Source organism: Pseudobdellovibrionaceae bacterium (assembly GCA_023898385.1).
Taxonomy (GTDB): domain Bacteria; phylum Bdellovibrionota; class Bdellovibrionia; order Bdellovibrionales; family UBA1609.
In genome coordinates, this window is record CP060220.1 from 2,479,194 (window position 1) to 2,536,864 (window position 57,671).

At 45.9% G+C, this 57,671-nt stretch carries 52 protein-coding genes and 4 tRNA genes (1 of these 56 only partly in view); 17 read left to right on the top strand and 39 right to left on the bottom strand.

Features of this window, described 5'->3' with window-relative positions; translation table 11 throughout:
* Positions 1-436, top strand: a protein-coding gene (locus H6626_11275) for an IS3 family transposase (GenBank protein USN46781.1) (it extends 703 nt beyond the left edge of the window). Within the gene, positions 1-436 belong to an annotated coding region that runs on past the window's edge; the region does not span the whole gene.
* Positions 437-618: 182 nt separating this feature from the next.
* Positions 619-2,166: an IS66 family transposase gene (locus tag H6626_11280; protein ID USN46782.1), complete on the top strand. Its 1,548-nt coding sequence runs from the start codon at positions 619-621 to the stop codon at positions 2,164-2,166.
* An 85-nt stretch (positions 2,167-2,251) separates the two neighbouring features.
* On the opposite strand, the gene H6626_11285 is transcribed toward H6626_11280, so the two are convergent.
* The 8 genes from H6626_11285 to H6626_11320 all read right to left on the bottom strand — a co-directional run bounded on the left by H6626_11285 (position 2,252) and on the right by H6626_11320 (position 9,538).
* The gene (locus tag H6626_11285; protein USN46783.1) at positions 2,252-2,488 is read right to left on the bottom strand and encodes a hypothetical protein; all 237 of its coding nucleotides are present in this window, start codon (positions 2,486-2,488) and stop codon (positions 2,252-2,254) included.
* A 452-nt stretch (positions 2,489-2,940) separates the two neighbouring features.
* Positions 2,941-5,955, bottom strand: a complete 3,015-nt coding sequence (locus H6626_11290) for an error-prone DNA polymerase (protein USN46784.1) — start codon at positions 5,953-5,955, stop codon at positions 2,941-2,943.
* A 107-nt stretch (positions 5,956-6,062) separates the two neighbouring features.
* Positions 6,063-7,394, bottom strand: a complete 1,332-nt coding sequence (locus H6626_11295) for a hypothetical protein (GenBank protein ID USN46785.1) — start codon at positions 7,392-7,394, stop codon at positions 6,063-6,065.
* Entirely contained in the window at positions 7,378-7,917 is a 540-nt protein-coding gene (locus tag H6626_11300) for a hypothetical protein (GenBank protein USN46786.1), read from the bottom strand. Before H6626_11300 ends, H6626_11295 begins: the two co-directional genes overlap by 17 nt.
* 5 nt (positions 7,918-7,922) lie before the next feature.
* Positions 7,923-8,534, bottom strand: coding sequence for a transcriptional repressor LexA (gene lexA / locus H6626_11305; GenBank protein USN46787.1), 612 nt, complete (start codon positions 8,532-8,534; stop codon positions 7,923-7,925).
* Positions 8,535-8,793: 259 nt separating this feature from the next.
* A tRNA-Asn gene (locus H6626_11310) sits at positions 8,794-8,869 on the bottom strand.
* Positions 8,870-8,919: 50 nt separating this feature from the next.
* Complete coding sequence (locus tag H6626_11315; protein ID USN46788.1) at positions 8,920-9,444, bottom strand: hypothetical protein; 525 nt, start codon at positions 9,442-9,444, stop codon at positions 8,920-8,922.
* A 17-nt stretch (positions 9,445-9,461) separates the two neighbouring features.
* A tRNA-Arg gene (locus tag H6626_11320) sits at positions 9,462-9,538 on the bottom strand.
* Between the two features lie 129 nt (positions 9,539-9,667).
* On the opposite strand from H6626_11320, the gene gmhA reads away from it, so the two are divergent.
* From gmhA to H6626_11345, 5 genes are all read left to right on the top strand, one after another.
* Complete coding sequence (gene gmhA / locus H6626_11325) at positions 9,668-10,258, top strand: D-sedoheptulose 7-phosphate isomerase (GenBank protein ID USN46789.1); 591 nt, start codon at positions 9,668-9,670, stop codon at positions 10,256-10,258.
* A 55-nt stretch (positions 10,259-10,313) separates the two neighbouring features.
* Positions 10,314-10,405, top strand: a tRNA-Ser gene (locus H6626_11330).
* Positions 10,406-11,169: 764 nt separating this feature from the next.
* Positions 11,170-12,525 carry a group II intron reverse transcriptase/maturase gene (gene ltrA / locus H6626_11335; protein ID USN46790.1) on the top strand — a complete coding sequence of 452 codons (1,356 nt, stop codon included), beginning with the start codon at positions 11,170-11,172 and terminating at the stop codon, positions 12,523-12,525.
* A 762-nt stretch (positions 12,526-13,287) separates the two neighbouring features.
* On the top strand, positions 13,288-13,881 hold the full coding sequence (locus tag H6626_11340; protein USN46791.1) for a hypothetical protein: 594 nt from the start codon (positions 13,288-13,290) through the stop codon (positions 13,879-13,881).
* A 367-nt stretch (positions 13,882-14,248) separates the two neighbouring features.
* A complete protein-coding gene (locus tag H6626_11345) occupies positions 14,249-15,406 on the top strand; it encodes a hypothetical protein (protein ID USN46792.1) in 1,158 nt (385 codons plus the stop codon).
* Positions 15,407-15,468: 62 nt separating this feature from the next.
* On the opposite strand, the gene H6626_11350 is transcribed toward H6626_11345, so the two are convergent.
* From H6626_11350 to H6626_11365, 4 genes are all read right to left on the bottom strand, one after another.
* Positions 15,469-15,558: transfer RNA gene (locus tag H6626_11350), tRNA-Ser, on the bottom strand.
* Positions 15,559-15,636: 78 nt separating this feature from the next.
* Positions 15,637-16,923, bottom strand: a complete 1,287-nt coding sequence (gene serS, locus H6626_11355; GenBank protein USN46793.1) for a serine--tRNA ligase — start codon at positions 16,921-16,923, stop codon at positions 15,637-15,639.
* Positions 16,924-16,938: 15 nt separating this feature from the next.
* Complete coding sequence (locus H6626_11360) at positions 16,939-17,235, bottom strand: hypothetical protein (protein ID USN46794.1); 297 nt, start codon at positions 17,233-17,235, stop codon at positions 16,939-16,941.
* Positions 17,236-17,267: 32 nt separating this feature from the next.
* Entirely contained in the window at positions 17,268-20,153 is a 2,886-nt protein-coding gene (locus H6626_11365; GenBank protein USN46795.1) for a tetratricopeptide repeat protein, read from the bottom strand.
* Positions 20,154-20,888: 735 nt separating this feature from the next.
* On the opposite strand from H6626_11365, the gene H6626_11370 reads away from it, so the two are divergent.
* A complete protein-coding gene (locus H6626_11370; protein ID USN46796.1) occupies positions 20,889-21,416 on the top strand; it encodes a hypothetical protein in 528 nt (175 codons plus the stop codon).
* A gap of 23 nt (positions 21,417-21,439) precedes the next feature.
* Here the strand turns inward: H6626_11370 and murA are convergent, their stop codons facing one another.
* The 4 genes from murA to rho form a co-directional block, all read right to left on the bottom strand.
* On the bottom strand, positions 21,440-22,699 hold the full coding sequence (murA, locus tag H6626_11375; protein USN46797.1) for a UDP-N-acetylglucosamine 1-carboxyvinyltransferase: 1,260 nt from the start codon (positions 22,697-22,699) through the stop codon (positions 21,440-21,442).
* A 20-nt stretch (positions 22,700-22,719) separates the two neighbouring features.
* A complete protein-coding gene (gene prmC / locus H6626_11380; GenBank protein ID USN46798.1) occupies positions 22,720-23,595 on the bottom strand; it encodes a peptide chain release factor N(5)-glutamine methyltransferase in 876 nt (291 codons plus the stop codon).
* Positions 23,592-24,662: a peptide chain release factor 1 gene (prfA, locus tag H6626_11385; GenBank protein ID USN46799.1), complete on the bottom strand. Its 1,071-nt coding sequence runs from the start codon at positions 24,660-24,662 to the stop codon at positions 23,592-23,594. Before prfA ends, prmC begins: the two co-directional genes overlap by 4 nt.
* A gap of 223 nt (positions 24,663-24,885) precedes the next feature.
* Positions 24,886-26,421, bottom strand: coding sequence for a transcription termination factor Rho (rho, locus tag H6626_11390; protein USN49013.1), 1,536 nt, complete (start codon positions 26,419-26,421; stop codon positions 24,886-24,888).
* 425 nt (positions 26,422-26,846) lie between these two features.
* On the opposite strand from rho, the gene H6626_11395 reads away from it, so the two are divergent.
* Positions 26,847-27,221: a PilZ domain-containing protein gene (locus tag H6626_11395; GenBank protein USN46800.1), complete on the top strand. Its 375-nt coding sequence runs from the start codon at positions 26,847-26,849 to the stop codon at positions 27,219-27,221.
* Between the two features lie 54 nt (positions 27,222-27,275).
* Here the strand turns inward: H6626_11395 and H6626_11400 are convergent, their stop codons facing one another.
* From H6626_11400 to gatC, 6 genes are all read right to left on the bottom strand, one after another.
* Positions 27,276-28,703 (bottom strand): hypothetical protein, encoded by a 1,428-nt coding sequence (locus H6626_11400; GenBank protein ID USN46801.1) that lies wholly within the window; start codon positions 28,701-28,703, stop codon positions 27,276-27,278.
* Positions 28,704-28,808: 105 nt separating this feature from the next.
* Entirely contained in the window at positions 28,809-29,294 is a 486-nt protein-coding gene (locus H6626_11405; protein USN46802.1) for a DUF192 domain-containing protein, read from the bottom strand.
* Positions 29,279-30,181: a Ppx/GppA family phosphatase gene (locus H6626_11410; GenBank protein ID USN46803.1), complete on the bottom strand. Its 903-nt coding sequence runs from the start codon at positions 30,179-30,181 to the stop codon at positions 29,279-29,281. The genes H6626_11405 and H6626_11410 overlap by 16 nt, the downstream gene beginning before the upstream one ends.
* Positions 30,182-31,618 carry an Asp-tRNA(Asn)/Glu-tRNA(Gln) amidotransferase subunit GatB gene (gene gatB / locus H6626_11415; GenBank protein ID USN46804.1) on the bottom strand — a complete coding sequence of 479 codons (1,437 nt, stop codon included), beginning with the start codon at positions 31,616-31,618 and terminating at the stop codon, positions 30,182-30,184.
* Positions 31,605-33,080 (bottom strand): Asp-tRNA(Asn)/Glu-tRNA(Gln) amidotransferase subunit GatA, encoded by a 1,476-nt coding sequence (gene gatA / locus H6626_11420; protein USN46805.1) that lies wholly within the window; start codon positions 33,078-33,080, stop codon positions 31,605-31,607. Before gatA ends, gatB begins: the two co-directional genes overlap by 14 nt.
* A gap of 11 nt (positions 33,081-33,091) precedes the next feature.
* A complete protein-coding gene (gene gatC / locus H6626_11425; protein ID USN46806.1) occupies positions 33,092-33,364 on the bottom strand; it encodes an Asp-tRNA(Asn)/Glu-tRNA(Gln) amidotransferase subunit GatC in 273 nt (90 codons plus the stop codon).
* 187 nt (positions 33,365-33,551) lie between these two features.
* Between gatC and ligA the strand changes: the two genes are divergently transcribed.
* Positions 33,552-35,639: an NAD-dependent DNA ligase LigA gene (gene ligA, locus H6626_11430; protein ID USN46807.1), complete on the top strand. Its 2,088-nt coding sequence runs from the start codon at positions 33,552-33,554 to the stop codon at positions 35,637-35,639.
* Positions 35,640-35,660: 21 nt separating this feature from the next.
* On the opposite strand, the gene H6626_11435 is transcribed toward ligA, so the two are convergent.
* The gene (locus tag H6626_11435; GenBank protein ID USN46808.1) at positions 35,661-35,855 is read right to left on the bottom strand and encodes a hypothetical protein; all 195 of its coding nucleotides are present in this window, start codon (positions 35,853-35,855) and stop codon (positions 35,661-35,663) included.
* A 170-nt stretch (positions 35,856-36,025) separates the two neighbouring features.
* Positions 36,026-37,501: a metallophosphoesterase gene (locus H6626_11440; protein USN49014.1), complete on the bottom strand. Its 1,476-nt coding sequence runs from the start codon at positions 37,499-37,501 to the stop codon at positions 36,026-36,028.
* A gap of 177 nt (positions 37,502-37,678) precedes the next feature.
* Between H6626_11440 and H6626_11445 the strand changes: the two genes are divergently transcribed.
* Positions 37,679-38,881, top strand: coding sequence for a lytic transglycosylase domain-containing protein (locus tag H6626_11445; GenBank protein USN46809.1), 1,203 nt, complete (start codon positions 37,679-37,681; stop codon positions 38,879-38,881).
* A 9-nt stretch (positions 38,882-38,890) separates the two neighbouring features.
* Here H6626_11445 and H6626_11450 read toward each other — a convergent pair whose 3' ends face one another.
* The 10 genes from H6626_11450 to H6626_11495 form a co-directional block, all read right to left on the bottom strand.
* On the bottom strand, positions 38,891-41,092 hold the full coding sequence (locus H6626_11450) for a hypothetical protein (GenBank protein ID USN46810.1): 2,202 nt from the start codon (positions 41,090-41,092) through the stop codon (positions 38,891-38,893).
* Positions 41,093-41,196: 104 nt separating this feature from the next.
* On the bottom strand, positions 41,197-41,628 hold the full coding sequence (locus H6626_11455; protein ID USN46811.1) for a hypothetical protein: 432 nt from the start codon (positions 41,626-41,628) through the stop codon (positions 41,197-41,199).
* A gap of 3 nt (positions 41,629-41,631) precedes the next feature.
* On the bottom strand, positions 41,632-42,276 hold the full coding sequence (gene fsa / locus H6626_11460; protein ID USN46812.1) for a fructose-6-phosphate aldolase: 645 nt from the start codon (positions 42,274-42,276) through the stop codon (positions 41,632-41,634).
* A gap of 54 nt (positions 42,277-42,330) precedes the next feature.
* A complete protein-coding gene (locus H6626_11465; GenBank protein ID USN46813.1) occupies positions 42,331-42,876 on the bottom strand; it encodes a 2-amino-4-hydroxy-6-hydroxymethyldihydropteridine diphosphokinase in 546 nt (181 codons plus the stop codon).
* Between the two features lie 10 nt (positions 42,877-42,886).
* Positions 42,887-43,588 carry a 4-hydroxy-tetrahydrodipicolinate reductase gene (locus tag H6626_11470; protein ID USN46814.1) on the bottom strand — a complete coding sequence of 234 codons (702 nt, stop codon included), beginning with the start codon at positions 43,586-43,588 and terminating at the stop codon, positions 42,887-42,889.
* Position 43,589: 1 nt separating this feature from the next.
* Positions 43,590-44,477, bottom strand: coding sequence for a 4-hydroxy-tetrahydrodipicolinate synthase (locus H6626_11475; GenBank protein USN46815.1), 888 nt, complete (start codon positions 44,475-44,477; stop codon positions 43,590-43,592).
* On the bottom strand, positions 44,467-44,667 hold the full coding sequence (locus tag H6626_11480) for a hypothetical protein (protein ID USN46816.1): 201 nt from the start codon (positions 44,665-44,667) through the stop codon (positions 44,467-44,469). The genes H6626_11475 and H6626_11480 overlap by 11 nt, the downstream gene beginning before the upstream one ends.
* Positions 44,648-45,526, bottom strand: a complete 879-nt coding sequence (locus tag H6626_11485; GenBank protein USN46817.1) for a hypothetical protein — start codon at positions 45,524-45,526, stop codon at positions 44,648-44,650. The genes H6626_11480 and H6626_11485 overlap by 20 nt, the downstream gene beginning before the upstream one ends.
* A 3-nt stretch (positions 45,527-45,529) precedes the next feature.
* Positions 45,530-46,105, bottom strand: a complete 576-nt coding sequence (locus H6626_11490; protein USN46818.1) for a hypothetical protein — start codon at positions 46,103-46,105, stop codon at positions 45,530-45,532.
* 156 nt (positions 46,106-46,261) lie between these two features.
* The gene (locus tag H6626_11495; protein USN46819.1) at positions 46,262-48,619 is read right to left on the bottom strand and encodes a DNA translocase FtsK 4TM domain-containing protein; all 2,358 of its coding nucleotides are present in this window, start codon (positions 48,617-48,619) and stop codon (positions 46,262-46,264) included.
* Positions 48,620-48,676: 57 nt separating this feature from the next.
* Between H6626_11495 and H6626_11500 the strand changes: the two genes are divergently transcribed.
* The 4 genes from H6626_11500 to H6626_11515 all read left to right on the top strand — a co-directional run bounded on the left by H6626_11500 (position 48,677) and on the right by H6626_11515 (position 51,681).
* A complete protein-coding gene (locus tag H6626_11500) occupies positions 48,677-49,315 on the top strand; it encodes a radical SAM protein (protein USN46820.1) in 639 nt (212 codons plus the stop codon).
* A gap of 27 nt (positions 49,316-49,342) precedes the next feature.
* Positions 49,343-49,627: a site-specific DNA inversion stimulation factor gene (locus tag H6626_11505; GenBank protein USN49015.1), complete on the top strand. Its 285-nt coding sequence runs from the start codon at positions 49,343-49,345 to the stop codon at positions 49,625-49,627.
* Between the two features lie 117 nt (positions 49,628-49,744).
* Complete coding sequence (gene dnaB, locus H6626_11510) at positions 49,745-51,175, top strand: replicative DNA helicase (GenBank protein USN46821.1); 1,431 nt, start codon at positions 49,745-49,747, stop codon at positions 51,173-51,175.
* Positions 51,176-51,339: 164 nt separating this feature from the next.
* Positions 51,340-51,681 (top strand): hypothetical protein, encoded by a 342-nt coding sequence (locus H6626_11515; GenBank protein ID USN46822.1) that lies wholly within the window; start codon positions 51,340-51,342, stop codon positions 51,679-51,681.
* Between the two features lie 12 nt (positions 51,682-51,693).
* Here H6626_11515 and rplI read toward each other — a convergent pair whose 3' ends face one another.
* From rplI to rpsF, 3 genes are read right to left on the bottom strand one after another with little or no spacing between them, the layout of a single operon-like run.
* Complete coding sequence (rplI, locus tag H6626_11520) at positions 51,694-52,137, bottom strand: 50S ribosomal protein L9 (GenBank protein USN46823.1); 444 nt, start codon at positions 52,135-52,137, stop codon at positions 51,694-51,696.
* A gap of 37 nt (positions 52,138-52,174) precedes the next feature.
* Positions 52,175-53,065: a DUF2232 domain-containing protein gene (locus tag H6626_11525; GenBank protein USN46824.1), complete on the bottom strand. Its 891-nt coding sequence runs from the start codon at positions 53,063-53,065 to the stop codon at positions 52,175-52,177.
* A 36-nt stretch (positions 53,066-53,101) separates the two neighbouring features.
* Positions 53,102-53,572, bottom strand: a complete 471-nt coding sequence (rpsF, locus tag H6626_11530) for a 30S ribosomal protein S6 (GenBank protein USN46825.1) — start codon at positions 53,570-53,572, stop codon at positions 53,102-53,104.
* A 137-nt stretch (positions 53,573-53,709) separates the two neighbouring features.
* Here rpsF and H6626_11535 point away from each other — a divergent pair, with 137 nt between their 5' ends.
* Entirely contained in the window at positions 53,710-54,414 is a 705-nt protein-coding gene (locus H6626_11535) for an FHA domain-containing protein (GenBank protein ID USN46826.1), read from the top strand.
* Entirely contained in the window at positions 54,411-55,286 is an 876-nt protein-coding gene (locus H6626_11540; GenBank protein USN46827.1) for an alpha/beta hydrolase, read from the top strand. The genes H6626_11535 and H6626_11540 overlap by 4 nt, the downstream gene beginning before the upstream one ends.
* A 283-nt stretch (positions 55,287-55,569) precedes the next feature.
* Here the strand turns inward: H6626_11540 and H6626_11545 are convergent, their stop codons facing one another.
* Positions 55,570-57,195 (bottom strand): S8 family serine peptidase, encoded by a 1,626-nt coding sequence (locus tag H6626_11545; GenBank protein ID USN46828.1) that lies wholly within the window; start codon positions 57,193-57,195, stop codon positions 55,570-55,572.
* A gap of 143 nt (positions 57,196-57,338) precedes the next feature.
* Positions 57,339-57,572 carry a hypothetical protein gene (locus tag H6626_11550; protein ID USN46829.1) on the bottom strand — a complete coding sequence of 78 codons (234 nt, stop codon included), beginning with the start codon at positions 57,570-57,572 and terminating at the stop codon, positions 57,339-57,341.
* Positions 57,573-57,671: the final 99 nt, after the last annotated feature.

Below are 57,671 nucleotides of genomic sequence, written 5' to 3' on the forward strand. Positions count from 1 at the left end.
CATTGATGAGTTTTCTCGTGAATGTTTAGCTTCTTATGTTGCCAGAAGAATTCGTTCTCAGGATGTCATTTTAGTTCTTGCAGATTTATTTTTAAAGCACGGGATACCGAAACATATTCGCTCAGACAATGGGCCGGAGTTCATTGCAAAGAAGTTAGTGACATGGATCAAAAGCCTTGATGTTCAGCCCCTATTCATACAACCTGGTAGCCCCTGGGAAAATGGCTACTGCGAATCTTTCAACGGTAAAATGAGGTATGAGTTTTTGAATGGAGAAATTTTTTGTTCGCTGCTTGAGGCAAAGATACTTATCGAACGGTGGAGAGTTCATTACAATACGAAGAGGCCGCACAGCAGCTTGGGTGGAAAGCCGCCGGCACCAGAAAGTTTTCAACCGACGCTCAAGCTGCTTGCAAATGATTTATTAACACAGTAAGTGGTAGTAAAACTCCCGGCTAGTCACTTGAGTCTTCGAAATTTGCCTGGGCGAAAAGCTCTATGTCAGATGGGTCCATTGAGATGACGGCAGATGACTTAAAATTGTTGCTTGATGGAGTAAATGTTTGGACGCGCTTTGAAAAGGTTTGCTTTGAGCGAGTGATTTGATAATGAGCTTTCATGCAGACAACGAAAGCCTCTCTCATTGAAGAAAACAAAAGCCTCAATGCACGGGTTTTATCTTTAAGCGAAGAAAACGAAAAGCTTCGAGCTTTTGTTTTGCAGATGAAGCGAGAGATTTTTGGTCCAAAGTCTGAGAGATTTGAAAATCTATCACCAGATCAGTTGGCCTTGGTGTTTGATGAAATCGAAGCTTCCGCAAAGCTGCCATCTCCTCCAGAGACAGAGAAGATCTCGTATTTAAGAAAAAAGAAGGGCAAGGGCAAAAGACGTCCCATCCCCGAAGATGTCCAGCGAAGAGAAGAAATCATCGATATACCTGAAGAGCAAAAGATCTGCCCTCATGACGGTACTGCACTTGAGTGCATCGGTGCTGTAGTGACTGAAAAGCTTGAGACTATTCCGGCACAAAGTACTGTGATCATAGAAAGGCGACTGAAGTACGCTTGCCCTTGTTGCGAGTCGCACATGACTGAGGCCAAGAGTTCATCGATTTTGCCAGGCACAATTGCAACGCCTGAGTTGTTGTCGTTTTTGATATTTAGCAAGTTTTTTCAAGGTCTACCGCTTTACAGACTTGAGGAGTTCTATCGTTTAAGTGGCATAGAGCTGACGCGGTCAACGATGGCCAGATGGCTCGTTCAAGTGGCCTCAAAGCTTATGCCTTTATGGAATATCCTAGAAGAGATGGTCTTTGACAGTGGTTATGTGGCCATGGATGCCACAGTGGTGCAGGTGTTAAAGGAAGAAGGCCGAAAGCCGCAAACGAAGTCCAGCATGTGGGTCAGGGGCTCACCTGAAAAAGGTATAGTTCTTTTTGATTATGATGTCTCTGGTGGAGGTGCTGCGGCCAAAAGGCTTGTGACGGGCTACACGGGTGCCCTGCAGGCTGACGCCCACAGGGGCTATGGAGCCCTAGAAAAGCACCATCTAACGCTCTTGGGTTGTCTTATGCATGCAAGAAGAAGGTTCCACAAAGCGTGGCTTGAGGCCAAAAGAGAACCCGGTCTTGCGGCTGAGGGTTTAGCAATGATTAGGTTCCTTTATGACAAGGAAGAAAGCTACAGAGACCGAAACCTAACGCCCGAAGAGCGAAAGCACTGGAGAGATTTAGAGATCGCACCGAGCATGGAAGCCATCAAGAAATGGTGTGAAGATAAAAAGCCTCAAGTCCTTCCAAGTTCAGCCTTGGGTAACGCTATAAGCTATTACATGAACGAGTATGAAGAACTCACCGCCTTTTTAAAGGATGGTCGCTATGAAATCGACAACGGCTGGGTGGAGAGGCAAATCAAAAGATTTGCGATCGGCAGAAAGAACTGGTTGTTTTGCGATACCGTTGAGGGAGCGAATGCGTCAAGCGTTCTGTATAGCCTAGCTCTCACAGCCAAGCTCAATGGGAAAAGCCCATTTGAAGTGATGGTCCAAATCTTTAAGGAATTGCCAACAGCCGAGTCGGCTGACGACTACGAAAGGCTTGTCTACTTGTTGCTATCACCGGAAAACCCTCAATCTTGCCGAAAAAAAGAAGGCGCTGTCATTCACTAAACAGATGGCGCAGTTGAGGCGCTCACGTGCCGACGCCCCTAGCCTACGCGAGATCCATCCGTCAATAACGCGAATCGCGCAGTGGTTACGATTGAAACATAGGCTCTTCAGGACTGATTCGCACTTCAGAAAATCCGGTCGGCTTTTTTGTGGTTTTTCTGCGGCGAGAAAACCCCAGTTTGTTTTTGTAACCACTGAAGCTGCCCAGGTTCAGCCCATGGCGTACGCAATATTCTTTGTCTGTGCCATCGAATGCTTCGGCCGCCTTGATATGGGCTCGCCAAAACTCCTTGCCTGACAATTGTCCACTAGGTAATTCCATATTGACCTCCTTTGGTTGAAGGCCACTGTATAAAGAATCAAGGAATAAAAAAAGATGGTGCCGTTGAGGCGCTCACAATTTAACCTTAAAATTTTGGACGGAAAACCCCAGTCCGTCTTGTTGTGAGACGGCACGAGAGGTTCGTCTGAGAATTTTGGTGCCTATAAATGAAAACTGTCCTCATTCAATTTAGGGCGAGGCTTGATCTTGCGACCTGTAAGTTGCAAGAGCTCCTCTATGAGGCTCATATATGTCTCAAAATCTATATTTTTTTTCTTATTTCCTGAATTTCGTTCCATACATTAAATATTTCTGCATAGGCTCTAATTTTTTCAAGATCCATATTTGGAACATTTCTAAACAAAGTCAAAATATCACTTTTATCAGTAAACTCTCGCCGTCTGTCTCCTACAAAAGCTTGGATTTTCGTTGTGATTTTGCCGATCACTTTTTTAAAAAAAGTACTGCGTGGGCTCGATATTGAGTTGATTATCCGAGTCGTCCCACAAAGATTCGACTTTCTTCACCAACAGACTTACGGAATGACCGTCTCTTTGAATGCGACCTGATACAGTAACAAAACAATTAAATAAAAAAACGTCTTTGTATCTTTCATAGACATCTGGCTTTAAAGCCAAGTCTAAAAAGCCCTGTTCATCTTCTAGGGTAGAAAAAGTCATTCCCTTTGCTGTGCTGGGTCTTTGTCGTACTAGCAGTAGGCCGCTAAGACGTATCCATGACCCGGGAGGTAATGAGCGCGCTTTTGCCGTAGACATTAACGGCAGCGCCCCCTGCGATCTCAATGCGCCCATGGGGTGCCCGCGATGAGACAAGGACATGGCCATGTAATCTTCTTGGATTTCGCCAAAGAGATCGAGATCCGCAAATTGGGTTTCCGCCGTGTCTTGATGATATGACGAGAAAAGATCGAGCTGACTTTGGCTTTTTTTAACATGATAAGAGAGTATATTCCAAAGTGTTGTCCTTCGATCTTCACCAAACACCTCTAGGGCTCCTCCCATAGCTAAGCGGACTAAGATATTTTTTCGCATTCGGGTACGGCCTAGAAAATCAAATAGATTTGCAAAAGGGCGCGCGCTCATGATCGACTCAACTTCGAATTTTGAAATGCCCTTAACCACCCTCCACCCTAATCGAAATCCTGACTTTTCTAGAGTGCAGTCCCAGTGTGATGTGTTGGGATCTAGTGGATAAACCTCTACACCGTGCCGCTTGGCATCGTCTATAAGCGTGTGGTTTGCATAAAAACCCATGGGTTGAGAGTTAATCAGCGAACAAGCAAACTCTGATGGATAGTGGCACTTTAAATAGCAAGAAGCATACGCCAATATTGCAAAACTGGCGGCATGGCTTTCTGGAAAACCATACTTTGAAAACCCTTGAATTTGTTCAAATATTCTTTTTGCATAATCTATGGAAAGGCCATTTTTTACCAAACCTCTCATTAGTTTTTTGCCCATTTCACTAATGGAATCCTCTGAGCGCCAGGCACCTATGGCCCGCCGAAGCTCATCGGCTTCTCCGGGACTAAATCCTCCTAGTTCAATAGCTATGCTCATCACTTGTTCTTGAAAGAGGGGAATACCTAAAGTTTTTTGAAGAATTTTTTTTATTTTTGGATGAGGGTAGTAAACGACTTCCTCTCCCCGTCTTCTTTTTAGATAGGGGTGTACCATCTTACCCACTATGGGGCCTGGGCGAACAATAGCCACCTCTATAACCAGGTCATAAAAATTTCGAGGCTGCAATCGACCTAGCATCGACATTTGGGCTCGGCTTTCAATCTGAAAAGTCCCCACTGTGTCGGCTTTTTGAATCATCGCGTATGTGCGTTTATCATCGGCGGGTATCTCATGCAGCTTTAGACCTGTTGCTTTTAATGTTTTTTGTAAAGCAGAGAGCATGCCCAGAGACAATACATCGATTTTTAATAACCCTAGATAATCAAGATCATATTTGTCCCATTGGATAATGGTTCGCCCCTCCATTCGGGCTGGCTCTACGGGAACTATATCTATGATGGGGTCAGCCGAAAGTGTGAACCCCCCGCTGTGGATGGACAAGTGACGAGGGAATCCCTTCATTTCAGAGGAAAGCTCTTCTATAAGTTCGCGACGACTGGGGACCTCCATCGTTGCTGGAATATGATCGAATTCCTTTTGTAAAGCCTTGGCAGAGAGTGTTCCTACCTCTAGTCCCAATGCTTTACCCAGCTCCCGAAAGGCGGAACGCTTTTGATAAGTGACCACAGCTGAAACCATGGCGGCTCTATGCCGACCATATTTTTCGTAAATGTACTGTATCACCTCTTCGCGGCGTTCATGTTCAAAATCCACATCAATATCAGGTGGCTCATCACGCTCAGCAGAAATGAAACGTTCAAAGAGTAAGTTCATTCGCACAGGATCAATGACTGTAATGCCCAAACAGTAACAAACAACGCTGTTTGCCGCTGACCCTCGGCCCTGACAGAGTATGTCTTTTTTATTTGCAAAATCCACTATGTCGTAAATGGTTAGAAAGTAATCGGCATATTGCATTTTGTTAATAAGATCCAGTTCATGATGTATCTGGGCTTTCACAGCATCTGGTGTGCCCCGCGGATAGCGCTGTGTTGCTCCAGACCAGGTGAGCTCTTCAAGATAGGATTGTGCAGAATGAGCTCTAGGGATCCACTCACTGGGGTACCTGTAACGTAGTTCACTGGGGCAGAAGCTGCACTTTTCTGCCACTTCGAGAGTTCTAGTTACTGCCTCTGGCATGTCTTTAAAGAGCTGTCGCATTTGAAAAGCAGACTTTAAATAACGCTCTCCATTGGAGTAAAGCCGAAACCCGGCTCGCTCTAAGCTGGTGCCCTCGCGCACAGCAGTCATTGCATCTTGTAGTTTTCTTCTGTTTTTTTTATGAAAATGCACGTCATTTGTGGCAACAATCGGCAGTTGAAACTCTTCACTGATTTTCATTGCACACATTGTTCTAAACTGATCATATCCATCTAGAAAACGACCAAGTGGTATGTATAAATCTTTATCGAATAGATCTTTTAACATTTTATAGTTTGAAGCCTCTGCTGGCAGAGCAACAAGACCAGAGGACTCTGGGATCTGTTGGCAGAAGTTTTTAAGCGATATTCCGGGGTCAGTTTTATCTCGATCTTGATGGCAACGAGTAATGAGTCGACATAGAGTAGCGTATGCCGCTCTGTCTTTGGCAAGTAATGTTATGCGGGGATGGTCTAATAGACGGATATCCGCCCCCACTATGAGCTTTAAATTCGAGTGTTTGCGACAAGCCCAGTAGGCTTTTGGAATACCATAAACCCCATCGTTATCTGTAATTGCCAAAGCCGCTAAGCCGACACTAGCGGCTGTTTCGATGAGCTCTTCTGGATGAGAAGCCCCTCGTAAAAATGAAAAATTGGTTTTACATTGAAGTTCTGCGTACACGTTATAAAAATGTGTTACTTAGTTAATACGTTACTTGATTAGTTGGCTTCTCAGTTTGTTTTGGCTCTAATTCTATTTTGCAAAATGCGTATTTTTTAAAAAAGCTCTCAGTCAAATATGCCATGGAGATATAAATCTTTATCTTCTTTATAAACCCAAAGCTCTTCTCCTGTATCAGTAGCTACTCGAAAGTAATCTCGTTCATATTGGTTATTCCACCAATCACCACTGATGTGCTCCGGACCTAACATTTTTACGACCTTCCAACGCTTACCTTGAGCCACTAAAATATCACCAAATTGACTGAGTTCTTTTGGTTCTTTGTAAAGACGCAATGGTCGCTCAGGTGTTGGCCACACCACTTCTGAGGCCTCACTGTCTTCTTCAGCAAATTTTCTAAGCCAAGACCTTTCTGGACGATAGTTTTCTACTGATTCGGCCACAAAAGCCTGATGGGGACCAAGCCTCTCTGTTAAACGACTGACCAAGGCGGCCATGATTTCTTTTTGCTCTTCTTTTTTGCAAAAAAAATCTTTCTGACTGGCGGCCCCTGGAGCTGTGGAAAGTACTTTAAAAGTTACCCCCGTTAAGGGGGCCTCTAAGGGTGTAACCTGTAACTCTCGAGCCAATCGATCTTTTATAATGTCTAGCAATCCTCGAGTGCTTCCTTGCGGCAAGGCCAACTCAAATAGCCATCTTCTTTTTGCTTGTTTTACCGTGGAGTACGGCTCTTGCTCTAATATGAGCTCCACCACAGTGGCTCTTTCACTTCGGCCTCGCAACCGGGCCATAGACTTATCTATGAGTCCTCGCAAAACAAATGTAAGAGGCTCCAAGTTAGTGAGCGGCTGTGTGCTCTCTATTTGCTGCTCTTCAACTATAAATTCTTCTGGTTTAAAGCGAGGCCACGGGATATGTCGCGCATCGCGTACACGCATAGAGACAAAAAGACCATCTTTGCCAAAACGAGAAGCCAGCTCATTGGGCCTCACTTCCATAAATTGACCCAATTGATTTATACCAAGCAGCTTTAGAGAGATAATCATTTTGTCGAGCTGATGAGTGCGAACAAACGGGCTCAAATAGTCATTTAAAATTTCTATGGGTAGATTTGATTTTTCTTTTATCTGATTATGATAGCGCGCCTTAGCCAAAGATGTGGGTATGTCTTGATCTAACGCAATACTCACCTTCATCTCAAATCGTCTTGCTAGCGCCAAAACGCCCTTAACAATGGTTTCTTCACTATAAATATGGCTGCACTTACCAATTTCAAGAAAGATAGCTTCTTCACCGACAGCCACCTGTGGAGTCCACCGCAGACAGCTCTCTGCAAAAGCCTGCCCCTGCTTGTTTCCGCCAAGCAAAACACACAATACCCGCAGGTCACCTGTGGATTTGTCTGTGGAAAATGTGGACTCTTTAAAATCTTTCATCATTTTGCATTCGCTGTTTTACAGCTTTTGCCTCCGCTGAACTAAAAATTTTTTCTCTATAAGCTGACACTTGCAGTTGAATCGGCCAAGCATTAGCTAATCTTTCGTCTAACATAATCAATGCTGCACCCGCTTTTTCTGAAGCCAGCTGAAGTCTTCGCAAAACCTTCAACTCTGGCGTGGGCACATCAGCAACCACCACTTGAAACAATTGGCTTCTTAATATTTGCAAAACAGACCAGATCGTCTGAGCCACCGTGCCTGCTTCTACAAACAAAATTCTCTGCAACTGTACGTGCCGCTGTATGATTCCACAAGGGTAAATAGAAAACTCTTTTTCTACCCAAGCGGCCCTTAGCTGAGGGTTTTCTGCCAAAAAACGTACAACAAACTCTGTCTTGCCGGCGCCGGCGACTTGAGTGATGGCTCCTTGTGGTATTCCACTTCTCAAAGAAGAATGAGGCCACCACGCACGCTGAAAAGTTTGAGCACCAATGAGTTCTCTTAATTCATTTAATGATGCCATAGTCATTAATCCACATGTCTGATAACACCTTTTAGCACCCCTGCTATTGTGAACTCAGAAGCTGGATCAACTTGGATGATGTCATAGTCCGGATTTGCCGGGTGAAGCTCAACTCGACCGCGTTTCTTATAGTAACGCTTAATAGTGGCCTCATTATCAATAAGCGCCACTACAATCTGTCCATTAGTCGCATGGGCCTGTTGGTGAATAACCACTTTGTCACCGTCCATAATGCAGTCTTCTATCATGGACTGGCCCTCAACCAACAAGACAAAATGTGGTGCCCCCACTGCAACCATAGATTTGGGCACCTCTATAAACTCATCGTATTCAAACCTTTCAATTGGCATGCCAGCGGCCACTCGCCCCAACAGGGGCAATTCAACGGCCTCGACCACAGCCTCTTGCTCAATAAGCTCTAATCCGCGTCCATTGTTACTCACCTGTAACAATCCTAACTGCTCTAAACGCACCTTATAGCGCTGAACCGTACCCACAGATCGAAACCCCAACCCCTCAGCCACATCTCGTTGGGAAGGCCAAACCCCCTGGGATTTTTTAAATTCCTGAATAAAATTAATGAACTGCAGTTGCTTGGCCGTTAAATTTGTACCCATAGATCAAAAAGCGTACATTAGGCGTACAGATGATGTCAATAGCAAGCTCGACAGATTTTTTTAAAACGCATTCTAAAGCAGATTCTGTTTAAAGGAGACAACTGATGGGCCCAAATGTAAAGACGACTCAACCATAGGCCATCGATCCAAACAGTACAAAAGACCCCAGCTCTGAAGTTCGCAATGAATAATTAGGGTTTCGGGGTTACCAACAGTTAAGTGAGAAGAGCCCAAAGTTCAACCGGGCAACTTAGGAAATTGGCTCAGGTGGAGGGACTCGAACCCCCGACAGGGTGATTAACAGTCACCTGCTCTACCGACTGAGCTACACCTGAACGCGAGTCATTGATAATTATTTAAAGCGCCTTGCGTTGTCAATGGATTGTTATTGGCTGACTTTCTTCACGGGAAGACCCTCGAGTGTTGCAATGGCCTCTTCCATTTGTTGAGAGCGAAACACTTGTTTGCCCCAAACAAAAATGCCATCCACCGATTTCTCCAGGGTTTTATCCGCACCCTTGATGTACTGAACACCCAGTGCCGGCATCAGGGTGGCCGCCTCAATGGTATCAGGCGTCACAAACTCTGCCTCTACCTTGCAAAAGCGACCAAACCACTTTTCAACTTCTACAAAGTTTAGCTCTTGGGCTTCGCCATTGTAGGCCAACCACTTCATACCCTCTTGCACCACTCTTAGTCCGCTGGGAAGGCTGACTTGCTTCACTCGAGTTTCACACCAGTCAACGGCACCCCTCAAGCGAGCGCTTCGAGAGGGAGATTTTTCTTCAAGTCCCATCACAGTTATGGCCGTGGAACTCAATCCCTGTTTCTTTAGATCGGATATAAAATAAACGGCCAGGGCCAAACCCAAAATGAGAAAATTCAATTTAACGATAAGGGAGGTTTTCAAAGCTGACCTCTTAAAAATGGCGCGCCCGGATGGATTCGAACCACCGACCACATGATTCGTAGTCATGTACTCTATCCAACTGAGCTACGGGCGCGCACGAAGACCTTATTAAGGAACCGTTTTTAGACATATTGGGCCATAAATGCAAGATCTGATGGGCATTTTCTGAGATTTCTCGTAAGTCTATGCGTGTGCCATTGACCAACCTGTTTAGGGGCAAACTATGAATATCACAGATATCTGGAACCTGGCTCTCACTGAGGCCCGTGATGTGACAACAGCTTTTTTAGCCGATCCCGATCAACTGCAAAAATGCCAGAAGTTCACACAAATGCTTTTGGCCACATACAGTGAGGGCGGCAAGCTTATGACCTGCGGTAACGGCGGCAGCCACTGTGACGCAATGCACTTTGCGGAAGAACTCACTGGCCGATACCGAAAGGATCGTCGCGCCCTAGGTGCACTGGCCCTCGGGGATCCCTCGCATGTGACCTGCGTGGGCAATGATTATGGCTTTGAGGAAATTTTTCGCCGGCAAGTGGAGGGCTTGGGCCGCGCGGGCGATCTTTTGGTTGGCCTTTCCACAAGCGGCAATTCAGAAAATGTGATACGAGCCGTCAAGCAAGCAAAGACCCAAGGTATTAAAACCGTCGGCTTGCTCGGAAAGACCGGCGGTCAGCTCAAGGATCTTGTGGATTTAGCTATCGTGATTCCTGCCCATACATCGGATCGAATACAAGAAATGCACATAAAGATCATCCATACCGTGATTGAAACTGTGGAGCGCGAGCTCTTCCCAGAAAACTATGTGTAAACTTGATTCCCCAAAGGCCTTGTGGCAGAGTCGGCCTTTCAAATTGCTCGTCTGCGGAGGAGTGGGTGAGTGGCTGAAACCAGCTGATTGCTAATTAGCCGTACGGGTCAAACCGTACCGCGGGTTCGAATCCCGCCTCCTCCGCCATTATGACCAAGATGACACATACATCTTACAGACACCATCAAGAACGAACCATGGAAGCAAGACGAGCGACCGAGCCCCAAGGGGGCGAGGGAGCGAAGCCTGCCGGTTCGATTCCTCATACCAAGAAATTTCCCACTCAAATCACGGATGCAACAAGAGTGATGCGAACCGAGGAGGCTAGCCTCCTGGACGGTACGAGTAGGATGGGAACGTCCCAGAAGGCCCCAACGCCACTGGGTAAAGCTTATCGCCGCCTTTGGATGGTGACATCGGGGGTGAAATTGCGATGGAAAAGTATCAGGAGGTACTCTGAGAAAGCCAAACCTATCGGCCCGAGGAACACGAACACTCTTAATGTGAGTTAATAGGAAGTTGAGTCTGTGCCCAAGCGTATGGTGGCGTGGAAGGCTACATCTTTTAGGGTGTCTGGTTGGGTGATCGTCAGGCCCCACTAACTTCGTGGAACTTAAAGCGATCACATCTTAAAGGACGGCTCCTTGCACAGAGTGCGGGCAGGTAGGATCGGATGTATGAGGATGATGTTAACTGGTGAGACCTGACTGGCAGGAGGTGGCTGGGTTGGTAAGCCACCCCACTCAAAAGCCGAACACATAAGGCAACAGAGGCCAGGGCAGGAGTCAGAGACACCCATAGTACTCAGAAGCTGGGGAAAGCCCACTACACTTCAAGGAGGATAAGGGGAAGGGGTTGTCAGGTTCAACGCAAGTTCGTTGTTCCACTCGTAGGTAAGGAGGAAAGTGAAAATGAACACAAATACCGCCCGGGCGAAGAAGCGCAAGTCCCTTCACCCGCAAACCATTCGAGTGCAACACCGACTGGCAACTCAAACAAAACAAGGGCGCAAACACTGGGATCTTTTCAGGTGGTTGTGTGACCCGTTCTTACTATGTGACGCCATACAAAGGGTGATCGATAACTCCGGCTCTGCCGGTCTCGATGGTCTGGGTGTGGAAGAACTTAAAGGTAAGGAATGGTCCTACGCCACGAAGCTTTCCAAACAGCTTAAAATGAAGACCTATCAACCAGGTCCGGTCCGCAGAGTCTACATCCCTAAAGCGGATGGCAGAGAGCGTCCCTTGGGAATACCTAACATCGAAGACCGGGTGGTGCAGACAGCTCTTCTCATTTTACTAGAGCCTATCTATGAGCAAGAGTTCCTGCCTTGCTCCTATGGGTTCCGACCGAATAGACGAGCCGTAGACTGCGCCGCAGATGTGGCAAACACGGTCTTCAAGTATCGCCACGTGCTAGATGCGGACATTGAGTCTTTCTTTGACCGCGTCTCACACAAAAAGCTCATTGGCATGCTCAAAGAGCAAATCGTCGATCCAAGAATCCTCCATCTTATCCACCAAATCCTCAAAACAGGATTTAAAGAGGTCAATAAACCCTGGCAGCCGACACCAGAAGGGACACCACAAGGTGGCCCCCTGTCGCCCCTGCTGGCCAATATTTACCTCCACTATGGATTGGATAAGAAAGTCGAGGATGTGAAAGCGCAAGGACTGGATATACATCTTTTTCGCTTCGCTGATGACTTCGTCATCGCGGCCAGAACAAAGAGGGATCTGGACCTTGCTAGTAAGTGGCTCAACTACTGGATGCGGGAAGTAAAGCTCACCCTTAAGGGATCAAAGACCACCAGGGTGAACATGAAAAACCGCAGCCGAAACCATGACGCCAAATTTACCTTCCTTGGGTTTAAGTTCCACTTAAGAGCATTCCGTGACAACCCCAAGCGTTTTTGGGTGGCCAGACAGCCCTCGGAGAAAGCCCGTAAGCAACTGCATCAGGCCTTAAGGAAAAAGCTTTTGCCCCACCACACTCTGGAGCAGGCTCGCAAGCTAGCAAAGGAGATATGGCTGGGCTGGGCCAACTACTTTAGGTACAGCAATGCCAATCGGGTATTTTACCGCGAGGTCAGGTCTGTTCACAAAGCTTTGGTGCGATACCTCAGACGCAAGTACCGCCAGCAACGACGTCCAGTGGCTTGGCGCAGGCTATGGCCACTATTGCGAAGTTTGAAGATCGGATTTCGCCCTGTTAGAGTCATTCCAGATTTAGTTCGCCAGAAACAAGTCCAAATACACTTGTTTTAAGTTGAAAGAGCCGGATGCATTCAACGTGCACGTCCGGTTCGGTGAGGGCTGGGGCTTCGCGCCCTGGCTACTCGGTTTATGACCAAGATGACACATACATCTTACAGACACCATCAAGAACGAACCATGGAAGCAAGACGAGCGACCGAGCCCCAAGGGGGCGAGGGAGCGAAGCTTGTCGGTTCGATTCCTCATACCAAGAAATTTCCCACTCAAATCACGGACGCAACAAGAGTGATGCGAACCGAGGAGGCTAGCATCCTGGACGGTACGAGTAGGATGGGAACGTCCCAGAAGGCCCCAACGCCACTGGGTAAAGCTTATCGCCGCCTTTGGATGGTGACATCGGGGGTGAAATTGCGATGGAAAAGTATCAGGAGGTACTCTGAGAAAGCCAAACCTATCGGCCCGAGGAACACGAACACTCTTAATGTGAGTTAATAGGAAGTTGAATCTGTGCCCAAGCGTATGGTGGCTCGGTATTGAGACTGTGCCTGCGGCAAATAGCTGCAACGAAAAAGCAAAAATTGTCAGTAATGTCGAAAACTTAATTAAAATGGCCATCTCTTTATTGCCTCTATTGGTTCCTATTTTAGCTATTTACCCTAAATTCAATTTGAGTGCCAGAGTTCAACCTGACTTTACCCTGACTGCCCACTTAACTCCTTGAAATCACACAACTGTCGACCAATCCGCCATTTATCAAAGTTTTCAGATTCGAGTGACAATTAAGGCCTCCTTCTGAAATTCGTTCAGAGATCCATGAATATATGGGCGTTTCACCTCGGCATTGCCGTTGCTACGCAGTTCTTTGGCAATGCTGAAGAAAGGTATTTCGTGGTTGTACGTAAGCTCAATTTAATATTTTCGTTGTTTTTGGGGTTAATCCTTCTTAGCACCCACGTTTCAAATGCCTCTTCTGGGGAACCTGGGAATACTAGCCCGGCATCTCTACTTCGAGAGCGGTTTTCTGGTGCCTCATCAAAGATTAATATTTCTCAACTGGGGTCTAAATCTTGGACATGCACCCTTTATCGAATGCGCTCCCACAAAAGCTCACTGACTCAAAACAACTTCTATGCTTTTTCACGGCAAGCCTCCAGCGAAGATGTCAAAAATTCTGGAGTACAGATTATTAAGGACTATTCCGTTTCAGATCAGGGGTTGGTGGGGAACCGAGGTCCCATAATGGATTTAATCAGATCCACAACCGATGGAAAATTAATTTCTGAAATCTCTATACCCCAGCGGACGGCAGAAAATAGTCTTCTTAATCCCTCGACTTCCAATGACTTAGCCTCTGTCGCAAATAAAAACCGCACCGTCATTGCCTATGCAGATTGCCAATCTAAATAGAACTCTATAAATCGAAAATGACGCTCATCTTTCTATTATATGTGTTCTCTTTTTTGTCTCGCTCTCCGAATCATTGGCTGTCGTGTCGGTGAATTGCTTCATTGAACCATCAAGGCCACACTTTTGGCTTTCGTAGCCCTCCCATCCACTTTGAATTAAATGAAAATTTTTAACCCACACCGACCCCACAGATTTAGAACGAGAGGGGCGTTTGAATTTGGCTCAAAATTGTCACTTCTCACAAGATTTGTCGCTGTTTCTGCACTCAAAATAGCTCAATGGCCGTTATTTTAGAATAGCCCATGGCATCACCTCTGCATATTGCCCCACTGGAGACATGGTCTTAATTTTTTAAGGAAGGTTGATCGTGAAAAAATCAGGTTTAATATTACTCATCGCTTTTTCAATTTTTGCCATTCAAGGTTGCAGTGGCAAAAAAGCAAAAATGACCAAACGAGGAGATGCTGCTCCCGACGTTACCCAAACCAATGCTGTAGGCGGCGGTGGAAGTGGAGCCCAAACCACCCAAAAGAGATCAGAAAATGAGTCGGCGGCGACAAATGCAGACAGCGCCAAAGTCGAAAGCAATGATAAATCTAGCTCCGTCGCTGTAGTTGGAATTCCACAAGCCAACAATAAAAAAGAAGACGCTAAGCCTAGTGTTTCAGGCCCATCGGCAACAGTCTCTGATATTAAACCGACATCTGCCAATACAACCTCTTCAGTAGAATCTAACGACACCAAAACGCACAATGTGACAACCGTGACTACCACTAGTCAAGTCGCTGAGGGCGTGGTTGAAACACGTGTTGTGACTACGAAAGTTCCAAAAGCGGATTCAGGCACCTATTCTGTGACTGAAACAGTTCGCACTGAAGGAAAAGGGCAGTCAGAGACAGGCGGCGTACGAGGCACCGTAGAAACGACCTACGAAAAAAGGACTGAACAAGTTACTTCTGAGAAAAAAGAAAAAGTAGATACTCAATCTTCTATTAAAATTGTATTTCGGGATGAAACAGATCTTTTTCTAAACAACACGCCGTTTTTATTAAGTGAATTTGTTTTGGAAGATGACTTTTACTCTGATAGCAACATTGTGGCAGAAGTCGACTCAAAAGGAGTCGTAGTTATAGGTGATGATCAAAGGGTTCACTTGTCTGATGCTGATATGAAGGCCATCATTGATAGTCAGGCTTGCCGACATGAATTAACTCGTGCGTGTGTCGTTATTGATGACAACAATGCCTATGCGCTGACTGTTCGTTTGAATGATAGCAAAGTTCAACAGGTTTATATTGGTGAGTTCTCAAAAGAAGCTCTCCAAGAACAATCTTTTGGCGGTGAAGACTTCTCAGCAGTGGTCCAAAAACCCAAGTCAGACCGGATTATTGAAAGCCACAAAGAAGCTGCCAAAGAAATCAATGGCAACGACCCAGTGGTTTTTAGTCGAGCTTACTCAAAAGAAGTTTTAGTGAGAAAAACCAAGACGGTTAATGCACCCGCTCCCGTTGAAGAGCGCAAGTAAGATCTCGGGGTCTTATCGAACAACTGTGAGTGGTAAAGTCATAGAGTCATCTTCGGACGAAGTGGCGGAGAGAGGGGGATTCGAACCCCCGATACCCGCGAAGGTATGCCGGTTTTCAAGACCGGTGCTTTCAACCACTCAGCCATCTCTCCGCTGGCCAATCTATTGTCCGCTGAGAGATGTGGCAAGAGTCAGGTGTGAAAATTTCTATGAATGCACGCGGAGCGGCATCAACGAGTGATGGTCTTTGCCCCACCCATATAGGGTTGCAGCACCTCGGGGATGGCTATCGTGCCCTCACTGGTTTGATAGTTTTCTAGTATGGCGATGAGAGTTCTTCCTACCGCCAGACCCGATCCATTAAGTGTATGCACGTATTGGGGTTTACCGCCCGAAGAGCGAAACCGAATGTTTGCCCGACGCGCTTGAAAGTCTCTGAAATTCGAACATGAACTGATTTCTCGATAGGCATTTTGCCCCGGCAACCACACTTCAATGTCATAGCATTTGGCTGCGCCAAAACCAATGTCACCAGTGGATAGACTCGCCACACGGTAACTCAGTTCTAGTTTTTTGAGAATATTCTCGGCATGATTCGTAAGTCTTTCGTGTTCTTCTTCTGAATTTTCAGGGTGAGCGAATTTCATCAATTCTACTTTGTTAAACTGGTGCTGACGAATAAGCCCTTTGGTGTCTCGTCCATAACTTCCGGCTTCCGAACGAAAACACGGCGTATACGCCACAAAGCTTTGTGGCAGCTGAGTTTCATCTAAAATTTCATCATAATAATAATTGGTCACCGGCACTTCAGCTGTGGGCACTAAATAGTAATCGGTGCCTGCAAGGCCAAATACATCTTGTTGAAACTTTGGAAACTGTCCCGTTCCCGTCAAACTTCGGCTATTCACGATAAATGGAGGCAACATCTCCTCATAGCCATGCTCCCGCGTGTGGACATCAAGCATGAACTGTATCAGGGCGCGCTCCATTTGCGCACCCGCCTTTTTCAAAAAAGCAAACCGAGACCCCGTCACTCTGCCGGCTCGTTCAAAATCAATGATATCTAAGGCTTCGCCCAGTTCACTGTGCTCCAAGGCTGTAAAACTAAATTTTGGCGCTTCGCCTATGGTTCTAAGCACCTTATTGTCTTCTTCACTCTGACCCACCGGTACGTCCGGGTCACAAAGGTTCGGCAAACGCAAAAGTAGGTCCTTTACAGCCTCATCAGCGTCAGCCATAGATTTTTCCATGTCTTTCAACTTTTGGCTCAGAGCCTGCATTTCATCAAGAAGTGAAGTGGCATCGTCTTTGTTTTTTTTCTTAAGCGCTATTTCTTGTCCGACTTTTTTTTGCTGCGCCCGCGCTTCTTCGAATTCAGAGATCAGTGTTTTACGTGTTTGATTGAGGTCTAAGAGTTGGTCCACAGACTCCGGGCTATCGCCACGATTTTTTAGATTTTCTCGATACCTTTCACGATACCCATCTTCGTCTTTTTCAAGCGCCTTAATATCTATCATTCTTTTCCTCTAATTCTAAGCCCCGGGGGCGACCAAGATATACATACGTAGCAATAGCCCGACCAAGACGCAAACAAGATCAAACACTAAAACCGAAGCCATACCCCAATTTCTGGTTATCCTTAAGAAACTGCCAGTCACCGTGACTAGCACCAATGTGAACGCCAAGCTACCATACCCTATAATCTCTTCACCTATAAGTGCCACTGTGAGACCCAAAACCATTCCAGAAACCAAGCGCAGGAAATAAATGAATAGATTCGTAGAACTGTGTTTGATTCGCGTATTTACCGTATCTAATAAGGTACCCATTAATCACTCCTTTGATGCTGGGTTTACAACACCTATCGGCCACAAGCCAATAGCTTCATTTCAATTTGTTCTCTATCCAAAGCGTTAGGGTCGAGTACAAAATACTGTTCAAATGCTAAATTGGCACGGCTACAATCGCCTCGAACCAAGTAAACGGCACCTAGCTCCTTGTAAATTTCAGCATTCCCAGACTCTCTCGCCTTCGCCTGGTCCAACATCGAAGTGGCCGCATCGAGGTTACCGGAGAGTCTATAGCAACGCGCCACTTTCACATAAATTTCTGCACCCACCGGGCGCAATTTGATGGCCTGCTGATACTCCCTTGCACACAAGTTAAATTGCTTCAATTGAGTGTAGGCCTCTGCTGCCAGCAAATAGGGATCAGCCAGCTTGGGATTCAAGCGCCTTTCCAGCTGGGCATGTTCCAACGCTTCATTGGGTGAATTCATCAACAGGGCTGCGCGCCCCAAATAATAATTCACCAGGGGGTAGCGGCTATTTAAACTTTTGACTCTCTGAAACTGAGTTCGAGCATCAAAGGGCTTATTGATACTCAAATACAGTTGCCCTAAATAGAATAACGGCTCTACGTCTGCTGGGTCTTGCACGGCGGCTTTCAGATACGCATCTCTTGCGCTCTCAAAATGCTCTTGTGCTTGATATATTTTTGCCAATTCTAAGTAAGCCGCTTTAGGCTCGTCAGCCACCTGAATGAGTTTTTCTAAAACCAGACGAGCCTGATCAAATTGCATATCCTTACTGTACACTTTTGCCAAACCCAAACTGAATTCTGCCACCATAGGATAGGCTTGCACGAGTTTAGATAAGTAGCTAATGGCCGTGCCGATCCCCTGAATATCTCCGAGAGCCTGTGCATAGACCACTTGAGCTTCTCGATGACTTGGATCCAGCTCTATGGCTTGCGACGCATGAAAATACGCGTTCTCAAAAGCCTTCGGTTCTCGCCCCATCATTCCATAGGCCCTAGCCAATATGACGTGTGTTTCCACATCGGTTTCATACAGCTTGATGGCTCGGGTCCCCCAATCAATGGCCCCCTTGGGATTGTTTCTGCGAAGCTCTACAAGTGCATAACCTCGATCGACTTCATAACTTCTTGGAGATATCCGTTTGGCTTTGCTTAAAACTTTCGCGGCCGCTTCAAAATTGTATTGTTGGGCATAATAGTCTGCGAGTAAGACATAGGCGCTAATAAGTTTGGGGTCAGCTAAAGTCGCTTTATTCAACCAACTGATAGCATCTTTTGACAACCCAAGCCTCCATAGGCTCTCTGCCGCCTTTTGCGCCGCCATTCCATTTTTGTTATTTAGTTCAAAGGCTGTTTTATACAGAGCTTGTGCAGATGAATATTCTCCGGCCAGAAGCAGCTGGTCCCCTTCAAATACCAGCTGCTGATCTTTGAGCTTCACATCGTCCACGCGACCACCTAATTGCTCTATGAGCGCCTTGCTTTCTTGATTGAGCGAGTTGAGACTATAAGATTTTTTAGCCAACTCTAGCCCTCGACTGCCATCATTTTCATAAACAGCTATTTCAGCTAGAATTTGATAGGCCAAGGAAAGTGACTTGTTCGGCGCCCCGCGGTCCACTTTCAATGCCTCCTTTAAAAGCTCCTTCGCCTTTTCAGGATGATTAAAATGTTTGAATTCGATAGCCCCGAGGTGGATTTTTGACATCACATGCCCTGGATTCGAATCTAATATTTGTCGAAATCGGGTGGCCGCCCGCTCTTGTTGATTTTGTTTTTCATACATTTCTGCTTCTAGCACGTAGGCTCTCAGCCATTCTCGCCAAAGCTGCTGGGCCGAAATGGCATATCTAGCGGCCGATGCATATTCACGTTGAACGTCTAATATCCGAGCGCGAAGGTAATAGAAATAAGTCGGCGGATTTTCTGATCCGGCAAAAGAGTCTAAGACAAGATTTGATAATGTCTGGGCCTCAAGAATCTGGCCACGCACTAAGGCCTGCACCACTCGACAAGCGGCATGGTTGAGTCCTCCGGCATCGGCCTGCCCTGCCAAGCGCACTAAACGACCAACCACTTTTATATCTGCTTGATCTTGATAGGCAAACGGCCAAAGCTCCAAGTGGGTCATACACAATAAAGCCATCGCTGCTGACTGGCGCATGTCACCCTCAATAGCCTGCACCAAAAAACTCTGCGCCTGAAGATAACCACTGCGCGTATCTGCCGTGTAGGCTTGGCTCGCCCTCACCATGAGTGTGGCCACTTCGTTTTGGTTCATAGCTGGCTGGCCCTCACGGGGCGCCATAAGGCGAGTGCGTTGACCTGAATCTGATCCAGACAATAAAAGATACGCTAATGCTAAACAAACGGCGACAGCACTAACGACTATGGGCAAAATAGCCCGTTTTGCCTTCTTTGTTCGAACAATGTCATCCACCTTGCCCAGTTCAAAAACATCGTCGTCATCGAAGTCATCGTCTGATTCATCGCTTTCTTCCGCATCGCCGACATCATTAGACTTTACTGAATCAGAGGGGCCTTCGGTTTTATCTTTGGCAGAAGTTACTTTTTTCGCCGTACCTCGTCGACGTTGTCTTACCTTTGGCTCTGATGACTCAGCCATTTCCGGCGGGGGCTCTTCGACAGCCGCATCGGGTTCAACATCTTCATTGACTCCTGATGCTGTTTTCTCCAGGTTCTCAAAGCCTACCTGCGCGCCATCGCTGGCCAAAAACTCCAATAGCTTATCGTAGAAAACAGGATCTTGAGATATGGGGACCCATCGGCCACCTGGGTAAAGACTGATAGTCTCTTCACCTGAAAAATCTCCGCGGCTGATGGCTGATAGCACTTCGGATGTGGAATATGGTCCTTTGATTCTTCCATCATAAAGTTTGATCAGCCATTTCTTCGTGCCCTTGCCCATTTAGATATCCTATCTGAAGCACGATCCAAGCCCAAACTAATTGGCTTTGAGGCCAGAAGGTACCACATTGGCGCCAGTCTCGTTTTTGGATCTTCCGCTAACTCACTAACTTTATTGTATTTTTCTCAAGCTTACCAGGGCCCAGTTCCAATCTGGGTCCATCTTTGTCTGATGCCGCCTTGCAAAATCCCCTGTATTATCAATAGGTTGCAGTAGGCTCTTGGCATTGGATTTGCTCTAGGGTCTAGGCAACAATTGAGGAATTCGTGAAACGACTTGTGATAGCTGTTTACATTCTCGCAGTACTACTTTTTGCCGGCTTTGTTCGCGCAGAATCTAGTAACACCCAGTCCCCCCTGGAAGGTGAGAATTTCCTCGATTGTGATTCCCCTAGATGACCGGTTGGTCCCCTAAACACTGGCGCTAATGGCCCCTAACCTTGGCGACAGTGACTCCAACCGAAATTTAAGAAGCCCTAATCTCCCCCCAGATTAGGGCTTTTTTTTGCCCTGATATCTGGGTGGAGTTTTGAAACAAGGTAGCTGGATTGAAAAATTTGCCACCATGAAATTTTTATAGTCTTAGTTTGGATTTTGCCTCGATTTTCCGTTCAATTTTGCCTCATTCCCCCTGTAATCCCTGCACTTAGAGGCATATTCCTTGCTTATTTGTGGAGCAATATGGTTAATTGAAGGGCCTCTGGGGTTATCAAATATTTAATAAAAAGGAGTACTTATGAAATCTGCGTTGATTCTCTTTGGATTGTTGTCTTCGCTCCTTACTCTTTCTTTAGGGTCGGTTGCTCATGCGACTGTGATTGATTTAGAACGTGCCGCTCAGATTGAAGTGACATACGAGTCAATGGTAGACACAGTACATATTACTAATAGCGATGTAATAGTTCGCTACTCAGAAGATCTTAGTGAGTGTGAACTTGTGATCGCTGATGGGCATCTGCCATGTCAATTGAGTGCAATCAATAGCCGATTTGTAAGATTGGATTGGCAGCCTCGACAACTGGTTGATGTGTTGGCTACTGAAAATATCATTCGCGTAAATAGCGACATCTTGGAAAAAATTCTGGTTCAGGAAGAAAAGAACCGAGTAATTCCTTCGTTCTTCTACACTTCATCCCACAGCACCTATGACACACAAACGGGACGCAATAAATTGCGAATGCTTAATAACTTAGCATTTGAAGATTTCCGACCTGACGAACTTAAAATTGAGTTTCGATTTTCTGAACAAGCTCGGGTGCACTAGTCATTAGGATCACCTAAATAAATCTAGTCACCCTTAACTCGCTTTACCACTCCACCAAGGGCTGTGAGTTTTTGCTCAAGAGCCTCATATCCACGATCTAAATGATAAATTCGGTTTACTTGTGTTTGACCCTCAGCCACTAATCCTGCCAACACTAAGCAGGCACTGGCACGCAAATCCGTGGCCATGACCGGGGCTCCTTTGAGCCCACCTCGTCGACCTCGAACTACGGCCACACGACTTTTTGGGTTGATGTCTGCATTAAGTCTCACCAACTCTTGAACATGCATAAATCTATTTTCAAACACAGTTTCTGTAATCACACTGGTGCCTTCAGCCTGAGTCATCAACGCCATAAATTGGGCCTGCAAGTCGGTGGGGAATCCCGGATGAGGTGCTGTTGTCACATCCACACCCCGCCATTGGTTGCACCGATGGACAGTCACTGCGTTACCCTGTACCGAAATTTTAAAACCACTTTCACGAAGCTTTTCAGTCAACGCATGAAAGTGATCTGGCTCACATTCAGTCACTGTCACTTCGCCGCCTGTAATTGCACCAGCAATTAACAATGTGCCCGCCTCAATTCGATCGGCCACAATGGGATGTTCAGCCGGAGTTAGCCTTTCAACACCATCAATGGTTATAATACTTGAGCCGGCACCGGAAATTTTTGCGCCCATCTTGTTCAAGTAATTAGCTAAGTCTACTACCTCTGGCTCTTTGGCCGCGTTTTCAACGATGGTTCTTCCCTCAGCTAGACTTGCTGCCATGAGTAGGTTTTCAGTGCCTCCCACCGTGGCGGCATCAAACAACAAAGTGTTTCCAACAAGTCTTTTGCAACTACCATAGACATACCCTTGAGCCATTTCAATCTCTGCACCGAGGGCTTTCATTGCTTCTAAATGGAGATTAATCGGTCGTGTACCAATGGCACAACCACCGGGCAAACTGACCTTGGCGCGGCCATGCCTAGCTAGCAAAGGCCCGAGACACAAAATGCTTGCACGCATTTTTCTTACGATATCGTAATGGGCCTCATAGCTTGTTAGAGGGGAAACTTTAATTTTAACAGTGTGACCATCTCGATGAGTCTCGCAGCCAAGCAGCTCCAGTAACTGACAGGTTGAATCAATGTCCTTTAGGCGTGGCACATTGTGAAAAACGTGCTCACCATCAGCCAACAGCGAGGAAAACAATATGGGGAGTGCTGCATTCTTAGAACCACTAGTGGCGATCTCTCCATTTAATACATGGCCGCCCTCAACAAGCATTGCATCCATCAGTTGGGTCCTTTCTTTTCTTAGGCCCTTATTCCTATCACGAATCGATCTACGCCGGAATAATCTTGTTTCGCCTCAACATCAATAAACAATCCTGACTGGCTTAAATAGTCAATGATTGGCCGAGCTTGGCCTTGGCCGACTTCCGTTCCCAGCCAGCCGCCAGACACCAACATCTTAGCTGCAATCATCGCCCATTTTTTTATCGCAGACATTCCACTATCCTCTGCAAAAAGGGCCATATGAGGCTCGTACTTTTTCACCATTGGATCCAGGTTTTCATCATTCGGGGCAATATATGGAGGGTTCATGACGACAATGTTTGCACAGTTCTTTTGTAGATTCTGATTATTGACGGCGTCGAGCAAAGTGACATCCGATTTAACAAATTGGACGCGGTGATCAAGCCCCATAACCTGACTATTCTCTTTGGCCACTTGGATTGCTCCGTCAGAAAGATCAATCCCCACAAGTTGACTGCTCTCATGTTCGCTTACAATGCTTAGACCAATACATCCACTTCCGCATCCAAAGTCGACCACATGGGTCTCGCCCTCAAGCCCTGCATGTTTAAGGTAGTCGAGTGCCAACTCCACAAGCAACTCTGTCTCTGGCCGCGGGATAAGCACATTTGTATTTACTTTGAACTTATGTTTGTAGAAATCACGATAGCCCAAGATATAGGCTACGGGCTCACCTTTTGAGCGCCGCTGCACCGCCGCCCGGCATTTTTGCAATTGCTCTTCATCCAAGGGATATTCTATCTGCATATATAGGTCGATGCGTTCCCACCCTAAAGCATTTGAGATAAGAAGTTCAGCATCAAGTCGGGGTGTGCTCAAACCTAATTTTTTAAAATGTTCTGTTGTTCGACCCAGTACGTCCTTGATAATCATGGCTGAGACTGCTTCAACGCCTCGGCTTGATAGTGTGTCACGAGTGGGTCTACCACCAAACCAAAATGACCACCCATAAGGTCATCTAACTGGTGAATAGTGAGGCCAATTCTGTGGTCGGTCATGCGAGATTGAGGAAAGTTATAAGTTCTAATTCTCTCCGATCGATCGCCTGTTCCTATTTGCGCCAATCGGGCATCTGATGCCTCCTTGCGCGCTCTCTCCTCCTCAACAGCCATGAGTCGAGAATACAATACCTTTAAAGCTTGCTGCTTGTTGCTCAGTTGCGACTTACCGTCTTGGCAAGTTACCACGGTACCCGTTGGAATGTGGGTCACCCGCACAGCCGAGTCAGTGGTGTTGACTGATTGACCACCGTGTCCGCTTGACCGATAAACATCGATTCTTAAATCTTTTTGGTCGATCTTGATGTCCACTTCCTCAGCCTCGGGAAGCACTGCAACCGTCACAGTGGACGTGTGAATACGCCCCTGGGACTCTGTCTTTGGAACCCTTTGCACTCGATGAACACCACTTTCGTACTTTAAAAGACTATAAACCTTGTCTCCAGTGATGCTGGCTACGACTTCCTTGAAGCCACCTACATTGCCGGGTGAAGTGGACAACAACTGAACCCGCCAGCCTTTTGCTGAAGCAAAAAGCGAATACGCTCTGAAGAGCTCTTCAGCAAACAAGCTGGCTTCATCGCCGCCGGCGCCAGCTCGAATCTCTAAAATCACATTTTTGTCATCGTTAGGGTCTTTGGGTATAAGGGCCAACCTCAGGTCTTGTTGGATGTTCTCCAGGTCGGACTCCAATGCCAACACTTCTTCTTTGGCCAGTTCTTTTAATTCTGGATCGCTTTCTGAATGTAACAGATCACGACTGCCCTCAAGGTCTGATTGGGTTTTTTTAAACTGTCGGTACTTGGAAACCACAGACTCCAAGTCAGACAATTCTTTCATCAAACTTCGGTACTTTTTCTGATCATCGGCAAGGCCAGGCTCCTGCAACTGTTGATTGATCTGTTCGTAGCGATTTTCGACTTCATCTAATTTTTTAAACATGGTACCCGCAAAAAAATATCTAAACTGTTTATTTTCAGCTTTACTCCAAAAAACGTGTGTAATATAAACAAAGCTCTGTGTAAAAATTGATTAAATCAAAGGCCGGCATCGGTCCGATTTATCCACATCTAATCCACAGTCTTATAACGCCCCGCATTGTTTGCTCTGGGCGCCGTTGTCACTTTGCTTTGACACGCAATTTCTTCATGATTTCAATGGGTTACTAGCTTGACATGCCCTTAAGAAAATCTGCGTTGGTCTTAGCATCCTTAATCTTATCCAGCAAAAACTCCATACTATCCACAACGTTCATTGGGGATAATACTTTGCGTAATATCCAAAGTCGATTGAGATCGCCTTTGTCCATCAGCAAATCTTCTTTTCGAGTTCCTGATTTATTAATGTCCATACAAGGAAAGATTCTTTTTTCCATGAGTTTTCGGTCAAGATGAATCTCTGAGTTACCCGTACCTTTAAACTCTTCGAAAATCACTTCATCCATACGAGATCCAGTATCAACGAGAGCCGTGGCAATGATCGTTAGGCTTCCGCCTTCTTCAATGTTTCTGGCTGCTCCGAAAAATCGTTTTGGTTTATGAAGTGCATTTGAATCCACACCACCAGAAAGAATTTTACCTGAAGTGGGTACCACCGTATTGTAAGCTCGCGCTAATCGAGTAATAGAATCTAACAGAATCACCACATCGTGCTTATGCTCCACAAGGCGTTTTGCTTTTTCAATGACCATCTCAGCCACCTGAACGTGACGAGTGGGTGGCTCATCAAATGTAGAGCTCACCACTTCACCATTTACGTTTCGAGCCATATCCGTCACTTCTTCCGGACGCTCATCAATAAGTAAAACAATTAACTTCACTTCTGGATGGTTTGTTGAAATGGCCTTTGCAATGTTTTGCATTAAAACGGTTTTACCCGTTCTTGGCGGAGCGACGATGAGAGCCCGTTGCCCCTTACCCAATGGGGCCATTAAATCCACCACCCGAGTGGTGTATTCACCCGGGCTGTATTCCAGCTTTAGCTTTTCTTGCGGATACAGGGGTGTGAGGTTATCAAACAAGATTTTGTTTTTGCCCTTATCAGAAGGCTCTAGGTTCAGGGTATCTACTTTTAGCAGAGCGAAATAGCGTTCGCCCTCTTTGGGCGGACGCACTGTTCCGCTGACCGTGTCACCAGTACGTAGGCCAAATCGACGAATCTGGGAGGGACTGACATAAATGTCATCAGGTCCTGGCAAATAGTTGTAATCGGGAGATCGAAGAAATCCGTAACCATCAGGCCGAATTTCCAATACCCCATTTCCAAAAATATCGAGACCCAATTGAGCCGCTCTTTTTAGAATCTCAAAAACCATATCTTGCCGCCGCAAACCAGCAGCATTCTCGATCTTAAGCTTTTCGGCCAAGTCAGTTAACTCTTGGATATTTTTGGTTTTTAGATCTTTTGAGTTGAGGTCGTTTTTTTCTTCATCAGTGAGGTGAATGTCACTTAAATCTACTGGTGGTGCGGCCTCGACCACCTCTTCTTCTTCCATATCAAAGTTTTGATTATTGTTACGGGGACCACCGTTACCACGCCGATTTCTGTTTTTATTGTCTCCGTTTCGACCCCGGTGCCGCCGATTGCGGTTACTGCCCCGGCTCTCTTGATCGCCAGATTCACCTTTGGCCCTACGTGGACGATTTCTTTCCTTTGATTCACCGGTTTCGGCAGGTTCTTTTGCTTCGACTTCTGATTCCATATTCTCAGACATTTTTTTCCAACTTTGTTAGTGTAGATTTATTGGATTGAAAGACCATGGAAAACCGCGCTTGAAGCGCTGTTTTATTTCCCCTTAAATTAACCTATATTTGATTGATTCATTGTTCCGAGGCGTTCATTCAACAGCCCCTTGCTAGCGGCAACTTAATATGAAAGTCAATAGACCTCAGCTCGCCACCTTTTGAACATGGCACCATACTGCTTGAAAATCTAGCCATTTTCAAGGGCTATATTAAAAATATCTGGGATTTTGAGGGCCTCGTGCGCCACTCAGGCCCTATTGTCTCAAGATGAGACAAATCCTTCTGTTTTTTGTCCAACTTTTTTACGCCGGAAAAAAAAATTGCCACTATCCCTTAATTTATACGGAAAACTGCCGATACGACCTTTGATAGGAGGAGACTTATGAGTGTTGAGCTAAACCAAACCCCAGCCCAGCGGCTGCCTTTGACGATGGATGTCGAGTTTCGTCGAAGTTATGCCCGTCAAGGCGAAAGCGGTGTTTTGCGTAATATCAGCATTACCGGCGCCTTTTTGGAAACCCTAGAAGCCCGGCACCTCAATCAAGACGACAAGCTATTGATTCGCTTCGTTGTCAGCGGTCGGGAGCGCAAGGTGACGGCCCAAGTGGTGTGGCATGCTGAGAATGGCTGCGGCCTTAAATTTTTGCCCTCAAATAATCGCGATGTTCAGATCGTCGACGACCTAATGTACTTCGTCGAAGGTTCAAGAAAAAGCCAACGCAGTATCTTGGACAATATCTTTAAGAAGGTTTCCTAAAAAAAGCACCTCATTCGAGGTGCTTTCTTAATTCCAAAATTTCAAAAACCGTTACTATTCAATATGAGTATGGGTCGCTGTTGAGAAATCCATATCTGTGCGTTGGGCTTTTTTCCTGCGAATGATGATGATTAACACCACGGCCAACAAGAGCAGTATTACGCCAACACCCAAAAACATCACCTGATCTTTGTTACCCAAAATTCCTCCGTCATCTGAACCAGCGGCGGTGGCGTTGGGAGACGAACGACGAGACTTTGGTGGCGCAGGAGGAGGTGGTGGTGGTGATGGCGGCTCCATAGTCGATGCAACCGGAGGAGGTGGCGGAGGCGCCGGCTCATTCATACTTGGCGGAGGTGGCGGTTCATTTCCCGCATCGGCCATAGACATAGAGTCTCCAGAGGGCATCGGAGGCGGAATATCGTCAGTAGACGGAGGCGGTGGCACATCATCCATGGGTGGCGGTGCCGGCGCATCGTTTTCAGCCATCATTGGCGGTGGCGTCGACACAGACGAATCGGCCCAATAGCGAAGGCTTATACCACCCTCTACAACTCCCTTTGATTCCACATCTGGGTTTGTCGCCCACAGCTCTTTCCAACTGTCTTTGTCACCAAGTAATTGCGAGGCCACTTGTCGAATATTGTCGCCTTCTTTTGTTACATAGATTTCAGGTTGCAGACCGGCATCTTCGTAGAAAGTTAAAATACGCGAGTCATCGTTGGGGCGCTGAGGAGAATGATAATAAATCTTATCTCCTGTTTTGATGCCTCGAGAGAGCCAAGGATTTATTGACAAAAGCTCTTCTGATTTATCGCTACCAAAGATTTTTTGGCTCACACCAGTCACATCATCGCCGGGCCGAGCCAAATAAACGGCATTCACTAGCACGCCAGCTCGTCGGTAGGGAACATCTTTGATTTTCTTCACAGGAATCCAGGATTTTTGGGTTTCATCCATGGCCATATCGGAAGCTTGTTCACCATAGCTCTCTTCCATCATTGGTTCAGCCGTGGGAGCTTCTTCGGCCATCAATGGCTCTTCTGACATGGGTTCAGCCATCATAGGCTCTTCCATTGGTGCTTCAGAGGCAAACCCTGAATCATCCATAGCTGTATCCATGGGCTCAGTGGCTTCCATGGGTTCAGCCATGGGCTCGTCCATTGTCTCTGCCACATCGCCGTCCACAGTGCCACCGTCGCCGAAATCATCACCAAAGTCGTCTGCTGCCTCGCTCACTTCTTCACTGGGAGCTGACTCTGAAGTACCGCCTTCGGCAAATGAATCACCTGATGATTCACCGAAGTCATCCACTTCGCCATCGCCGAATTCATCGCCCGCTACGCCGCCGCCTTCGGCTAACTCGCCAGAGACTTCTTCAGCAACCGCTGGGTCTTCCTCTTTTTCTTTGTTAGATGAGCAAGCTGTTACGCTGCTGATGAAACCAGATAAAACCAATAGTAATAGGATATTTTTTAGCATCTCCGTGCCCTCAAGTTGTGCAGTCCTTTGCTGTTCCTCTAATTATTAAATCATATCAAAGCGGAATTGGTGAACAAAATAGTTTTTATTCAAGCCCTTCGTATGTCAGTTGGTGGATGCACTCGACTTTAGTATAACCAGCTTGGCGCCAATTTTTAAATTTTTGCGTTTGAACCATCCGCGGTTCACCTCTAACGCGTACATCGCAGGTTTTATACTCGTATACCTTGAAACTTTTTGGTCCATTGGCGAGTTCATGGGCTCCATATCTTGAATGTCCACCAATGTTTTATTTTTATCAAAGAATCCTATTGATAGCGGAATGTAGGTGTTTTTCATCCAGAAATGTCTGACTTTCTCATCCTTAAAGACAAATAGCATTCCCTGGGTGTCAGAAAGACTCGATCGTTCCATTAGGCCCCTTTCGCGGGCCTTGTCCGACTCGGCCACCTCCACATTGAGAATGTGTACGTCTATCTTTACTTTGCCTACACCAAACAGACTGGGTTCAGCCGCTGTTCCCTTTAGAGTTGAAAAAGGCTGCATTAATAAAATGACAAAAAGAACCAATACCTTCAAAGCTGATCCCATAGACAAGCCATTCCGAACCGTACTCCACGAGAGCTGACAATGACCTCACCCATCCCTAACTGCTCACAGATGACCTTTAATATGGTTGTTCCTGCAACTATCACATCTGCCCTTTTCGGATCCATACCCACTATGTTTTTTCTATCATTCAATGGCATTTGAGCAAGCTGGTCACGCAAGGCCCCGACTTCGGCTAAATCCAACACATGTCCGTTTATCGCCTCATCACTGTAGTCACATTTCTGTATAACGGTGGACAAAGTGGTGGGTGTCCCGGCCACAGCAATTATATTCGTTATTTTTGGCAACAGGTGCTTCTTTTCACCGAACTTTTCGATAACATAAGCTTCCATTTTTGAAATTTCTGAAGCACTCACCGGATCACCGCCGACAAATAGTTCTGTAAGGCGAACACTTCCCACATCGACACTTACGCCCTTTACCCCTTTATTTTCGGTACCCACTATTTCCGTAGAGCCGCCACCCACATCTATTACCCCTACGCCCTCAAGGTCATTCTTATCATAAGTAGCACCTGCGAAGGTCAAGTCGGCTTCTTTTTCCCCGGGAATCACTTTGATGGGTATCCCGTATTTTTCACCTAGCGCAAAGAGTGCATCCTTGTTGGTCACGTCTCGAGCCGCCGACGTCGCAAAGGCTAATACCTTTTCCGGTTGAAACTTTAAAATCTCTTTGCTGTAACTACTAAGACAAGCTTCAGCCCTTTGAAGTGCTGCCTCTGAAAATTTGCGGTTTGAGTGTACACCTTCAGCCAATCGAGTGACTGTGATTTCATCTTGAAACACTTTCGTCACTGCGTGATTTGTTACCTCACACAAAAGCAGTAAAAATGAATTAGACCCTAAATCTAAGGCTGCAACCTTCATTTAGTCTCCTTTCAACTGCCTTTTAAGTTCCTCATTAACTAACTCCGGGTTGGCCTGACCCTTAGTTTCTTTCATAATCTGGCCCACAAAAAATCCAAATAGTTTATCTTTGCCAGAACGGTACTGCTCAACCTGGGCAGGACTTGCCGCCAGTGTTTTTTCCACAATCTCTTCAATGGCTTTCGGGTCAGTGATCTGCACCATTCCCTTTGCCTTGACTATTTTTTCAGGACTTTCTCCAGACGACCACATTTCTTTAAAAACGGCTTTAGCAATCTTTCCAGAAATCGCGTTGCTATCAATCATTTGAATCAGCTCTGCCAACCCCTTTGCCGAGATCGGCGATTTTGATATCTCCACGTTATGGTCTTTGAGCTCTCTCATGAGTTCAACCATAATCCAGTTTGATGCGGCCTTAGGATTTTTAGATTCTTCAGCAACCAATTCATAGAAGTCTGCCGTTTCTTTTTCGGCTGTTAAAACGAAGGAGTCATACTCTGGCAACGCATAAAAACTCTGAAACCTTCGCGCCCGATCAAAGGGCAATTCCGGCAAAGTTTTGCGAATACCTTCAATCCACTCATGGGTGAGCTCTAAGGGCAGCAGATCTGGATCGGGGAAATATCGATAATCGTGAGCCTCTTCTTTTGACCGCATGGCAAATGTTCTATTTTTTGCCGAATCATAGAGTCGTGTTTCTTGCATAATTTCGCCGCCGGCTTCGATGCTATCGATTTGCCGATGGATCTCATACTCGATGGCTTTTTCTACAAATCGAAAAGAGTTAATATTTTTTAGTTCCACCTTTGTTCCAAATTTTTCGGTGCCCTTTTTTCTTACACTAATGTTGCAATCACACCGCATCGACCCCTCTTCAAGGTTGCCATCACATATTTCTAGATATCTCAATATGCGCCTAATAGTTCGTGCGTATTCTGCCGCCTCGGCCGGAGTTCTTAAATCGGGCTCCGACACTATCTCTAGTAAGGGAATGCCTGCGCGGTTAAGGTTAATGAGTGTGTGATCACCGTGGTGGGTTGATTTACCCGCATCTTCTTCAAGATGGGCCCTTGTCACACCAACACGCCTCACCTCGTTATCGATAAATATTTCCACTTCACCATGTTCACAAATCGGTTCGTCATATTGTGATATCTGGTAGCCCTTCGGAAGATCGGGATAAAAATAATTTTTCCGAGCAAATACCGACTTATTACGAATTTGACACCGCAATGCGAGGCCCAGCTTGATCGCAAAATCTATAGCCCGATGGTTCACCACTGGCAGCGCACCTGGCAACCCCAGACTCACTGGACTCGTATTGACGTTATCCCCGGCGCCAAACGTGGTCGAGTCTGTCGAAAACATTTTGCTCTCTGTAAGGAGTTGAGCATGGATTTCTAAACCTATTACCGGCTCCCAATCACCGTAAGACATCTGGCACCTGCTCTTTCAAGTTGAGACTCTGTTCAATGGCGTACGCCACATTCAACATGTTTTGTTCTTCAAATGGACTCGCTGTCAGCTGCACACCAACGGGTAGACCTGCACTGGTAAATCCAGCTGGAACGCTCATCCCTGGAAGCCCCGCTAAATTTGTAGATGTAGTGAAAATATCATTGGTGTACATCGCCAAGGGATCTTCAATTCTTTCACCCATTTTAAATGCCGGTGATGTGGTCACCGGACTTAACAACACATCACATCGTGTAAAGGCATGCATAAAATCCTGTTGCAAGACTCGTCGAACCTGACAGGCTTTCTTATAGTAGGCGTCATAGTATCCTGATGACAATGAATAGGTGCCTAAGACAATTCGTCTTTTTACCTCTGAGCCAAACCCCTCGCCCCGACTTCGACAATAAAAGTCCTCTAAATCTTTTGCCGGCATATCAGAAAAATCCGCCCGATGGCCAAATCTAACGCCATCGTATCTCGCAAGGTTACTCGAGGCCTCACTTGTCGCAATCAAGTAATATATGGGTACGGCATATTCTGTGTTTGGCAGTGAAACCTCTACGATCTCTGCTCCAGACGATTTTACTATTTCAATCGCCCGCTCAACGGCAGCCATCACTTCAGGCTGAGTGGCATCAGTGAAATATTCTTTTGGAAGACCGACCCGCACTCCCGTCAATTGTTGTTTTAAATTTTTCGACCACTCCGGTACGGACTGTTTCGCCGTCGTGGAATCCATAGGGTCATGGCCCGAAATAACCTCTAACATCAATGCTGAATCTTGAACCGACCGAGTCATTGGTCCCACTTGATCCAAACTAGATGCAAACGCCACAACTCCGTATCGACTCACTCGCCCGTAGGTCGGTTTAACACCAACAATACCGCAAAAACTGGCCGGCTGACGAATAGACCCGCCAGTGTCTGTGCCTATAGCAAGTGGTGCCATACCAGCCGCCACTGCGGCAGCCGATCCCCCACTTGACCCCCCGGCGACACAGTCCAAGTTCCAGGGATTTTTACACGGGCCAAAATACGAGGTTTCAGTGCTCGATCCCATAGCAAATTCATCCAAGTTAGTTTTTCCAATAACTATGGCGCCAGCGCTCTCGAGCCGTTCCACAACTGTGGCCGAATATGGGGGGACAAATCCTTCGAGAATCTTTGAGCCCGCAGTCGTCTGGAGTCCTGTTGTGCAAAGTAGGTCTTTTATTGCAACGGGTATTCCTGCCAAAGGTCCACAAGAGGAACCCTTGGATCTGTCTTCATCAGAGGCCTCAGCTATTTTTTCAGCCAACGGATTCAAGGAGATGAACGCATTGATCTGCGCATCCCACTTTTCAATTTGGGTTTTATATTCTTGCACGATTTCTTTGCTTGAAATTGTCTTTGCTTTCAAAGCGTCAGCTAATTCACTCACGCCTGCCGTTAGTACATTCACGAATACTCTCCTTACACGACCGGGGGAACTTTAAAGAGATGTCCTGATTTTTCTGGAGCATTCGCCAACGCTTTTTCTGCTCCCAATCCGGGCTGCACTTTATCTTCTCTTAAATGTTGTTCCATTGGGGTCGGCGTAACTAAAGGCTCTACGCCCTTCGTGTTTACCTTTGAGATTTTCTCAAAATACTCAAGTATTGCAGGAATCTGTTCGCTATATTGCTTGGCCTCATCTTCTGTTATCGTCAGGCGGGCCAATTTGACGACTTTTTCGATATCGATCATTACAAGTTCCCTATTGTTCAATCCATCGGCATATTATAGAGCTTGTGTTGTAATGGAACTGCTCTAGGGAGGCAATTCGCTGACGATAATTGTCTTATAACGCGATGCATTTGTTGGCCGAATTTTTGTTAACCCGGGCTGACCTAAAAATTAGACTTTGAAATCACTTTGGAAATACATAGGTACAATGAAAAATCCTCAAGCCCGCCACAAAAAACTCATCGACCTCATTAACGAGTATGACTACCTCTACTACGGCTTGGACCAACCCATCGTATCCGACTACGAATATGATCAGCTCTACAAAGAATTAGAAAAACTCGAGAATGAACACCCTGAGCTGATCACCCCTGAATCCCCCACCCAGCGAGTTCCTGGTCACGCTCAAGAAAAATTTGAAAAGGGCGAACACCGCCTGGCTATGTTGTCTTTGCAAAATAGCTTCTCGCCAGAAGATATTTTGGCTTTTGATGAACGGGTGAAAAAAAATCTCAACACCGCATCCGATGTGCAATATTTTTGCGAACCCAAGCTCGACGGACTGGCGGTGGAGCTCGTCTACGAAAACGGTCTTCTGGTGAACGCCCTCACTCGAGGTGATGGGCACATTGGCGAAATTATTTTAGCCAACATCAAAACCCTCAAAAGTCTGCCCTTAAAATTGCATGGTTCTAAACCCCCGCCTCTTTTTGAAGTTCGGGGCGAAGTATTGATGTTTAAATCAGATTTTGTTCGCCTGAATGAAGCGCAGGAAGAAGCTGGCCAGCAGTATTTCGCAAACCCAAGGAACGCCGCTGCTGGCAGTATTCGGCAACTGGACCCACGAGTGACGGCACAACGCTCACTTCGTATGTTTTGCTACGCCCCTGGATCGATAGATGGGATCAAGGTTAAAGCGCAAAAAGAGTTTTTATTGCTTTTGAATAAGCTGGGACTGCCGACTGTTGGGGTCACCTCGGAAAAAGATTTTGCCAAATTCAAAAGTGATGCAAAAAGTAATTTAAAAAAAGGACAAATGCCCGCACTTGGCTATGTTTGTGATAATGCCGCTGGTGCGGTGGAATACTATCATTTTATCAATGAAGTGCGCCACCAGCTGCCCTTTGATATTGATGGTACGGTAGTAAAAGTAAATAGCTTTGATCTTCAAACAGAACTCGGAACTGTCGCGAGAAGTCCCCGATGGGCTACAGCTGCTAAATTCAAACCCGAACAAGCAGAAACTCAGGTAGAGGATATCATCGTGCAGGTTGGCCGAACGGGCGCGCTCACGCCGGTGGCCATAATGACTCCCGTGAAAGTGGGCGGTGTCACCGTAGCAAATGCCACCTTACACAACCAAGACGAAATTGATCGCAAAGATGTTCGCGTGGGCGATTGGGTGGTCATACAAAGAGCCGGAGATGTCATACCAGAAGTTGTTAGCGTTAACCTCAAAAAAAGGTCTAAACATAGCGAACCATTTGTGATGCCCAACCGATGTCCCGCATGTAACCACCCTGTTGTTCGCCCTGAGGGAGAGGCGGTCACCAGGTGCGTGAATTCACTTTGTCCTGCAGTAATAAAAGAGACGCTTAAACATTTCGTATCCCGAAGGGCTATGAATATCGATAAGCTTGGAGATAAAATAGTCGAGCAACTCAACGATGTTGGCCTGGTCAAAAATTTCTCTGATATTTATAAACTTCGGTTTGAGCAATTGATTGACCTTGAACGAATGGGCGAAAAATCGGCAAATAATCTTTTAGAAAGCATACAGGCCAGTAAACAAACCACATTGGCACGGTTTATTTTTTCTCTAGGGATCCGGCATGTGGGAGAACAAACCGCTCGAATTTTAGCCGGGCATTTTGGCTCTATAGACCGCCTAGCTCATACAAGCATTGAAGAGCTCACTGAAGTCGAGGATGTGGGTCCTGTCGTTGCCGGATCTATTTATCAGGCTTTTCAAGATGCAGACCTGTTAAAAGAAATTCAGGATCTCTGTAAATTAGGGGTTGAGTTTGAGGCGCCCAGTCAAACGGCAAAGCAAGACCAGACCCTAGAAGGCTTATCAATTGTGGTGACCGGCACCCTTCCTGAAGACCGCAATCAGATTAAAGATTTAATTATTAAACACGGCGGAAAGAGTCCCGGCTCTGTTAGCAAAAACACCCACTATGTTTTGGCAGGAGAAAATGCGGGCTCTAAATTAGATAAGGCACAAGAACTTTCGGTTCCAGTAATCGACTGGGAAACCTTTCAAGACATGCTCAAGGGAAAACCGGCCCCATAATAACGGGCCGGCTAAAAAACACTAAATGTGGTCTATAACAATGTCGCGAGCCATGACGGTCTTGCGGCCATCGGACTTGGCACTTTCGATCCCTTTTTCACAAAGACGCTCAACCGCCTTGCTCAAAACATCAATGGTCTCAGAGGAAGTGTTGCACTCACCTTTTTCTTTAATGTATTTTTTTACTTTGCTTGTAACTACCAACACATCAGCCATCTTAAACCTCCATTATGGTAATTTTAGGACTGAAATCTTCGTCAAAATCTATCAAAGGCACTTTCAGCCCAGATAAACCTTCTGTTCATCATGCCCAACTTTGGGCCGATAGCAAGTGCGAACACATCATAATTTCGAGTTGATGGTGCGCAGAGCGTTATCTTATTGCGTTAAACCTTAGCGAGCGTCCGATTTTTTCGGCTATCCCGAGGTTTAGGATTAAAAACCATATAGGAATCACTGTTCTCAAACGCCATAAGATGGGCCACCCTTCCCTCCCCTTCGGCTCCGGGCGATATCCATACAAAGGATTTTTGGCCCACACGCTTTTCACACTCCACATCCAAAAAAGCAGGAGACCAAGTACCGCTGTTCAAATGCTCCACGGCGCCAATAAACTCGTGCCTCACTATATGAGTGTGACCATAAATTATTCGGGGAACTTTTGCGATGAGCGCCGCTGCGCTCAGGATTCTCTCTTTCGGTTCTTTGTATTGTTGCACCGTGGATGTCACATTTTTTGAATAAAACAAAAAAAACGGCAAAAACATAAATAGAGGGATAAAAATCCAAAAAAATGACAAACCAAACACCTTGTTCACCAGCAAGAAGATTTCAAGAACAATAAAAAACACTAGAAATATGAGGAAGGCCCGATCTAACCATAGCTCACGAGCAATAATCGTGGGATAACTTGCCGCTGGAGCCACAAATAATTCTTTAAGTTCTCTTGCCACCCTTGGCGGAGCATTTGCTTTGGCTGCAATATTTTCGATTCGATCTTCAATGGTCAATGGATCGGCCAGTGAAGGTCGAAGTCGATCAACGAAGGATTGAAACAATATCACTGTAGCACTTCCTATCCACGTGGCTACAATCAGCGGCTGGGCTCTCAACATATATCTAAAAAAGAACCTCACATACTCACCGGCTGACATGATGTAGTTGCTTTCCACGTGGGGATTAAAAAAACCCATAGAGTTAATCATGTATCGAGTGGCAAGATTCCCGAACGGCAGGCGAACTTCAATTCGATTAAACCTCAATAAATACGGATGGACCGGATCTTGAGCCATGCAATAGGGGTCATATTGGTTGCCGTGCTCAACAAGCGTATCTCCATTTGAAATGTAAAACCACTCACAAAACCGCACTTGGGAAGTATAGTCTTGTGGCAAATTCAAGTGCTCCAAGAACGACTCTTGGACCCTTCGAAAATGCAATTCTAAATCATGGTTGCCAATTATAAAAATAGCCCTGTGCCCGTTTAAAATAAACGCTCTCAAAGCATCGACCCATTCTTTGTGGTCTCTTAATATAACATCTATTTTATACTTTGATTTTTCTTCTTGTGGATGCAATCCCCGGGTTCGCTCTAGCCACGTCAATCTAAAAATCGGGTTCTCCGGAATCGACGTGACGCTATCAAAATCAAAAATATCTCCGTTGAGTATTAGCTCTATCGACTCACCTCTAGATTTTTCCTGTATGTGATCGAGAAATTGCGAAAACTCTTTGTCGAAGAAAAACTCTCTGCTTTTATATCTTTTCCACAATGGATATTTTGGGTGCAGTGGCTCGGCTTCACACAAATGCAAATCACTGACTATGACAGTGGTCTTCGCCTGATGAAAGTCGCTTCCTATGTCTTCCGGCAGTTCCAACAACCCTCCAAAAATGCTCAATGTCCACAATCCAAACGCCGAGTAACAATAATTGTCTCTCAGGGGAGCTTTTTCGTCCAGGGATTACACATAACACCCTGAAATCACTCGAAAATTATAGCTACCAATGGCATCAGTTTTGCTCCCCTGGGATGTACGATGAATACCACAAAAATCTTCGCTATCACTATTTTAATGTCTGTTACGCTTTTCGGCAGCCCGCTGGCTTATGCCACAAGTGAAATCAAAGACTTCCTTAAAGACCCTGCCCAGCTAGTGTCGTCGGACTTCCGAGTGAAACCTGTTATGATGAAGAGGGTCGGATTCTGGTTTGATGTCTACACTAAATATCCATCCACCCATCACATCATCCATCATAGCCGCTACCCGTGGATAGTATTTGAGGTTGTAGATACGTCGTCGTTTTTTAAAAAGAAACAAGCCCATTGGCTTGAGAACAAAAAGGCACTGGATCATGTGAAGCTTCGCAGGAAGATCATTCGCCAGGAACTAAAATCCCTAGCCTCAAAACCTTTTAGCAAAAGTCTTAGTCCGCTACAAAGACATCTAAAGAAGACTCTTCAAAAAATCGGCGGCCCCAGAGGCAATGTGTATCGGTTTGCCAGCAAAAAAGTTCGGTCTCAAACTGGCCAGAGAAACTTTTTCGTTAAAGGTCTAAAAAACAGTCCAAAATATTTGCCTCTTATGGAAGCCGAATTTCAACGACAAGGATTGCCTAAAGAGTTACTACGCATTCCATTTGTTGAAAGTAGTTTCAATGAAAAGGCCGAAAGCCGTGTAGGAGCCAGTGGCATTTGGCAAATTATGCCACATATTGGTAAGGCCTATATGAAAGTCACTCCACACATAGATGAACGAAATTCTCCAATCAAAGCTACTGAAGTGGCTGGCAAAATTCTCAAGCAAAATTTTAGAGCCCTAAAATCTTGGGGCTTGGCTGTAACCGCTTACAACCATGGAATTGGGGGCCTTAGAAAGTCCCTCAGAAAATCAAAATCCACTCATCTAACTCAATTGATTAGTCACTATAGAGGAGGGTCCTTTGGGTTTGCTTCATCAAACTTCTACGCTTCTTTTTTGGCAGCACTTCATGCCGAAACGTATAAGGATCAGATCTTTTCTTCTGACGAAATATCACCCAGACCTGCCTTGAATGCTCAAATGGTGACCCTGCATCGATCTATGCGGCCCAGTCAAATTGCTAAATTGGCCAATTTAAACATAGACGACCTTAAAGATTTAAATCATGACATCAAACGGGCCATAAAAAATGACATTCGCTTGCCCAAAGGGTTTCGTGTGTTCCTGCCCCACAATTCGCAGTTTATTGGTTCTAACTAACCACTTGATTTATTGATTTAAATTGACCTTCAGAACGCTCACTACATCTGTATCAGCCACTACGACTTGCGTGTGAATTTTTACACCATCGGTAGGGACCACAGTAATGCTATTTACGCCAGGCTCCACATTAACAATCACAAACCCCACACTGTTTTGAGGACGATCTGTAAGGTTACCATTTGTATCAAAGTAAAATATGTCCCTTTTTGATTCTTCTGATCCTGAATTTATAAACGCACGATAGTCCCCGCCTTGAACATTCCCGACGACTATGGCTTTTCTTGATGAGTGATTCACCTGGTATTTGTTTAAAAATTCCTCAATCCATCCTGTTTTAACCATGGGCACTTCTATATGTGGCCATCGTTGATCCGCCACTGTCAGGCGAACAGGAGTAAATTCTGGACCAGTGGCCTCAACGACTGAAAGTCCCTTTTGTTTCGGCCACAAGACCACGGCTCTACCTTCAGTTGCGGTTGTCCAGTGGCTTTTATGTCCAACCACGGAAACATTGGCTGCCACGGATTGTTGAGTTATGGCATTTTTCGTTGAAAGTTCTACCGAAACTCTTTGCCCCCGCACTAGGTCCAATGAGGTGACATGACCAGCCTCAACGGGAATCAACTCGACGGCATATTCATTGTTTTTTTCTAATACACGTATGATTTTGGCCTCTGGGTCGACGTTAACAAAGGCAAACATCCCGTCTTTTGATGTGGTCATCGAGTTTTTGTTGGGAAGATAAGACGTAAAATATATGGGTTTTAACGATGAATTGGCCAACTCAACCGATACACCCTCTTTGGGTTTGCCATTCTCTATAACCCGGCCCCAGATAATGCCAGCCCTCAAAGCTTCATTTCTATCGTAATAACCTTCGGTTAGTCCAAATAGACTTTCAATGAGCGACTCCGGGAAAACGTGTATCTGACCTTTCACACCTGTTGTGCCGAAACTAATTGATGGCCAATGCCCCTCGGCGGTGGTGGCCTGTAAATAGGTGGAAGCATCTAAAAAATCAGTGTTTGCAAACTGCCCCGATTCATCTTTAACAACAGTTACGTTCAAATCGGGTAAATTCAAAGAGGCGTTGACAATAGTCGGTGCCGCTCCTGCCATAGACAGAGCCGAATCGACCATGGCGTTGACTCCTTGATAGTACGGAGTGATTTCAAGATCGAGATGAGTCAGCTGGTCCAGAGAGCTCATTGATTTTTTAATATCATATAAATTGAGTAGGCCCGCCCCAATAAGATCACCTTGTGCATCTTTTAGTTCGGCCACGAGAAATCCCTCAAGTGAGTTTAACTCCACACCAAATCGACCTTCTATCAGATCTACGTGGGCTTCTTTTTCCGGATGGCCGTCCGCTCTATGAGTTACTTTTAAATGTTGCTCTTCTCCCAAAAAGGCTACGCCTCCAGAAATGAGGATATCTCCGCCCAAAGTTACGTTGTTTAATGGGGTGGTTTTTTTTGAGGGCTCCGTTGAAACAACCGCTGCGTTTCGACGTTCAACTATACCTTTTTCGGCTAAGATTTTATCTGCCGCCTGGTCCACTGTTGGTTGGCTCCAGTCAAACTGACGATAAAAGGCCACTAATTTTTCGCGATCCGACAGTGGCTTTTCTGGGGGTGTGGCCTGCGACGTCAAACCCGCTGCCGCTTGATTATCGCTTTGGCTCACTGTGAGATTTTCATGTCCCGGGTTGATCGGAGGATATTCGATCCCATTAGTTGCGACAAAATGGGGCTCTATCTCTGGCTTAATGATTACTGGTTCTTCATGAATCTTGTTGTCGTACTGAGAAACTGTCAGGCCTTGTACGGCCACCCATTCATCATTCGCCTTATTGATGGTCGACTCTCCTCCGACGCCACCATTTGGTTCTAGCCAATCTAATGATCCGGAGTCTTCACCACTTGCCGTCAACACCTGCCGTTCGAATTTCGTGTCTGCTTTTGATTGGGCCGATGGGTTCAGACGATCTGATCGAATGTCTTCAAGAGCTGCCATTGCGGGAGAGTGGAGGTCCATTCGAATAACGAGAGCCGGCGCCATCCCCCGATAATCCACTAGAGCTATGTTTTCTGGTGACAGAATCAAACCTGTAACTATGGTTAAGCCATAGCGAACCAAAGCACGCACGAGTTTTTCCCGCGCGTTGGGCTTGCGATAATAACTGTAACGACCAAAGCCCGAAGACACTGTCCCCCTCCATAGGGTTTAAATGAAGCCTTATGCCCCAACTAATCACTCAACAAACCTTTGCTCTAAAGATTTGTGAGCTAAACTTTATAACTACATGTTAGCTAAAAGACTCGAAAATCGTCAATAAAGTCCCGCTCACCACGACGTTTGGAGAGCGCGCTTTGCAACTTTCGCATCACCATTCGTCCCAAGCCTTTGTCTACCCCAACGTCGTGGTATTCGCGCCCCTTTAGCTCTTGGCGGTAGACAGTAATCTGAATATCGTAGGGGCGACGATCACCCAAAATAACAACGTAAGCATAAAATCTCACAGAGTCTTTTTGGGATGAGTACTGTCCACTTTTCGGCACAAAAAAGTTAGAGTAGAACTCTCTTCCTCCCTGAACAGCTTTGCGCTGACCGTTGGGAAGTGATGCCACAATGGCCTGCTGAATCTCAGATATGGGTAATTGTTGATTCTCTATTTCAAATTTATCAGTGGCACACCCCGCCAAAGCGGCCAGGGTGAGCACCTGGATGAATATCCATTTCATCTCTTATTGAGGAACCTTTTCTGCATCTTTTAAAAACTGAGCAATACCTTTGTCAGTGAGTGGATGACTAACCAAACCTGTGAGCACCTTGAACGGCACTGTGACGATGTCAGCCCCTATCATAGCGGATTCCAGGATGTGCATAGGGTGACGAATACTAGCCACTAAAACTTGAGTATCCAAATCATAGTTGTCAAAAATATGAGTAATCTGCCTAATCAAACTCATGCCCTCCGTACCTATATCATCCACTCGACCCACAAAGGGTGAAACTAATGTGGCACCCGCTTTTGCCGCCAATAACGCTTGAAGGGGTGAGAACACTAAAGTCACATTTGTTTTGATTCCCTCGGCCGATAGACGCTTTACAGCAACTAACCCATCCTCAGTCATTGGAATCTTGACGACCACGTTGTCACCAATTTTGGCCAGCTTTAGTCCTTCACTCACCATTTGGTCGGCCTGCAAACCCATTACTTCGGCAGATACAAGTCCACTTACTTCTTGTGATATTTCACGAATAACATCTTCGTGGCGCTTACCTGTTTTTGCGACTAAGGTCGGGTTCGTTGTTACACCATCAACCCATCCTCGTTCATTGGCATGTTTAATTTCTTCAATGTCTGCCGTATCAATATAAAATTTCATATTCGCTTCTCCCCAGTTAGTGAGCGCCGCCTAAGATATGGTTAGTGACCAGGTCTAAGCTTCTGGCTTGCAAAAATCAAGTAGGCTTTTTCCCTGACTAAAAAACTCTCCCCAAGCGGCTAAATCATATGATGATGCCAAATCGCGAAGGGATGTGTTTAATACCGGATGAACATAGTCAGGCCAGATTTCCGCTGATGGGACTAATTCTTCAGGGCGATTGTGAAATCCCGGGTGAGGAAGGGTAATATCTGGCGTCAAAATACTTTCGTCATTATAGGCGAGCAGGTTAAGGCTGAGATTTTGGTGCAGAACCTGACTTCGAAGCTGACGCTCTAAATGCTGAAGGTAAGCCAATAGCTCTGATGGACTCAGATCAGTTATGCCGCGAAGCGATATGCTAAGGCCTGCATAAGTGGTCTGGCGTCTTAAATCGTGGATGTGTTGCGGATGATGAGCGGTTCTATGAACTTTATAAACAGACGAGATGGATCCCACTGTTAAATGAAGGCTCAGGCCGGACAACACTTTCTTCATCAACTCTTCACCGTCGCTGGCGAATGCGTGAACGGAGATCAAAACTTCATTTGATTTCATCATCGCTGACATCTTAGTAGCCTAGGACATTTGAAATCGTATATCGCCCTGGTTTTTTTGACGCTAACCATTTAGCGGCTTGTAATGCCCCTCTGGCAAAAACCCGACGATTAAGGGCCGTGTGCTCTATACATATTGTTTCTTCTTCACCAAAGGCCCAAACCTTATGCACGCCGAAAACTCCGCCTCCACGGGCCACCATGACCTCGGGCAGTGACTTGCCAACAGATTTTTTTAAGGTCTCTTGTAGCCACTTAGCCGTGCCGCTAGGTCGGTCTTTTTTATGGCGATGATGAAACTCTTCTATTTGAAAGTCATACTGATCGGCAACAGCATTAAACTGCTCTAATAGATGTGAAACGAAGGATACACCGAGACTCATATTAGGCGCCCACAGCACAGGGATATTTTTTGCCGCCTGGTCCAGAGCTGCAAAATGATCATCATTTAATCCTGTTGTTCCGCTAACAAGCGGTTTTTTGTTTTTCTCACACCACTTAATGACCTCCTGAAATCCTTCAGCCAACGAAAAGTCTATAACTACGTCGATATCTCGGAGTTGATTGGATGCGATTTCAGACAAGGACCGACTCCCGCCACCTAAAGCCAAATCGACACCTGCCACTACTTCGAATTGGCCATCACCATCAACGATGGCCTGTAACTCTTGGCCCATACGGCCTTTGTATCCATTGATCGCCACTCGAACACTCACTCTACACCATCCCCATGCTGAGCATTTTATCCATCAATTGCTTGGAGGCGTCTTGCTCCATTGCCACCAGAGGCAATCGCATTTCAGGAGACGCAAAAACATCCATAAAATGAAGGGCCTGCTTTACCGGAATTGGATTGGTATCAAAGACCACAAGATCATTAAGTGCTGTAAAGGCTCGCGCCTCATCATCGGCGAGACCAGCTCCCGACCGCACTTTATTTGACCATTGGACCATTTGGCTTGGCATAATGTTAGAGACCACTGAAATCACGCCGTCTCCTCCCTTGGCCATAAACTCCATACAGCTGTTGTCATCGCCGCTGCTCAAGACAAACTCTTTCGAACACGCCTTTCGAATTTCGTCGACCCTTTCGAGGTCGCCAGTGGCATCTTTAATACCGATAATGTTTGGATGCCGACTCAACTCAGATATCGTATCTACAGTAAACCGCACCACCGTTCTACCTGGCACATCGTACAAAATCACAGGAATGGGACTAGCATCTGCCACTGCTAAAAAATGCTGCAATAAGCCTCTTTGTGGTGGTTTATTGTAATACGGAACAACCACCAACGCGGCGTCGCCCCCCCAATCGCTGGCTCTCCTCGTAAAGTCTATTGTGATTTTTGTATTGTTGGATCCCGTTCCCACCACTACGGGCACGCGACCCTGGGCTTCTTGTTTAGCCAAAACAACCATCTTCTCGACTTCTTCAGCCGATAGAGTTGGACTCTCACCCGTGGTCCCATTAACGACTACACCTTGAATCCCGGCACCGAACTGAAATTGTAACAATTTACGGTATGATTCATAGTCCACCTCGCCCTGATTAAACGGTGTGGCCAATGCTGAAATCACTCCCTTAAAGTCAAAATTACTCATCATTAGCTCTTTTCTTTTTCACTTTGTTTTTTTGCACGCCGGTGTCTTCTCTTGTTGATCGCTCGTAGGTGGGTCGCCCTTGGCTAATTTCTGCCGGTTTTTCTGGGGGCAATGGATCCCCTTTGATGCCACATGCGCTGATAGAAACGCCCATAGAGATCACCAATTCCAGCTTAATTAGTTTGTTTCTCATGCTCCTTAACATATTCAGCCACCTTGACCTTTCTAGAACAAAGAAGAGGAGTCGCAGTATATTTACGACGAAGTCCAGTTGTCACTGACTGACACAACAATAAATACCTCTTTGCTGGATCCAGCGCCGGCTTCAACAGAGCCTGACGAGCCTGCCAACCCAAATAATAAGCCTCGGGATAGGCCGAATCTTTTTGTGCAGCCTTGTCGGCCTCTGACAGTGCCAATTCAAATTGTCCCGATAAGAACGCTTGTTGGGATAAGAGGGCATTGATCTCCACGGCTTTGATATGACCCGTCGGTTTAGCTGGTACAATCAAAAGGGGCTCTGAGGGCTCACCCGAGCAATGGTTAACCTCTGCAGAGTAAAATTCTAAATCAAAAGAGAGGGGCAGCTGTTTTTTAGTCTGACTGACTATCTCTGCGGCGGGCCCACACTGCTCTTGCTGCAAGTAGAATCGAATCAATCCAAGAGCGATCAACACGTTGCTCGGCTCTGCTGCACGAGCTTCTTCGTAAAATACCTTCGCCTCTGATTTTTGTTCAAAATAGAAAGACTCTGCTCTTTCGAAAGACTTCTGGGCTTTTTCAGTAAGGAACATTCTAGAAATTTTGTCTACAGCCAACGCCAATTGCGACTTATCGGATTCACTGAGGTTGGGCTTCGACTTTGTTGCATTTAAAAACTCAAGTGCCTCTTGTCTCTGGCCCTTTTCCATCAACAAATAAGCTTGTTCAATGGCTGGTTGTATCGTTGACGAATTTTTTTTAGGGCCAACCGCTGAAGCCGTGAATAAAAAAAAGACGGCTACAAAAGCAGCCGTCCATTTAAATAGTCTAATTAAAAGTCGATCAGTCATTTCCTACATTCTGCGATAATCTGTCAGCTCAAGAACGACTTCTCCAAATGGTCCTGGAGCAATTGTCTTGATCAGGCCATTGATTGGGATCAGCTCTGGGTTGATCCAAGCTTCTGATTCTTCGTTCTTTTTGGTATCACGAATTTTCACATAAATGCAATCGAAGGTGCCTTTAGGTACAGTCACTGACGCTTCCTTCATGTCTACCACTTCCATGTTGCCGGCATCAGGTGGCGATTGCTTTTCGCCGTTAACGCGAACCTCAAGAACTTGTCCGGTATTTTTATCAAATAGAACTTCGATCTTTTGTGTTTGTCCAAAGCCTAATTCAACATCTTGTTGAATCCAGAAGCCGTTGGAAGTCTCTTCACGCACCTCAGAGTGCATAGTGCCAGGAAGAAAACCCATATTGAGGTTGTGGTCAGTACTGTCTCCCACCTTCCAGTTAAGAGCCTGAGTGGCCATTTGAGTTTGAACTTGTTTTGCAAACACTGAAACATCGTAGATTGGTTTGTCTAAAGCACCCAATGCAGTGGTCGCACTCAACATCACTAGTAATCCGAGTATTCTCGTAAACATAATTTCCCCCTCCCGTGGAGTATTTTTTGGATTCTTACTATGCAAACATAGCTACTGTTGAAACAGCAACAACCAACTATAGTGCAGCGCATTGGGGGCTAGGTGATAAGCTCACTTTCTAATTACTCATTGCGCTACAGCGTTGGTTTCTCGAAGCTATTTCAGTTCGGAGACTAAAACTTGGCGAGGTTTACTGCCATTAGGTGGGCCGACGACTCCCTCACTCTCGAAAACTTCGATAAGGCGCGCCGCCCTCGGATATCCTATTCGAAACCGACGTTGTATTAACGATGCGCTCACTGCTTTTTGGGTGGAAACATAGGCCAATATTTCATCATACCGATCATCAAATTCCTCATCGTCAACCTCAAAGTCCTGACCGCCAGGTAAATCAAAACCACCGCCAGATCCTTCGAGAGCTCTCATCGCCAAAGCATCAAACTCTGGCTCGGCCTGCTCTGTCCATGTGCGGGTGACAAGATTAATCTCTTTATCGGTAAGCCAAGGACCATGGTGACGCTGGGGCTTAGACACTCCTGGCGCCAAAAACAACATGTCGCCCCGGGATAGCAAGCGCTCAGCACCACTTTCATCAAGAATAATGCGTGAGTCCATTTTGCTTGCCACCTTAAAACTCACTCGACCGGGAATGTTTGTTTTAATAAGGCCCGTAACCACATCCTTACGCGGGCTCTGCATCGCTAGAATAAGGTGTATCCCGCTAGCCCGTGCCATTTGAGCCAATCGAACCACTGCCTGCTCCACGTTGCTTTTATCAACGGCCATGAGATCACCAAACTCTTCCACCACCACAGCAATATAAGGTTGTGGTGTAAAATAATAGGACTCAAGGATGCCTCGGCCCTCTAATTGTTCGTTAAATTCCTCATGCTCTTTAATCACTTGTGAAGACAATTCCTCTACGGCTGAGTTGAAGTCCTCTAGACCGCGAGCTCCAAACTTAGCCATTGATCGATAACGCTTTTCCATTTCTTTAATAGCCCAGCGCAAAGCATTTATGGCTTTTTTCGCATCCCGAATCGGCGGCATTAGCAAATGAGGTATATTGTTAAACGCGGCTAGGTCCACTTGCTTTGGATCTACCAACACTAACCTTAAGGTTTTCGGCGAGTGCCGAAACAACAGTCCTGTTAAAATTGAGACGACAAACACCGACTTTCCAGAGCCTGTGGACCCGGCTACTAGCAAGTGAGGCATTTTTCTTAGGTCTACCACTTTTTGTGTTCCATCAGCTTGGCACCCCAATGCTAAAGGCAACTTGATATCCTCATCCCAAAATTCATCCGACGCCAAAATGTCTTTGAGGTAAACCGTTTCTCGTGCGGCATTTGAAGTTTCAATGCCCACCACATCTCGACCAGGAATAGGGGCAATGATTCTTACCGATTCACTACTGAGGGCTAATGACAAATCATCAGCCAAATCAGTAATTTTGCTGATTTTCACATCCACATTGGGTTTAAACTCAAACATCGTCACGGCTGGCCCAGGCTTTGCCCCTGTAACCTTACCACGCACCGAAAACTGTTCCATTTTGTTAACAAGAAGCCGGCCTTTTTCTTTAATCTCTTTGTCGTCCACCTTGAAGCGACTCGCCGGTGGATCTGCTAGCAATGAAAGTTTTGGCAACTCCCAGTTTTCAATTTTTCGTTGCACCTTCTTTTTTAAACTGACTTTTCGCTTTGCTTGAGATTTGACTTTCTTTAATGAAAACAATTTGGGCTGCGGATCCTCATCAGCTTCAGCATCAGATAGATCTGATAGCTCCACGTCTTCGAAATTGTTATCAATTGGAAAAAATCGAGATGTCGGCGACTCTGTTGCTGGGGCAACAACGACTGGTCGCTGTTGTTTTCTGTGCCATATCGCAGACCAGGATTTAGACAATGACCCTGCTACTACATTGAAAACAAGAGAAGCCGACTCCAGAAGAGGTAGTCTCTCAAATACAAAGTGGGTAGTGAGTATTGGCCAATGAATCAAATCTTTCAGAGATCTCTCTGTATAAAAAACCATGAAAGCTAACGTGGCCGTCCAAAGAATCACTGAAACTCCAGCGAAGTTAAACACGCCCACAAGATATTTTGTGACAGTTGCCCCTAAAACCCCGCCCACACTCACCTGATCTCCGTACCACAAAGAATCAGGCAAATAGAGCGAACCCAAACTAGATAACGTCGTCAAGAGTAGTCCGGCCAATATCAAGGAATACACTCCTAGTTTGGTTGATTCGCCTCGAAAACCTTTCACTGACTGGCGAATCGCAGCTATTGGCAAAATCCATCCTGACAAACCAAGGAACTGAAAAATCAGGTCCGCAAGAAATGACCCAAAATAGCCACAATAATTATGAACGGGCGCCGTACGCCCCATTGAATTAAATGACGGGTCAGCTGGAAGATAGCTGTATAACGACAGGGCTAAAAAAATTCCCGTTGCCACCCACAGAAGTCCAATGATATCCCTGCTAAAACGCTTAAATAGACGATCCATTACAACAGTTTAGCAAGCCCATCTCAGAATTGAAGTCCGGTTTTACGGAGAAGCTTAGTGATCAAGATTAACGAAATCTTTCATAGCATCCAGGGAGAGAGCTCTCTTACGGGCTGGCCCACTGTTTTTATACGAACGTCTGGGTGTCATCTGAGATGCACCTATTGTGATACGACATATGCCTATCACGATGGTACAAAAATGGCGTTAGAGGAAATTCTCACAATTGTAGACCAGTATAAATGTGGTCATATTTGCGTGACCGGCGGAGAGCCGCTACTTCAAAAAGAATCTTTTGAAATGTTATCTGCCCTTTGTGACCGATATCCCCATGTATCACTTGAAACCAGCGGCGATATTGATTGTCGCTCTGTGGACCCCCGCGTTCATAAAGTGGTCGACATAAAGACACCCGACAGCGGTGAGCCTGACGCTTTTAAGTTGAAGAATCTGGAGCTTGATAATGTCAATACAGAATTTAAATTTGTCATCTGCTCCGAAAACGATTTTATTTGGGCCGAAGACTTTGTGCGCCAATACGACCTGACCTCAAAATTTAATATCTTCTATAGCCCCTCGCACGAAAAAATTGATGCAAAATGGCTTGCAGAAAGAATTCTTTCGCAAAAATCCAATGTCCGGTTGCAATTGCAGCTGCATAAGTATATTTGGTCTCCAGACAAAAGGGGTGTTTAGCTTGTAGGGGGATCGCACGTGGCTGAAATGAACAACTCCAACAACCTGTTCGTAGCAAATTTAAAAAACGTAAGTCTAGAAAAGCTTGTGAAAAGCAAACTCGCCGTTCTGTTCGAACAGCAAGAAGAGGCCCAAGTGGAATTAAGCGGTCTATACAGCATTGTTTTAGAACAAGTGGAAAAGCCCTTGATCGAGCTTTCGCTGAGCAACTGCAATGGCAATCAAGTTAAAACAGCGCGCATGCTCGGCATCAATCGAAATACCTTGAAAAAAAAGATAGATACCTACAAAATAAGAGTCAAAGATAACTAGAAGCGATTTTTCGTTTCTAATTTAGCAGAACACGATGGCATCAGCGGGCCACCCTTGACTCACACCATGCATAGTCCCGCCTTTGTATTTCAAATTTAAATTGAATGAACGGGGCCAATGAATACGCGTCTACCACCTCAAAACATAAGTGCCGAGCAATCCATATTAGGTGGACTCATGCTCGACCCAGAAGCTTGGGATCAGGTGGCCGATATTATTCGCGAGGATGACTTTTATCAGCCCTCTCACCGAAAAATTTTCTCTGCCCTTCGTGATTTGAACAATAAAAATCAACCCACTGATTTAGTGACTGTATCAAACTTATTGATGCAAAACCAAGAACTCGATGGAATTGGCGGCCCCACCTACCTTGCTGAACTCATGGATCAAACTCCTACGGCGGCAAATATTGCAAGTTATGCTGATATCGTTAGAGAAAAATCCATATTGAGAAAAGTGATCCACGTGGGTCAAGACATTGTGGTCAAGGCCTACGAACAAGAGTTCGAAGATGTAAATACGTTTTTAGATGAGGTGGAGTCCGCTGTATTTGCTGTAGCCGAAGAAAAGAGCGTGCAAGGGCTCGTTGATGCCAGCGAACTTGTAAAAGCCAGCCTACAGAAGCTTGAAATTTTGTATGCCAGAAAGGGTGAAGTCACCGGAGTATCAAGTGGCTTCTCTGATTTCGATAAAATGACGGCAGGTTTTCAGCCGGGAGAATTAACAATTCTGGCCGCACGTCCGTCTATGGGAAAAACAGCACTAAGTCTCAACATCGCCACCCATGCGGCCTTGCGAGAGAAAAAGGTGGTGGCCTATTTTTCAGTGGAAATGGGCAAAGAGGCGGTGATGACAAGAATGCTGGCGAGTGAGGCCAAGATCAGCCTCTCTGATTTACGTGTGGGTGCCATTGATGATAAGGCGTGGCCAAAACTTATAAGTACCGCTGCTAAAGTGAGTGAAGCCCCCATTTTTATTGATGATACATCGGGGATCAGTCCATTTGAAATGCGAGCAAAGTGCCGTCGGCTAAAGGCAAAAGAAGGCCTCGACATGATTATCGTCGATTATCTTCAGCTCATGAGCTTAAAACAGCGAGTGGAAAGCCGAGAGCGCGAAGTCTCTGAGATTTCAAAAATGCTTAAAGCCATTGCTAAAGAACTATCTGTTCCAGTAATTGCACTAGCCCAGCTCAACCGGGGAGTGGAAGGCCGCTCCGACCGACGACCCATGTTGTCAGACCTTCGTGAATCGGGATCCATTGAACAAGATGCCGATATCATTATGATGATTTACCGTGAGGACTACTATGATCGGGACAATCCTGACATTCGTGGTGTTGCTGAGGTCATTATAGGTAAACAGCGAAATGGACCTACCGGTACCGTCAAGCTTCGCTGGCACCCAAACATCGGACGATTTTCTAATAACATTGAAGGCGTCTCTGGCCCCAATCCACCCATGCCAGAATCTCCTCCACCTGGACCAGGCATATCTTCGGCACCCAGACCCGGTGGCAAGCCGAGAAATTTTGCACCAAGTATGTAGGCCCCTCCCGACGTCTAGATTTCTAGACTTTGTATTGAAGGCCATTTAACCAGTTGCTGTAATAAGTGAGTCATAAGAATGGGCTACTTGTTGGTAACCTGGGCCAAAGAGTTCACCCCTCCAACAGAGGTCAGCCCCTCATAGAAACCTGGATCACGATGTGCATGGCGTATCCGGGTTGCGGCACGAAAGTGACGCAATCCGAAGACGACATGCGGCCACTCGTGCCTCCAGGTTTCTATGAGGGGCTGACCTCTGTTGGAGGGGTGAACTCTTTGGACTTACCTGAACCCACGGATGGGATGGCTATGGAAGGCGAAAAATTGATTGATAATTTAGCTGAGGCTACGAATTTGCCTCAGCACCTCGTACTGGGTGAAATAAAAACTCTAATAATCAATCAAGGGTATAGTCCAAAAACTATCTCCCTCGATGAACTTCGTCTCGTGCTCGCAGATTACCTGCAAGAGGTCTTGTTAAAGGCCAGAGACGAGTTCTCTAAATAAATTTTGGCTGAGTTAGTCGGCTCGCTCTACAATCACAACGATTTCTGCTTTGAGGTCATCGCCAAGATCGATTACAGCCTGATGTTGGCCCAAAACTTTAATTGCTTCCACCTTGATATCTCTGCGATCAATTGAAAAACCCTGTTTTTCAAGTTCATCAGATATATCTTTGGCAACGATGGATCCAAAAAGCTTATCTGTTTCGCCAGCGGCCGCCTTGAAGGTCACTGTGGCCCCAGATACTTTTTCAATAAGACCTTTGCGATCATTGACGGCTTTTTTCTTTCTGATTTCGGCCACCTTTTTCAAGTGTTCCCATTCTTTAATCCGATTTTCAGTGGCTTCTACCGCAAGCTTTCGGGGAAATAAAAAATTTCTAGCATAACCCGCAGTTACGTTTACAGCCTCACCTACTTTTCCTAGATCTTTAACATCTTTTTGAAGTACCACTTTCATTCGACTCACTCCTTTAGATAAATATCCAAAATTAAATTTATACTTTCTTGTCCAACTGGGCTGATTTTTTTAAAAACCACCCTCGAAAATCCACCCAATAATCCAACAACCCTAAAACACTCACAAACAGAAACAATTGGAGAACCAATATGGCCATCCAAACAACTCTCCACAAGCGACTCACCCTGAACGTCGTAAAAAAGTAACTGGTGACAGCCAAGCCCTGGAAAAAATAAATCAACAAACATATATGAAATAGGTTTACTGATACGGCTTGCAGCCATTTTATATCGTGTTTCACATAGGCCGCGGCCATTGATCCTATTAAGACCCATATTGTGGCTTCTGGAAGCCTGAAATCTTTAAGACCACGACGTTTAATGAGTGGTAACCCAGCCCATAGATGAATGCCATTTTCAAAGACCAAGGCTAACAACAACGATATCAAAAGAACTATGACTACCGCCGACGGCGCTTGTACCAGCAAATCACGAGCCGAAATCGTTGCCTCAGCAATTATTCCTGCTCCGGTGTACTGGTCTATAATCGCCTGCGCCCCACTCGTCAGGTGCCCAACCCATTCAGAACCTGTTTTCGCCATCCAAACACCAAATCCAATGGTCACAAGGACCATTGAAAACAATGTGGCATAAAGGCCTGAATAGAAAAGTTCTTCGCCTCTTTCATCAAACTCCACAAACACGGCGATAAAAAAAGACATTACAAAAAAGGTTATCGCTCCAATGGTCCAGCCCAAACCCAAAAACAAAGTGGTTAAGCCCGCAAAAGTCAAAACAAACGGACCTCGACCCAGCTTAACCCGTAGGGCTTTAAGCGGAGGACCACTTAGAATTCCCGTGGTGGCTGTGAGAAACACAGCCATGGCCACCAGAATCAAGGTTTTTTGAATATGAGCCCGTGCTGACAAATCACCCTGCCTTGTCTAGTTCGTTGTAACTAAAGATTAAGACCGGACGGGCTTGGATTCGCGGGAGGGAGGGCCTCCTGGACGCTTGCTAAAACCGCCACGCTTTGCCGCATTTTTTGCTTCGCGCTCTTGTTCACGCTTGTTTGTTTCAGCCAACACGTTTTTAAATTTTTCTAGATGCTGACTGAGACTCACGCGATCATCCAAGCGGACGTGGGTAAAACGCAACACGTTTTCATTAATTCGCATTGTTCTTTCAAGCTCATGTATACATTCGGCGCCAGATTCAAAGGTCGTGTGAAAATAATTTCCCATTTTTAGTTTCTTAATGGGATTTGCTAAACGACGCTTTCCCCAGGTATCGATATGATTAACGTCGCCACCAAATTGTTTGATAATTCCTGCATTTTTGCGGAAAAGTTCCTTTTGTTGCTCTTCTGAGACGTCAGGATGCAAAATGACGACAGCTTCGTATTTTCGTAGGGGTTTTTGGACGTTTAATTCCACTGTATCTCCTTATGGTTTATTAGCCCCAAACTAAGTTGGAGCAAGGATTTCGAAGACCGATCTTGTAGCACGCTCATTGCGGCGACACAAGTACAACGAGTCTTCAAATTTTGAAGCCAAGCAGGTATACTGCATAAATGGCTATGGAACTCGTATTTTATGTAAAAAGTGGGCCTCTGGCCGGCCATGTGTTTCCCATTAAAGAAGGCAGCATATTGGGACGGGCCGGGGTGGATGTGAGTTTGAACGATGGGAAGGTCTCCTCCCGACACGCCGAAGTTCGTCGGTCTAAAACCGGGGAATTCCAGTTAGTCGACTTAAAATCGCGAAATGGCTTAAAAATTGACGGCCAACGGGTGGATCAGGTCGCGTTGACGCGCGGCACTACTGTGCAGATAGGCAACTCCCACCTTGAAGTGCAGCTTGCGCCTGAAGCGGCCCCAAAAAAACGAGAGGAACCTAGAGCTAAACCCTGGACCCAAAACCTTAGTGACTATCTGCAAACCCAAAAACCCAAAACGATGAACAAAGAACAGGTCGTCCAGCCATTTTCAACCCCTGTTAAATTGAAATTTATTCGGGGCCCTCAATTGATGACCGAATGGACGCTCGGCTATGGTCCTAGGGATATTGGAGCCGGCGGCATCGACCTCCATTTAACTGATGAACAACTACCTGAAAAGGCCTTTTCCATTCACTCAGAAAATGGGAGCCCTCGCTTTTTAACCGATCACCCGCTAAAAGTAACCCTAAATGATTTATCTACTTCTGCCGAAATGTTAAAAGATGGTGATTTAATTAAAATCGGTAATACTTGGATCAGGATTAGTTTCGGCCAATGAGCAAAATCTTAAAATCAACAGGATACGTAAAGAGCTTTGATGGCTCACGCATATATTACGAAATACGAGGCCAGGGAAAGCCTATCGTTATGGCCTACGGTATTGGATGCCTTATTAATCACTGGCAACATCAAATCAAATACTTTTCAGAAAACTATCAAACGATTGTTTTTGACTACCGGGCTCACCACAACAGTGAAATCCCTATGGATAGGTCAAATATAAGTATCGACGCCTTAGCTCGAGATATTAAATACCTCCTAGATCACCTCGAAATTAGTAAAGCGAGCTTTTTCGGCCACAGTTTCGGCACACAAGTCCTCATTCGTTGCATTGATATATACCCTCAGTTCTTCGATAATCTTATATTCATTAACGGATTTGCATCTAATCCCATTCGTGGCATGTTCGGCACAGACCTCGTCACCAAGGTTTTTCAAAATATAAAACAAGGTTATGATTTCTTGCCCGAAACATTTCGCGAATTGTGGCGAGTGACAACTAATAATTCTCTAGCCATACAACTCAGCGCTCTAGCTGGTGGATTTAATATAAACCTGACTCACTTAAAAGATATTGAGATCTATTCTCGAGGTATCAGCTCTGTTGACCTGGAAGCTTTCTTGCGACTGTTTGAAAATATGATGAACTATGACGGCCGCCCTGTATTCGACCGAATCGATGTTCCCGTGCTCATTATTGGCGGCTCAAAAGACTCCGTCACACCTCAAAAGTATCAAGAAGAAATGCATGTTAAAATCCGAAACAGTCAATTCTTGATGGTGCCCTATGGCTCTCACTGTACACAACTGGACATGCCTGAATACGTAAATCTTCGAATAGAGAAGTTCTTAAAAGCGCTGGCTTATTGACCCGCTTGGAAATTTAGAAGGTCGTCGGCACCCGAGAGGGGGGGCGTGCGGTGCCATCCCGCAGTGGCGACCCGAGTGGCCGCATGTCGTCTTCGGATTGCGTCACTGCGTGCCGCAACCCGGATACGCCATGCACATCGGGAGCACACTGCGGGATGGCACCGCACGCCCCCCTCTCGGGTGCCGACGACCTTCCAAATTCTAGTGATAATATTTTATCGATTGGGTAAAAAAAAGCCAGGCTCTCGGGCCTGGCTTTTTTTCCTTGTATTTCTACTGGTGGTTATTCGAAGGCGACTCCGGTTATGTCAAACCCATATTGATTTACACTTTTGTCGCTCTTCAATTCAATGATCATCTTTTCACCACTGACGGCAGGTGAGAAAGACTCATCGTGATTGCCGCTCCAACGACCTATCTCGTCACCGGCTTCATTTTTAAATACTACGAAGTCATAATTTCTCTCGGTATTGAACTTCGAGAAATAAACGGCGAACTTCTTAGCTCCTGGCACAGATACCTCAAATGAAAGGGCTGTTCCGTTTTCATAGGGGTGCGGCGTAGAAAGATCGTGTGGCGCAGATTTCCAACCCGAAGGATCGTTGGGATCCCGTGGCGGTGGAGTATTTGTCAATGCATGATAGGCATTTACAAAGCCTGAACTTACAAGTCTGTTTCGAAGTGCCGCTAACGGTTGGGCCGTGGCGATCAGGCGTTCGATCACCTGCTCTGGAGATAAATTGGGCTCTTGTGCTAACATAAGCGCTGCAACGCCCGATACGTGGGGTGTTGCCATTGATGTACCACTCCACGATTTATAGCCATCGGGTGTTGTACTGTAAACGTCCACACCGGGGGCCGCTATGTCTACTGTTTCCCGTCCGTAGTTTGAAAAGTAAGCCAGGTCTCCGCGATTGTTTATTGCCGCTACAGAAAGTACGTTCGACATTTCATAGTTTGAAGGATAGTGAGCCGAATTGTCATTGTTGGTGCCATCATTGCCGGCAGCTGCAATAAATAAAATACCTTTGTCGCTGGCTCTTTGAATAGCGTCGGCCAGTTGTTCACTGTAGCCGCCGCCACCCCATGAGTTACTCATAATATCAACTCCCATGGCAGTTGCATAATCAATGGAGCTCACAGCATCAGCCAATGTTCCACTTCCAGAGGCTGTTAAAAATTTAACGCCCATGATGCTGACTTGCCAGTTCACTCCAACTATTCCAAAACCATCGTCACCTCTGGCGCCGATAGTGCCTGAACAGTGTGATCCGTGACCCTGGTCGTCCAAGGGGTCACCGTCGTTGTTTGCAAAGTCATATCCATGAACGTCATCAATAAAGCCATTGCCGTCATCGTCGACACCAGCCTCACCATTGGCTTCGGCTTCATTGACCCAAATGTTTGGCGCCAAGTCTTGATTCGTGTAGTCAACTCCCGTATCAATCACGGCAACGACTATATCTTTTGAACCCGTTTGAATGTCCCAGGCCGCTTCTGCATCGATGTCGATACCCTCGACACCTTTTTGCGATCCTATGGCTTGCCCCACATTGAGAAGCCCCCACAATTGGGTGAGATCTGGATCATTCGGTAATCGATTTATCCTATATATATAGTTTGGCTCTACCACCTCGACTAAAGGATTCTCTTTGAGAGTCTTTAGGCCTGATGACAACGTTTCAATCAAAGGTCTTTTTACAAGTAATGCGCCTGAGGCTTCAGAAACTCGTCGAACTACTTTTGCATTGAGTTTAATTTCTATATTGTCTAGGGCTCCGATGGTCTTTGGATTTTTGAGTTTAACAACGTACTCACCAGGTACAAACTCTGCGTCAGCTCGAGCGACATTGACCGCTAGTGACAACGTGAGTGCTGCCGCTAATAGCCATGCTTTTTGATGAATCATAGATGACCTCCCATGGTCGTTAACTAGATGCCTTCCGTGGCGTAACAAGGAAGAAAAATTACCTCAGTTCCAAAATGGTACCAGCTAGACCACACACTGGGTAAGCATTAGAAAAAAATTGGACTTTGATAAGGGAAGTATAGCTAAGCGGATTTCGCCTTTTCAGCTGGGCATTGGTTGGGAGCGTCGAAATCAAAACTCAACTGCAGTGGTTGTGATGCTCGGTTTTTTTCTGGTTGAGGTTCGGGCTTAACATGATTCACCGGCCGAAGGTCTTGGGCGGCCTGCTCAAGATGTTTTAAAAATGCTTTTTGAGTTGATAATGGTGCCTCTTTGTTAAATCCCAGCTCTTCTAATATTTGACCGACGTGTTTCATCTAAGACCCCTCGGCTTGGCAGAATCATAACTTGAGGGAAATCAATGATGATCGTCGAGATGAAGGCCCCCGCCCCTAAATAAACGACCTCCTCTTTTA

Coding starts and splice junctions, on each gene's coding strand:
- H6626_11280 (USN46782.1), top strand. CDS start 619: ATGCAGACAACGAAAGCCTCTCTCATTGAAGAAAACAAAAGCCTCAAT.
- H6626_11285 (USN46783.1), bottom strand. CDS start 2,488: ATGGAATTACCTAGTGGACAATTGTCAGGCAAGGAGTTTTGGCGAGCC.
- H6626_11295 (USN46785.1), bottom strand. CDS start 7,394: ATGATGAAAGATTTTAAAGAGTCCACATTTTCCACAGACAAATCCACA.
- H6626_11300 (USN46786.1), bottom strand. CDS start 7,917: ATGGCATCATTAAATGAATTAAGAGAACTCATTGGTGCTCAAACTTTT.
- lexA (USN46787.1), bottom strand. CDS start 8,534: ATGGGTACAAATTTAACGGCCAAGCAACTGCAGTTCATTAATTTTATT.
- gmhA (USN46789.1), top strand. CDS start 9,668: ATGAATATCACAGATATCTGGAACCTGGCTCTCACTGAGGCCCGTGAT.
- ltrA (USN46790.1), top strand. CDS start 11,170: ATGAACACAAATACCGCCCGGGCGAAGAAGCGCAAGTCCCTTCACCCG.
- H6626_11340 (USN46791.1), top strand. CDS start 13,288: ATGAATATATGGGCGTTTCACCTCGGCATTGCCGTTGCTACGCAGTTC.
- serS (USN46793.1), bottom strand. CDS start 16,923: ATGATAGATATTAAGGCGCTTGAAAAAGACGAAGATGGGTATCGTGAA.
- H6626_11360 (USN46794.1), bottom strand. CDS start 17,235: ATGGGTACCTTATTAGATACGGTAAATACGCGAATCAAACACAGTTCT.
- H6626_11365 (USN46795.1), bottom strand. CDS start 20,153: ATGGGCAAGGGCACGAAGAAATGGCTGATCAAACTTTATGATGGAAGA.
- H6626_11370 (USN46796.1), top strand. CDS start 20,889: ATGAAATCTGCGTTGATTCTCTTTGGATTGTTGTCTTCGCTCCTTACT.
- murA (USN46797.1), bottom strand. CDS start 22,699: ATGGATGCAATGCTTGTTGAGGGCGGCCATGTATTAAATGGAGAGATC.
- prmC (USN46798.1), bottom strand. CDS start 23,595: ATGATTATCAAGGACGTACTGGGTCGAACAACAGAACATTTTAAAAAA.
- prfA (USN46799.1), bottom strand. CDS start 24,662: ATGTTTAAAAAATTAGATGAAGTCGAAAATCGCTACGAACAGATCAAT.
- rho (USN49013.1), bottom strand. CDS start 26,421: ATGGAATCAGAAGTCGAAGCAAAAGAACCTGCCGAAACCGGTGAATCA.
- H6626_11395 (USN46800.1), top strand. CDS start 26,847: ATGAGTGTTGAGCTAAACCAAACCCCAGCCCAGCGGCTGCCTTTGACG.
- H6626_11400 (USN46801.1), bottom strand. CDS start 28,703: ATGCTAAAAAATATCCTATTACTATTGGTTTTATCTGGTTTCATCAGC.
- H6626_11405 (USN46802.1), bottom strand. CDS start 29,294: ATGGGATCAGCTTTGAAGGTATTGGTTCTTTTTGTCATTTTATTAATG.
- H6626_11410 (USN46803.1), bottom strand. CDS start 30,181: ATGAAGGTTGCAGCCTTAGATTTAGGGTCTAATTCATTTTTACTGCTT.
- gatB (USN46804.1), bottom strand. CDS start 31,618: ATGTCTTACGGTGATTGGGAGCCGGTAATAGGTTTAGAAATCCATGCT.
- gatC (USN46806.1), bottom strand. CDS start 33,364: ATGATCGATATCGAAAAAGTCGTCAAATTGGCCCGCCTGACGATAACA.
- ligA (USN46807.1), top strand. CDS start 33,552: ATGAAAAATCCTCAAGCCCGCCACAAAAAACTCATCGACCTCATTAAC.
- H6626_11435 (USN46808.1), bottom strand. CDS start 35,855: ATGGCTGATGTGTTGGTAGTTACAAGCAAAGTAAAAAAATACATTAAA.
- H6626_11445 (USN46809.1), top strand. CDS start 37,679: ATGAATACCACAAAAATCTTCGCTATCACTATTTTAATGTCTGTTACG.
- H6626_11455 (USN46811.1), bottom strand. CDS start 41,628: ATGAAATGGATATTCATCCAGGTGCTCACCCTGGCCGCTTTGGCGGGG.
- fsa (USN46812.1), bottom strand. CDS start 42,276: ATGAAATTTTATATTGATACGGCAGACATTGAAGAAATTAAACATGCC.
- H6626_11465 (USN46813.1), bottom strand. CDS start 42,876: ATGATGAAATCAAATGAAGTTTTGATCTCCGTTCACGCATTCGCCAGC.
- H6626_11475 (USN46815.1), bottom strand. CDS start 44,477: ATGATGAGTAATTTTGACTTTAAGGGAGTGATTTCAGCATTGGCCACA.
- H6626_11480 (USN46816.1), bottom strand. CDS start 44,667: ATGAGAAACAAACTAATTAAGCTGGAATTGGTGATCTCTATGGGCGTT.
- H6626_11485 (USN46817.1), bottom strand. CDS start 45,526: ATGACTGATCGACTTTTAATTAGACTATTTAAATGGACGGCTGCTTTT.
- H6626_11490 (USN46818.1), bottom strand. CDS start 46,105: ATGTTTACGAGAATACTCGGATTACTAGTGATGTTGAGTGCGACCACT.
- H6626_11495 (USN46819.1), bottom strand. CDS start 48,619: ATGGATCGTCTATTTAAGCGTTTTAGCAGGGATATCATTGGACTTCTG.
- H6626_11505 (USN49015.1), top strand. CDS start 49,343: ATGAACAACTCCAACAACCTGTTCGTAGCAAATTTAAAAAACGTAAGT.
- dnaB (USN46821.1), top strand. CDS start 49,745: ATGAATACGCGTCTACCACCTCAAAACATAAGTGCCGAGCAATCCATA.
- H6626_11515 (USN46822.1), top strand. CDS start 51,340: ATGGCGTATCCGGGTTGCGGCACGAAAGTGACGCAATCCGAAGACGAC.
- rplI (USN46823.1), bottom strand. CDS start 52,137: ATGAAAGTGGTACTTCAAAAAGATGTTAAAGATCTAGGAAAAGTAGGT.
- H6626_11535 (USN46826.1), top strand. CDS start 53,710: ATGGCTATGGAACTCGTATTTTATGTAAAAAGTGGGCCTCTGGCCGGC.
- H6626_11540 (USN46827.1), top strand. CDS start 54,411: ATGAGCAAAATCTTAAAATCAACAGGATACGTAAAGAGCTTTGATGGC.
- H6626_11545 (USN46828.1), bottom strand. CDS start 57,195: ATGATTCATCAAAAAGCATGGCTATTAGCGGCAGCACTCACGTTGTCA.
- H6626_11550 (USN46829.1), bottom strand. CDS start 57,572: ATGAAACACGTCGGTCAAATATTAGAAGAGCTGGGATTTAACAAAGAG.